The sequence below is a fragment of the Streptomyces sp. NPDC018693 genome, assembly GCF_044391385.1.
Taxonomy (GTDB): domain Bacteria; phylum Actinomycetota; class Actinomycetes; order Streptomycetales; family Streptomycetaceae; genus Streptomyces.
In genome coordinates, this window is record NZ_JBIRZZ010000004.1 from 1 (window position 1) to 57,671 (window position 57,671).

The window sequence follows — 57,671 nt, forward strand, 5'->3', positions numbered from 1 at the left end:
ATCTCGCAATCCACACCGAGCCAGAGGGCCCTCACCCATTTCAAGATCACACGTCAGTGATCGCTGTCACCAACCTCCGTGGGCAGAACACCTAGGCGGTCTCGGGGTTCACGGTGCCGCTGTTCAGGTCGTGCAGGGCCTCGTCGCGGTCGGCGACGCGGGCCTCGGTGCGGTGGCCGCGCTGGATGTAGTCGCGCACCACGAGTTCCACGGCGTCCTGGGGGTTGCCCACCCCCGCGAGCACCATGGCTTCGACGACGAGTTCGGCGTCCAGGGAGACAGTGACCTTGGCCATGGGGGGACGCTAGCACCACAGGTGGGGGTACGGATATCCGTTCGCCGTGCCCGCGGCCCCGGCCTACCCTCGGTGCCATGACCAAGCCCCTCGTCGCCATCCTCAGCGGCGCCGGTATCTCCACCGACTCCGGGATTCCCGACTACCGCGGGCCGAACGGGCTGTGGCGGCGGGATCCGGAGGCGGAGAAGCTCGTCACGTACGAGTACTACATGGGGGATTCGGAGATCCGGCGCCGGTCGTGGCAGCTGCGGCGGAAGAACCGGACGCTGAAGGCCGAGCCGAACGCGGCGCACCGGGCCGTGGCCGAGCTGGAGCGGTCCGGGGTGCCGGTGCGGGTGATCACGCAGAACGTGGACGGGCTGCACCAGCTCGCCGGGATGCCCGCCCGCAAGGTGCTCGAACTGCACGGCAGCGCGCGCAGTGTGGTCTGCACCCAGTGTCATGCGCGCGGGCCGATGGAGGACGCGCTCGCCCGGGTCGAGGCCGGTGAGGAGGATCCGCCGTGCCTGGAGTGCGGCGGGATCCTGAAGTCGGCGACCGTGATGTTCGGTGAGCGGCTCGACCCGGTGGTGCTCGGTGAGGCGGTCGCGATCACCAAGGCGTGCCAGGTGTTCTTCGCCGTCGGCAGCAGCCTCCAGGTCCAGCCCGCCGCGGGCCTCGCCGGTGTCGCCGCCGACCACGGGGCACGGCTCGTCATCGTCAACGCCGAGCCGACGCCGTACGACGGGCTCGCGGACGAGGTCGTACGGGAGCCGATCGGGACGGCGCTGCCGAGGCTGCTGGGGGAGCTGGGCGAGCTGGGCGGCTAGGAGGCTCAGAACAGCGCCGCCGCGCTCTCGAAGTCGAGGAGGCGCTGCTTGCGGTGCAGGCCGCCGCCGTAGCCGGTGAGGCCGCCGCCCGCGCCGATCACGCGGTGGCAGGGGACGATGACGCCGATCGGGTTCTTTCCGTTGGCGAGGCCGACGGCGCGGGAGGCGGCGGGGTTGCCGAGGGCGTCGGCGAGTTCGCCGTAGGTGCGGGTCTCACCGTAGGGGATGGCGCGGAGCCGGTCCCAGACGCTGCGTTGGAAGGGCGTGCCGTACAGGCGCAGTTCGAGGGTGAACTCCTTCAACTCGCCTGCGAAATAGGCCCGCAGCTGGTCCATGGCGGGGCCGAAGGGCCGGTCGTCGCGTGCTCCGAAGGTCTCCTCGGGCGGGCGGTGGCGTTGTTCGGTCATGTAGAGGCCGCACAGGACACCGTCGTCGGCGACGAGGGTGAGGGGGCCGTACGGGCTGTCGATGACGTTGTGCTGACGCATGGAAGGTCCTCAGACAGGCAGGAAGTTGATCGGGTGGCTGTCGGTCGCCCACAGGTACTGGACCGCGTACGCCCGCCAGGGGCGCCAGGCGGCTGCGCGTACGGTGAGGGCGGCGGGGGTGGACGGCAGGCCCAACTCGCCTGCCGCGCGCCGGATTCCGAGGTCGGTCGGAAGGAACGCGTCGGGGTCGCCGAGGGCGCGCATGGAGATGACGTCGACCGTCCAAGGACCGAAGCCGGGGAGGGCCAGGAGGCGGGCTCGCGCCTCCTGCCAGTCGCTCTCCACGCCCAAGTGGAGGGACCCGTCGGCGAGTTGGCCCACGAGGGTGGTGAAGGTGGTACGGCGGGTGCGTGGCATCGCCAGGGACTCCGGGTCCACTGCCGCCAGTGCCTCGGGGGAAGGAAACAGGTGGGTGAGGCCGCCCTCCGGGTCGTCGACGGATTCGCCGTGGGCGGTGACCAGGCGGGCCGCGTGGGTGCGGGCGGCCGCCGTGGAGACCTGCTGGCCCAGCACGGCCCGTACGGCGAACTCGGCTTCGTCGACCGTGCGGGGCACCCGGCGGCCGGGCGCCTTGTCGACCAGCGGTGCGAGCAGCGGGTCGGTGCGCAACTGGTCGTCGATGGCGACCGGGTCGGCGTCCAGGTCGAGCATGCGGCGGCAGCGGCTGATGGCGACGGTGAGATCGCGCAGGTCGCTGAGGGTGAGGCGGCAGGCGATGTGGTCGGGGGTCGGGGTCAGCGCGACGATGCCGTGCCCGTACGGCAGCCGCAGCGTCCGCCGGAACGCCCCGTCCCGCCACTCCTCCACGCCCGGTACGGCGGTCGCGGCGAGGTGGCCGAAGAGGTTGTCGGGGTTGAGCGGGGCGCGGAACGGCAGCCGGAGCTGGAGGGTGCCCGGGGTGGCGTCGCTGCTCCGGCGGGGTGCGCGGGCGCGCAGGTCGGTCGGGGAGAGGGCGAAGACCTCGCGGACGGTGTCGTTGAAGCTGCGGATCGACGCGAAGCCGGCGGCGAACGCCACGTCCGCCATGGGCAGTCGGGTCGTCTCGATGAGGAGCCGGGCGGTCTGGGCGCGTTGGGCGCGGGCCAGGGCGAGCGGGCCGGCGCCCAGTTCGGCGAGGAGCTGCCGTTCGACCTGACGGGTGCTGTAGCCGAGGCGGGCGGCGAGGCCGGGCACGCCCTCGCGGTCCACCACGCCGTCGCCGATCAGCCGCACGGCGCGGGCGACGAGGTCGGCGCGCTGGTTCCACGCGGGGGATCCGGGGCTGGTGTCGGGGCGGCAGCGCTTGCAGGCGCGGAAGCCGGCCTGCTGGCAGGCGGCCGCGCTGGGGTAGAAGGTCATGTTCTGCGGCCTGGGCGGCACGACGGGGCAGCTGGGCCGGCAGTAGATACGCGTGGTCAGGACGGCGGTGAAGAACCAGCCGTCGAACCGCGCGTCCTTGGACCGCACGGCGCGCGCACAGCGCTCCCGGTCGGAGTACATCCCGTTCTGCATGCGTCCAGCATCGGACAGCCTGCGGGGTGGGGCTGGCAGGAATCCGACATCAACCTGGCGGGACCGGGCCTCGGCCCCGCCCGAGCGGTCAGCTGCGCCAGTTGGACTCCCGCAGCAGACGCAGGCCGTTGAGACCCACCAGCACGGTGGAGCCCTCGTGTCCGGCGACGCCGAGCGGCAGCGGCAGGTGCCCGGCCAGGTCCCAGATCACCAGGCCGGCGATGCACACGCCCGCGATCACCAGGTTCTGCCGCACGAGGCGGCGGGCGCGGCGGGAGAGCCGTACGACGGCGGGGACGGCGGTGAGGTCGTCGCGGACGACGACGGCGTCCGCGGTCTCCAGCGCCAGGTCGGAGCCGGCCCTGCCCATGGCGACGCCGGCGTGTGCGACGGCCAGGGCGGGGGCGTCGTTGACGCCGTCGCCGACGAACAGCACCGTGCGGCCGGTGCGCTGGAGGTCGCGGATCGCGTCCGCCTTGCCGTCGGGGAGCAGGTCCGTGCGCACGTCCGCGATGCCGGTGGCGTCGGCGACACGGGCGGCGGCGGGCGCGGCGTCACCGGTCAAGAGGACCGGGGTGGTGCCGGTGAGGGCGGTGAGCGCGGCGGTGGCGGCGGGCGCGGCGGGGCGGAGCCGGTCGGCGAGGGCGAGGGTGCCGACGGGGCTGCCGTCGCGGGTGACCTGGACGACGGTGGCGCCGTCGGCCGGGGCTTCGGCTGCGGAGGACGCCTGTCCTCGGCCGACCGTGGCGCCGTGGGCCGGGGGCTCGTCCGTGGGGGTCGCCTGGCCGCGGCCCACGCTCACCGTGTGGCCGGCGACCACGGCGGTGACTCCCTTCCCGGGGATGGCCGTGAAGTCCTCGGCGGGCGCCAGGGTCAGGCCGCGCTCCCCCGCCGCCGCCACGATCGCGCGGCCCAGCGGGTGCTCGCTGGCGTGCTCGGCGGAGGCGGCGAGGGCGAGGAGGGTGTCCGGGGTGAGGCCGGAGCCGGGCAGCGGGCGGACGTCGGTGACCTCGGGGGCGCCCTCGGTGAGGGTGCCGGTCTTGTCGAGGGCGGCGGTGTCGATATCGCCCAGCCGTTCCATCGCCACCGCCGACTTCACGAGGACGCCGTGGCGGCCGGCGTTGGCGATGGCGGAGAGCAGGGGCGGCATGGTGGCCAGCACCACCGCGCACGGCGAGGCGACGATCATGAAGGTCATCGCGCGCAGCAGGGCGCTGGTGAGGTCGGCGCCGAAGGCCAGCGGGACACCGAAGACGGCGAGGGTGGCGACCACCACGCCGACCGCGTACCGCTGTTCGATCTTCTCGACGAACAGCTGGGTCGGTGCCTTGGTGCGGGACGCCTCCTCCACGAGGGTGACGATCCGGGCGATGACCGAGTCGCCGGGGTCGCGTGCGACGCGGACGCGCAGGGCGCCGGTGCCGTTGAGGGTGCCGGCGAAGACCTCGTCGCCGGGGCGCTTGACGACCGGGAGGGACTCGCCGGTGATGGTGGCCTGGTCGGCCTCGCTGACGCCGTCGACCACCTGGCCGTCGGCGCCGATCCGCTCCCCCGGCCGGACCAGCAGCAGGTCACCGATGGCGAGTTCGGCGGTGGGGACGGTCTCCTCGCCGTCGGCTGTGAGACGGGTCGCGGTGTCGGGGGCGAGGTCGAGCAGACCGCGCACGGAGTCGGCGGTGCGGGCGGTGGCGAGGGCCTCCAGGGCGCCGGAGGTGGCGAAGATGACGATCAGCAGGGCGCCGTCGAAGACCTGTCCGATGGCGGCCGCGCCGAGGGCCGCGACGATCATCAGCAGGTCGACGTCGAGAGTCTTCTCGCGGAGGGCCCTGAGCCCTTCCAGCGCGGGCTCCCAGCCACCGGCGACATAGGCGATCGCATACAGGATCCCGTAGGTCCAGAACGGCATACCGCCGACCAGATCCAGGACAAGGCCGACCAGGAACGCGACGGTCGCCAGCAGCGCCCACCGGGCCTCGGGCAGGGCCAGGACGCGGGTACGGCGCCACGGCGCCACCGGCGGACGCGGCGCGGCGGGAGAGGTGGTGGAGGCGGACGGGGAGGAGGCAAGAGTCGCTGACACCCGGCCCACCATACAGGAACACATGAAGAGACATTCATCTGTTCATATGTGGTGGGTAGGATACGGCCATGGGTCATGGAGCCGTCACCACCGAAACCACCGCGCGGGTCCGCCTGGACGCGGACAACGTCGCCAAGGTGGCCACCACCCTCCAGGCCCTGTCCACGCCCTCCCGGCTGCTGATCCTCGCCCGGCTACGCGAAGGGCCGCTGCCCGCCACGGAGTTGGCGGCCGAGGTGGGCATGGAGCAGTCGGCGTGCTCGCACCAGCTGCGGCTGCTGCGCAACCTCGGGCTGGTGGTCGGCGAGCGGCGCGGCCGCTCGGTGGTGTACGCGCTGCACGACCACCATGTCGCCGAACTCCTCGACCAGGCCGTCTACCACGTGGAGCATCTGCGGCTGGGCATCAGCGACGCGGCCGAATAAGACCGGGGCCGGGGCCGGTGCCCTGCCGGCTCAGGCGGTCCGTTCCCGGCAGGTGGCCAGCGCCCAGATCACGAACACGTCGATGGCCATGACCACGAGCGACCAGAGCGGCAGGTACGGCAGGAAGAGGAACTGCGCGACCAGGCTGAGCGCGGCCAGCAGGATGCCGGTGAAGCGGGCCCAGGCCGCGTCCCTGAGGAGGCCGGCACCCGTGGCGGCGACAACGGCGCCGAGAATGACGTGGATCCAGCCCCAGCCGGTGAGGTTCAGCTCGTAGACGTAGGAGCCGACCCTGCCGTAGACGTCGTCCTCCGCGATGGCCGCGATGCCCTGGAACACGGCGAGGACGCCGTTGCACAGCATCAGGACGCCGGCGAAGACGACACCTCCCGCGCCCCAGCCGTCCGTGCGGCCTGGCCGCTGTCGCGGCGGGGTGCTCCAGGAGGTGCCGATGTCGCCCTGCGGGCTGGGGTCGGGTCCGGCGCTCATACGGCCAGCACAGCCGACCTCCCCGCGGGCGGCGACCGTGGCGGGGCCGCCCGGGTGAACGGGCCCGCCCGGGAACCTACATGTTGATCATGTGGCCCGCGAGGCCGTGCACGGCCTCCTTGACCGCCTCGCCCAGCGTCGGGTGGGCGTGGACGTTGCGGGCGACCTCGTGCACGGTGAGGTCCCACTGCTGGGCCAGGGTCAGCTCGGGCAGCAGCTCGGTGACGTCCGGGCCGATGAGGTGGCCGCCGATCAGCTCTCCGTGGGTCGCGTCGCTGATCAGCTTGACGAAGCCGGTGGTGTCGCCGAGGCCGTGCGCCTTGCCGTTGGCGGTGAACGGGAACTTGGCGACCTTGACGTCGTAGCCCAGATCACGGGCCTGGGCCTCGGTGTAGCCGAAGCTGGCCATCTGCGGCTGGCAGTACGTGGCGCGCGGGATCATGACGTAGTCCAGCTCCATGCTCTCCGCGTCGGCGATCGTCTCGGCGGCGATCACCCCCATCGCCTCGGCGGCGTGGGCGAGCATCAGCTTCGCCGTGACGTCACCGATGGCGTAGATGTGTGGGACGGACGTACGGCAGCGGCCGTCGACGTCGATCGCGCCGCGGTCGGTGACCTTCACGCCGGTGCTCTCCAGGCCGTAGCCGGTGACGTTCGGGGCGAAGCCGATCGCCTGGAGGACCTTGTCGGCCTCCAGGACCCGCTGGGCGCCGTCCTTGGCGGTGACGGTGACGCGGACCTTCGGGCCGGACTCGTCGATGGCGTCGACGCGGGTGGAGGTGAGCACGTCGATGCCGAGCCTGCGGTACTGGCGGGCCAGCTCGGCGGAGACCTCGGCGTCCTCCAGCGGGGCCATGCGGTCCAGGAACTCGACGACGGTGACCTTCACGCCGTAGTTGTGCAGGACGTAGGCGAACTCGACGCCGATCGCGCCGGCGCCCGCGATGACGATGGACTCCGGGAGGTCCTCGGCGAGGATCTGCTCCTCGTACGTCACCACGCGCGCGGTGCGCTTGGTGCCGGGCAGCAGCTTCGGGGTGGCGCCGGTGGCGATGATGCAGTGGTCGAAGCCGAGGGTGACGGTGTTGCCGTCGTAGCCGGTGACCTGGAGGGTGTGGTCGTCGAGGAAGGTGCCGCGGCCGTCGAACTCCGTGATCTTGTTCTTCTTCATCAGGTAGTGGACGCCCTTGACGCGGCCGTCGGCGACCTTGCGGCTGCGGCGGAACGCCTCGCCGTAGTCGAAGGAGACCTGGCCGTCGACCTTGATGCCGAAGGTCTTGGCCTCCTTGGTGACGATGTGCGCCAGTTCGGCGTTGCGCAGCAGGGCCTTGGTGGGGATGCAGCCGACGTTGAGGCAGACGCCGCCCCAGTACTTCTCCTCGACGACCGCCACGCGCTTGCCCAGCTGGGCGGCGCGGACGGCGGCGACGTAGCCGCCGGGGCCCGCTCCGAGTACGACGACGTCGAATCGCTCGTCCTGCTCGACCATGGGAGGTCTCTCTTCCCTCGGTTCTGTATGGCGTTCCGTGGGAGATTGTTCCGCTCCGCCGCGAACGCCGCCACAGAGATCATCGAGGTGTGGCGGAGATCGCGGCGGGACACGGGCCGGACCCGCGCTACTCCACGGCCGTCGGGCGGCGGGCGGCCGCCGTGGCCCTGGATACGTCCGTCAGGGGCCGCAGGCGGTAGGTGTAGGCGAAGTCGCGGTCGGCGAACAGTTTGTACTCGTTGTGGGTGTGGGCGCCCCAGCTGTTGTCGCCGCCCACTCCCATCTGGTGGTGGGCGAGCCGGAGCACGACCTCCTCACGCGGGGTGAGCTGGTAGTCGTGGCGGGCGCCGACGGAGAGGTCCTCGGGGGTGAAGTGGGAGGCGTTGACCTCCAGGAGGGGTTCTCCGGTGGCGAGCAGGCCGACGCCGTCGCGGTCGGTCAGGGCGACCCAGCGGACGTCGGTCTTGTTGCCGTTCTCCTGGGGGCGGGCGTACGGGGTCCACTGGCCGGTGACGGTGCCGGAGTACAGGCCGACGTCGGTGCCGTTGTTGCGGTCCCAGTGGTTCTCCTCGGGGCCGCGGCCGTAGTAGTGCAGGCGTTCCAGGCGGGCGGGGAGGTGGAGGAGCGTGCCGACCTCCGGGAGGTAGGGCAGGCTCGCGGCGCCGGGGCGCAGGGTGTTGTCGACCTTGATCTCGGCGTTGCCGAAGACTGTATACATTGTGCTGTATGCGGACGATGTGGGTGCTGTCGGCAGGATCCCGTCGACCGTGATCTCGACGGCCCGGTCGCCGAGCGCGCGCACCCGGACGCCGGTCACGGTGCGGTTCCGGCCGGCGTCGCGCCAGGTCCGGTTGCGGGTGTGCTGACCGTTGCCCCGGTCGTTGTCGGTGGGGGCCCGCCAGAAGTTGGGCTCGGGGCCGGAGACGATCAGCGGGACGCCGCCGGCCTCGTAGGAGGTGATGACGCCGCTCCTCTTGTCGACGGTGACCGAGAAGTCGTCGCCGGTGACGGTGACGGCCGTGGCGCCGTCCTCGTACGTCAGGGCCGGTACGTCCCTCAGCGGGACGGGAGTCACGGACGGGCTGCCCGCGTCGAGCGGGAGCTGGGCCCGGGCCACCTCGAAGCCGGGCTTCGCCCACGGGGTGCGTTCCTTGGTGGTGAAGGACAGCTCCAGGAAGTACTCGGTGCCGGGCGCCGGAACGGCGGGGAGCCCGACCGGCACGGTGATGGCCTTGCTCGTCAGGGGCGCCACATCCAGCTGACTGCCTGTCAGTTTCCCGTGCCGTACGGTCTTCCCGTCCGCGACCAGTGCCCAACTGCCCTGGTATGTCCGGAGATTGGTGAAGAGGTTCTCGTTGGTGAGGGTGACCGCGCCGGGCGTGGTGCCCGCGGTGACCTGGATCGCCTGGTAGACGCGCTTCACCTCGGCGGCCTTGCCGGTGTGGGCGCGGTCGGCGGTGACGATGCCGTTGGCGACGAAGTTGCCGTCGTTGGGGTTGTCGCCCCAGTCGCCGCCGTGGGCGAGGAAGGTCTTCCCGGCCGCGCGCTCCTCGGTGACCTTCACGGTCGCCGCGTCGAACCAGAAGCGGACACCCTCGTCGCCGGGTCCGCGTCCGGTGGCGGCGAGTTCGGCGGCGCCGAGGGCACGGGCGTAGACGCGGGCGCGGCGGATGGTGCCGCTGAACTCGCGGGTGGGGTTGTCGGCGTCGTTGCCGAGGGCGAGCGGCGCGGTGTTGTTGCCGGGGCGGCGGGTGGTGGTGCGGGTGGCGCGCACGGTGCCGTCGACGTACAGGGTGAGGGTGCCCGCGTCCGCGTCGAAGACGCCGGCGATGTGGTGTTCGCGGCCGGTCCAGTCGTCGGGCAGGGCCCAGCTGGCGCTGACCCACTGCCCGTCGCCGTGGATGAAGAACTCGAGGTTCTGGTTGCTCTGTTTGAGGGCGTACTGGGTGTCGCCCTTGGCGAGGATCGGCTGGTGGAAGCCGGTGACGCGCGGGGTGACCCAGGCTTCCAGGGTGAGGGAGCCGGTGAGGTCGAGGAGCGGGTCGCGGGCGAAGATCGTGGCGCCGGAGACGCCGCGGGCGCGGTCGAAGCGGGCGCCGGCCGCCATGACCTCGCCGCGGATGCTCCCGGGGCCGGTCTCGGTGAGGAGTTGGCGGGTGGGGGTGGGCCAGGTGAGGGCCTGGTCGGCGAAGTCCCAGATCCAGCCGCCCTGGAGGACGTCGTGGCGGCGGACGAGGTCCCAGTACTTCGTGAAGTTGCCGACTGAGTTCCCCATCGCGTGGGAGTACTCGATCATGACGTACGGCCGGGTGTCGCTCGTGCTTCTCGCACGGGACTCGACGGTCGCCGGGCTGTCGTACATCTCCGACCGGATGTCGCTGATCGCCGGCCGGTCGTCGCCCTCGTACTGGACGACGCGGGTGGTGTCGTAGGACTTGATCCAGTCGTGCATGGCGACGAAGGTGCTGCCGCCGCCGGCCTCGTTGCCGAGGGACCAGATGACGACCGAGGCGTGGTTCTTGTCGCGGTGGACCATGTTCTGGGCGCGGGCGACACAGGCGGCGCTCCAGTCGGCGTGGTTGCCGGGGTACTCGCCGCGGATGCCGTGGGTCTCCAGGTTGGTCTCGTCGACGACATAGAGGCCGTACCGGTCGGCGAGTTCGAGCCAGAGCGGGTTGTTCGGGTAGTGCGAGGTGCGGACGGAGTTCATGTTCATCCGCTTGATGACCTCGATGTCCTTCACCATGTCGGCGCGGGTGAGGGACATGCCGCGGTCCGGGTGCATCTCGTGCCGGTTGGTGCCGCGGAAGGAGACCGGCCGGCCGTTGATGCGCATCAGGCCGTCCTTGAGGGCGAACTCGCGCAGGCCGACGCGGTGGGAGAGGGTCTCGATCACCCGGCCGGCGGGGTCACGGAGTTGGAGGACGGCGGTGTAGAGGTAGGGGTCCTCGGCGGACCAGAGGCGGGGTCCGGGGACGGCCTTCGCCGCGCGGACGGTGACGTCCTCCCCGGCGGGTGCGGCGCCGAGGTCGGCGGTCTGCCGCAGGGGGCGGGACCAGACGGGGTGGCCGTCGGCGTCGTACAGCATGGTGTCGACGGTGTACCGCGTGGCGGCGCCGGTATGCGATCCTCCGCCGACGGTATACCGCCCACCGGATCCCGAACCGCCCGCCGAGTCCCGCACGCTGGCCGTCACCGCCAGTTCGGCGGACGTGTACCCGTCCCCCAGCGGCGTCTCCAGCCTGAAGTCGCGCAGCCGCACGGCCGGTGTGGAGTACAGGTAGACCGAGCGGAAGATGCCGCTCAGCCGGATCATGTCCTGGTCCTCCAGCCAGTCGCCGTCCGAGTAGCGGTAGACCTCGACCGCGATCTGGTTGGTGCCCGGCTTCAGATGCGGGGTGATGTCGTACTCGGCGGGGGTGAAGGAGTCCTCGTGGTAGCCGACCAGCTCGCCGTTGATCCACACGTAGTGCGCGGACTTCACGCCCTCGAAGTGCAGGAACGTCCGCCGTCCGGCCCAGGAGCGGGGCACGGTGAAGGTGCGCCGGTACTGGCCGACGGGGTTGTAGCGGGTGGGCGCGTGGGGCGGCTGGGGGTCCTCGCCGAGGCCGTTGGGGCCCCAGTAGGGGTAGGTGATGTTGACGTAGATGGGGAAGTCGTGGCCGTGCAGCTGCCAGCAGGAGGGGACCGGGATGGTCTCCCAGCCGCTGTCGTCGAGGTCGGTGCGGTGGAAGTCGGCGTCGCGGTCGTCGGGGCGGTCCGCGTAGGCGAACTTCCAGGTGCCGTCGAGGCTCATCCGGTACGGCGAGCGGGTGCGGTCGGCGGCCATGGCCTGACCGACGCTCCCGTACGGCATGAGCGTGGTGTGCGGCGGCTCGGTGCCGAGCCGGAAGAGGTCGATGCGGCCGTTCCATTCGGGGCCGGCGTCGGCCGCCTCGGCGCGGCCGGCGGCGCCGGGCGCTCCGGACAGGGCGAGCGCGCCGAGGACGGCGGCGGATCCCTCCAGGAGACGGCGGCGACTGACGAGACGACCGGAGGGTGACACAGGGGGGTGCGACATGACCGTGACCTTCCTGAGGACGGACAGTACGGCTGTGCGGCGCAAGGTGCGTCAGATCTTGTCCGATTATGTTGAGCGAGCGAACGCCAACGCGCCGAACTGACCGAATCTCAACGCTCAGTGATCACAGGATGGTCAGTAAACGTCCCGTACATACCGCTTGTCCGCGGCGAGCTGCTTGATGTACGCGGCCGCCTCCTCCTCGCCCAGCCCGCCGTGCAGGACGGCGATGTCGCGCAGCGCCCGGTCGACGTCCTTGGCCATGCGGGAGGCGTCGCCGCACACATAGAAGTGAGCGCCGTCGCGCAGCCACGACCACAGCTGGGAGCCGTGCTCCCGCATCCGGTCCTGGACGTAGACCTTGGCCCGCTGGTCGCGGGAGAAGGCGGTGTCCAGCCGGGTCAGGGTGCCGTCGGCGAGGAAAGCGGTCAGCTCCTCCTCGTAGTAGAAGTCCGTCGCCCGGCGCTGCTCGCCGAAGAACAGCCAGTTGGGCGCGCGGTGGCCGCGGGCGCGGCGCTCGTCCAGGAAGCCGAGGAAGGGCGCCACGCCGGTGCCGGGGCCGACCATCACCATCGGGGTGCGGGGGTCGGTGGGCGGGCGGAAGTGCGCGGAGCGCTGCACATGGACCGGCACCTCGGTGCCGGGCGCGGCGTCGGCGAGGAACGGTGAGCAGACGCCCTGCCGGGGCCGGCCGCGCAGGTTCTCGTACCGGACGACCGAGACGGTGAGCGAGACCAGGTGCGGGTCGGTCAGCGGGCTCGACGAGATCGAGTACAGGCGCGGCTGCAGCCGCCCCAGCACCTCGGCCCACTCCTGCGCCCCGGCCCGGACGCCGAACTCGGCGGCCACGTCCACCGCTTGCCTGCCCCAGGTCCACTTCGCCAGCTCGCCCTTGTTGTCCGGGCGCAGCAGCTTGCGCAGTTCGCGTGGGTCGCGGGTGCGGTCGGCGGTGAAGCGCAGCAGCGCCGGAGTGACCCGGGTGATGTCCAGGTGCCGCAACAGGGCTTCGGACAGGGTGAGTTCACCGACCCCGTCGAGGTGCACGGGCGTGTGCGCGTCGAAACCGGTGACGGTCAGCCACTCCCCCACCAGCTCCGGCGAGTTGAGCGGGCGTACGCCGAGCGCGTCGCCCGCCTCGTAGACGAGCGGGGTCTCGCTGTCGCGGGTGTCGAAGGTGAAGCGGCGCACCTCCTTGCCCGAACCGGGCAGGCTCAGCAGGCGGTTGCCGGTGAGCCGGGCGGCGACGGGGGTGGGGCGCTTGGGCCGCGACGGGGACCGCTCCGGCGCCGGCAGCGGTGCCGGTGCGGCGGGCGCCGTGACGGTCGCGGTCGCCGCCGGACCCGACTCCTTCAGGGCGCGCAAGACCTGGTCCAGCCACTCCTGCGCGCGCGCCTCGTAGTCCGGTTCGCAGTCGGTGCGCGGTGCGAGCCGTACCGCGCCCAACTCGCCCATACGGTCGTCCAGTCGGCGTCCGTGTCCGCAGAAGTCGTCGTAGGAGGAGTCGCCGAAGGCGAGGACCGCGAACCGCCGGCCCTCCAGGCGTCCGGCGTCGGGCGCGGTGAGGCCGTCCCAGAAGTGGGCGCCGTTGTCGGGGGCGTCGCCGTCGCCGAAGGTGCTGGTGATCAGCAGCAGGTCGGCGTCGGTGGGCAGGGCCGTGGGGTCGGCGTCGGCCATGGCGAGCAGGGAGGCGGCGTGGCCGCCCGCGGTGAGCCGCTCGGCGGTGGCGGCGGCGAACTCCTCGGCGGTGCCGGTCTGGGAGGCCCACAGGACCACCACCTGGCGGGTGACGGCGGACGGCGGGGCGGGGGCGGCGGTCGTCCGCGAGTACATGCCGGCGAGCGTGCCGTTGACCCACAGGGCGTGCTCCGGGCTGAACGGGGCGTCCGGGGGCAGCACCGGGACACCGGGCGCGCCGGCCGGGATCCCGGCGAGGAAACCGACCAGGTACTGGCGTTCGTGTGCGGTGAGGACGGGCGGCGGGGCGGGCTCCAGGCCGAACACGGCGGCGGCGGAAGGGTGGACGGCGGTCGGCTGAAGAGCAGTCGGCCGAACAGCGGTCGGTACGACAACCGGCGGCGGGGGGACCGGCGTCTGCACCGTCACCGGCGTGGACACCTTGGTCAGCGACACCGCGCACACCTTCAGCTCCGGCTGGAAGGAGAGCGGGTCGACGGCGTCGCTGGTGACGGCGTTGACGCTGAGGTACTCGCCGAACAGGTCGTTCCAGTGGAAGGGCGCGAAGCAACTCCCGTGCCGGACACGGTCGGTGACGACGGCAGGCAGTACGGCCCGCCCGCGCCGGGAGGCGACCTCGACGGAGTCACCGTCGGTGAGGCCGAGTGCGGCGGCGTCCTGCGGGTGGATCTCCACGAACGGACCGGGGTCGAGCTTGTTGAGCTTGGCCACCCGCGCGGTCTTGGTGAGGGTGTGCCACTGGTGCTGGAGGCGGCCGGTGTTCAGGACGTACGGATAGTCGTCGTCCGGCATCTCGGCGGGTTCGAGGTGCGGCCGGGCGTGGAAGACGGCGCGTCCGCTGGGGGTGGGGAAGGTGAGGGCGCCGGTGCGGTCGTCGACGTAGCGGATGGGGTTGCGGTCGGGGCCGTCGGGCGTCGGCGCCGGCCACTGCACCGGTGTCGCGCGCAGGCGGTCGTAGGTCACTCCGCGCAGGTCGTACCCCGTCTGCGGGTTGTACGCACCCTTGATCTCCTCGAAGATCTGCTCGGCGCTGTCGTAGGAGAAGCCGTCCTCGTAGCCCATGGCGCGGGCCACGTCCGCGATGAGGCGCCAGTCGGCGGTGGCCTCGCCGGGCGGGTCGGCCGCGGGGCGGGCGAGGGTGAGGTTGCGCTCGCTGTTGATGAGGACGCCCTCGGTCTCGGTCCACAGGGCGCCGGGCAGCACGACATCGGCGTACGCGGTGGTCTCGGTCTCGGCGAAGACGTCCTGGACGACGACGAGTTCGGCGGCCTCCAGGCCCTCGATGACCGTCTTGCGGTTCGCGACGGAGGCGACGGGGTTGGTGCAGATGATCCAGCACGCCCTGATCTCGCCGTCGGCCATCTTCTGGAACATCTCGACGGTGCCCCGGCCGACGCCGTCGGCGCGGATGGTGCCCGGCTCCAGCCCCCACAGTCGCTCGGTGAAGGCGCGGTCGGCGTCGACGAGGACGGACCGCTGGCCGGGCAGCCCGGGCCCCATGTAGCCCATCTCGCGGCCGCCCATGGCGTTGGGCTGCCCGGTGAGGGAGAACGGGCCGCTGCCGGGGCGGCAGATCTTCCCGGTGGCGAGGTGCAGGTTGACCAGGGCGTTGGTGTTCCAGGTGCCGTGGGTGGACTGGTTGAGGCCCATGGTCCAGCAACTGGTCCACTCCCCCGCCGCACCGATCAGCCGGGCTGCCTCCCGCAGGTCGGCCTCGGGTATGCCGGTGATCTCCGCGACGGTGGCGGGCGGGTAGTCGGCGAGGAAGGCGGGCATCGCCTCCCAGCCCTCGGTGTGGGCGGCGATGAAGTCGGGGTCGGTGTGGCCGTCGGCGTGCAGCAGGTGCAGCAGGCCGTTGAGCAGGGCGAGGTCGGTGCCCGGGCGGAGCTGGAGGAAGAGGTCGGCCTTCTCGGCGGTGGCGGTGCGGCGCGGGTCGACGACGATCAGCTTGGCGCCGGCCGACTTCACCCGGTCCATCATCCGCAGGAAGAGGATGGGGTGGCAGTCGGCCATGTTGGAGCCGATGACCAGGAAGAGATCGGCGCGGTCGAGGTCCTCGTACGAGCCGGGCGGGCCGTCGGCCCCGAGGGACAGTTTGTAGCCGGTGCCGGCGCTCGCCATGCACAGCCGGGAGTTGGACTCGATCTGGTTGGTGCGCAGATAGCCCTTGGCCAGCTTGTTCGCCAGGTACTGGGCCTCGAGGCTCATCTGCCCGGAGACGTAGAGGGCGACGGCGTCGGGGCCGTGCTCGTCGACGATGGCGCGCAGCCGGGCCGCCGTCTCGGCGACGGCCTCGCCCACGGGCACGGGCGCCGGCTCCTCGCCGCGGTCCGCGCGGACCAGGGCGGTGGTCAGTCTGCCCGGCGCGGCGAGCATGTCGGCGGTGGTGGCGCCCTTGGTGCACAGCCGGCCGAGGTTCGCGGGGTGCTCCTTGTCGCCGGACGCCTTCCGGACCGTACGACGGCCGTCCGGTCCGGTGCCGATGTCGAGCACCATGCCGCAGCCCACACCGCAGTACGAGCAGACCGTGCGCACGGTGGTCACGTTGTCGGTCCGCGGGTCCGGCACGGCCACACGCGCCCCTTTCCTTCTACCGATCGCCCTGGTCAGAGCCATTGTCGACGGTACGAAGAGCTGATTACGCAAGTGTCTCCCGAAGCCGTCGCCGGGGGTTACGCCCACCGCACACACGGCGGCGGGCCGGTGTGAGCCGGGGCCCTGTCTCAGGAGATCTCCTGCTCGGCCCAGATGATCTTTCCGCCGGGCGTGTACCGGGCGCCCCAGCGGTGGGTGAGCTGGGCCACCAGGAAGAGGCCGCGGCCGCCCTCGTCGGTGCTGCGGGCGTGCCGCAGCCGGGGTGCGGTGCTGCTGGCGTCGGCGACCTCGCAGGTCAGGCGGGAGTCGCGCAGCAGTCGTAGCCGAATGGGCGGGGCGGCGTGGCGCATCGCGTTGGTGACCAGCTCGCTCACGATGAGCTCCGTCGTCATGGCCAGCTCGCCGAGCCCCCATGCCTCCACCTGGCGGGTCGCCATGGCCCGGACCTCGGCGACGGCGGCCGGGTCGGCGGGCACGTCCCACGAGACGACCCGGTCGGCGCCCAGGGCGTGGGTGCGTACCAGGAGCAGGGCGATGTCGTCGGGCTGGGGCACCGGTACGAGCCGACGCACCGCGGCCGCGCACAGGCCGGCCAGGTCGGAGTCCGGGCGGGCCAGCACCTCGCCGAGCCGGCGCATGCCCAGCTCCAGGTCGCGGTCGGCTCCCTCGATGAGGCCGTCGGTGTACAGGCCGAGCAGGCTGTTCTCGGCGAGTTCGATCTCGGTGGCTTCGAACGCCATCCCGCCCAGCCCCAGCGGGGGCCCGGCCGGGGGCTCGGGGAAGGAGACGTGTCCTTCGGGTGTGACGACGACCGGGGGCGGGTGTCCGGCCCGGGCCATCGCGCACCGCCTGCTGACGGGGTCGTAGACGGCGTAGAGACAGGTCGCGCCGAGGAAGGCGGTCGGGTTCCCGCCGGTCGTGTCGCCTTCGGCCGCCTCCTCGCCCAGCCGCAGGACGAGGTCGTCGAGGTGGGCCAGCAGTTCGTCGGGGGGCATCTCCATGTCGGCGAGGGTCTGCACCGCGGTGCGCAGCCGGCCCATGGACGCCGCCGCGCCGATGCCATGCCCCACGACGTCGCCGACGACGAGCCCGACCCGGCCGCCCGACAGAGGGATGATGTCGAACCAGTCGCCGCCGACGCCGCCCGTCGCGTCCGCCGGCAGATAGGAGGACGCCACCTCCAGCGCCGTTCCGCCGACCAGGGTGTGCGGCAGCAGGCTGTGCTGCAGGGTGACCGCCGCCGTGTGTTCCCGGGTGAAGCGGCGGGCGTTGTCGACGCTCAGCGCCGCTCGTGCCACCACCTCGCGGGCCAGCAGGACGTCATCGGGCGTGAACGAGACGGGGTTGAGCGAGCGGATGAACGAGGCGAGGCCGAGGACGGTGTTGCGGGCCCGCATCGGCACCGAGATGAGGGAGTGCAGGCCGAACTCGCGGATGCTGGCCGCCCTGGCGGGCTGCTGGATCGACCACAGTTCGTCATCCGGGTCGAGGACCGGGATGAAGATCGGTTCGCCGTCGATGAGCAGCTTCGCGTCGTGCGGCGGCGGGAGGAAGTCCACCCGGTCGCCGATCCGCGCCACGGCCTCCGGGATGCCCTCGCGCACCGAGCTCATGCCGGCGCGGCACATCACCGGCCTGGCGGGGGCCGGTCCGGCGTCGGCCGGCCACAGCCCGTGCCCCTCGGGGCTGAGGACGGACTCCAGGAGATCGACGATGACGAAGTCCGCGAAGCGCGGGACGGCGAAGTCGGCGAGCTCCTGGGCGGTCCGGGTGACATCGAGGGTTCTGCCGATGGCCGTTCCGGCCTCGGCGATCAGCGACAGGAGCTGGCGGGCGTGCCACCGCTCGGTGACGTCGGAGACCATGTAACAGACCCCGGTGACCCGGCCGGCGGCGTCCACCAGGGGGAAGAAGGACGTGGAGTAGGCGTGCCGGCGGTGGGGATCGGCCCAGCTCCATCCCGTGTACTCGTAGTCGGTCACCGGGGTGCCGGTCTCCAGGACCTTGCGCATCAGGCCCTCGATGGTCTCCGCCTGCAGCCCGGGCAGCAGCTCGCTCAGCCGGCGGCCCAGCCGCTGCTTCCGGGGCACGCCGCCGAAGCGTTCCAGGGTGTCGTTGAGCCACACGTAGCGCAGGTCCAGGTCCATCACGGCCATGCCGACCGGTGAGCGGGTGAGGAAGCCGTCCAGCACGGACTGGCCGACCGTCCACTGCGGCCTGCGCTCCCGTGCCGAGATCAGGAAGCACTCGTCGGAGCCGATACGGAAGGACGCGGAGACCCGTAGGTCCACGTCGATACGGCGTCCGTCGCGATGCCGTACGGGGATCAGCCCGCTCCACCCCATGCCGCCACGGCACCGCTCGGCGACGCCGGCCACCCGTACGGGATCCCCGGGCATCGCCAGCAGGCGCGCGGCGGAACGGCCGACCACCTCCGCCGCCGGGTGCCCGAGGAGGTCCTCGGCACCACGCGTCCAGCCGATCACGACACCGTCCGCGCCCACCACCGCGGCCGCGTCGGTGGACGCGTCCAGGGGGTCACGCGGTCCCGGGGAGGCACCCTTGGGGGCTTCCGACCCGGCCTCGGACGCTTCGGACGCGGGCCCGGCGGCTCCGGGTTCCCTCTCGGCGGCGTCGAGCGCGCTCTCGGAAGCTCCGAGCGCAGGCTCGGATGCTCCCGGCACGGCCACGGGGTCGACCGGGTCCCGAGGCACGATCTCGGGACCCTCGGACAGAGACGCGGGGCCTTCGGGTCCGGGCTCGGGGTCCACGGGCACGGCCTCGGCAGCCTCCGGCACAGACTCGGGCGGTTCGGGAACGGTTTCGGGGTCTACCGGGTCCAGGGGCGCGGGGTCGGACGCGATCTCGGGGTCCCCGGGTACGGCCTCGGCGACCTCCGGCACAGACTCGGGGCCTCGGGACGCGACGGCTCCCGGCACGGGCTCAGGACCTCGCGACACGGGCTCGGGGTCCACGGGCACGGCCTCGGGGCCTCGGGACGCGACGGCTCCCGGCACGGGCTCGGGACCTCGCGACGCGGGCTCGGGGTCCACGGGTACGGCCTCGGGGCCTCGGGTCTCGGCGGCTCCCGGCGCGACCTCGGCGGCCTCCGGCACGGGCTCAGGACCTCGGGACGCGACGGCTCCTGGCACGGGCTCAGGACCTCGGGACGCGACGGCTCCCGGCACGGGCTCAGGACCTCGGGACGCGACGGCTCCCGGCACGGGCTCGGGGCCTCGGAGCGCGGGCTCGGGGTCCACGGGCACGGGCTCGGGGGCTTGGGGTGTGCTTTCGGTGGATGTGAGCGGGCGCTGCAGGGGGTCGGGCCCGGGCTTGGGGGCTGCCGGGTCCAGGGGCGCGGGCTCGGGGGGTTCGGGGGCGGAATTCATGGGGTTTCCCATCCTCTACACGACCATGTTCCTGCTTGTCCGCCCGATGTGCACGGTCCGGCGAACCCGGCAGGACTGGGCAAGGCGGGCGGCCGGGAGGAGCATGGAGGGATGGCGGCCGTATCCTTCCCGTCCGGCGAGGGCGACGCGTACGACCCGGAGCCGCCCAGGCCGATCGGGCTCCTGGACGTGCTGAGCGTCGCCGCGGTGGTCGTCGACGCGAACGGTCGCATCGTGTTCTGGACCCCGCAGGCCGAGGAACTCTTCGGCTACACCTCGGCCGAGGCCCTCGGCCAGTACGCGGCGCGGCTGTTCATCCAGCCCGAGCATCTGCAGGCCGTGACCCGTCTGTTCGCGGAGGTGATGGAGACCGGCCGGAGCTGGGCCGGCGCGTTCCCCATCCGCCACAGGGACGGCAGCACCCGCCTGATGGAGTTCCGGAACATGCGGCTGCTGGACGACCTCGGCGATGTCTACGCGCTGGGCATCGTCGCCGACCACGGCCAGCTCCAGCGCGTCGAGACCGATCTGGCCCTGTGCGAGCGGCTGATCGACCAGTCGCCGATCGGTCTGGCCCTGCTGGACCCCGACCTGCGGTATCTGCTGGTCAACCCGGCGCTGGAGCGGATCGACGGCATTCCTGCCGAGGACCACATCGGCCGCCGGCTACGCGAGACGCTGCCCTTCCCCGACGTCGACACCATCGAGTCCGCGCTGCGTCAGGTGCTGACGACCGGCACACCGCTGCTCGACCAGTACCACGTGGGCCGCCCTCCGTCCGACCCCGAGCACGAGCACGCCTGGTCGCTCTCCTTCTACCGCCTGGAGGACCCCGGCGGGCGGGTCCTGGGCGCGGCCACGTCGGTCGTCGACGTCACCGAGCGGCATCGGGTGGCCGCCGAGGCCGACCGGGCCCGGCGGCGTCTGGCCCTCATCGCGCACGCCTCGACCCGGGTCGGCACCACCCTGGAGGTGGACCAGACCGCGCACGAACTGGCCGAGACCGCCACTCCGGAACTCGCCGACGTGGTCGCCGTGGACATCCTGGACTCGGCCCTGGCCTGCCGCCGCACCCGCAGACCGGACAACGGCCCGGAGCTGTTCCGCGCGCTCGCCCTCAAGGCGGCCCACCCCACGGTGGCGCTGCGTGCCGCCGACCCACCCGGTGACCTGGCCGCCTACGACGCGGACCGCCTGGTCACCCTGTGCGTGCACACCGCCCGGCCGGTCCTGGTGCGCCACGTCGGCGAGCGCGATCTGCCGCGCATCGCCCGTGACGCCGAGGCCAGCACGCTCCTGGCCCGCGCCGGCGTGCACTCCTATCTGGCCGTGCCGTTGATCGCCCACGGGGAGGTGCTCGGCGCCCTCGACCTCAAGCGGACCCGCAACCCGCTCCCGTTCGACGAGGACGACGTCGTCCTGGCCAGTGAGCTGGCCGGCCGTGCCGCCGTGGCCATCGACAACGCCCGCTGGTTCCAGAGCGTGCGCAACACCGCGCTCACCCTGCAGCGCAGCCTGCTGCCCGACCATCCGCCGCGCCACGCCGGTCTGGAACTCGCCTCCCGCTACCAGCCCGCCCAGGCCACCAGCGAGGTCGGCGGCGACTGGTACGACGTCATCCCCCTGGCCGACGACCGCACCGCCCTGGTAGTCGGCGATGTCATGGGCAACGGCATCGACGCCGCCGCCACCATGGGCCGACTGCGCACCGCCACCTGCGCCTACGCGGACCTCGACCTCGAACCGGTCTCCGTGCTCCAGCACCTGGACAAGATCACCTCCGATCTGGAGCACTACATCGTGACCTGCCTCTACGCGGTGTACGACCCCCGCACACGACAGTGCCGCATCGCCAACGCCGGACACATGCCGCCCGCGCTGGCCCGCGAGGGCCACGCACCCGTGCTCCTGGACATGCCCGCCGGAGCCCCGCTGGGTGTCGGCGGTGTCGCCTTCGAGACCACCACGGCCGATCTCGACCCCGGTGACCTGCTGGTCCTCTACACCGACGGACTCGTGGAGACCCGCCACCACTCCATCGACGACCGCCTGAACGTCCTCCTCAGCTTCCTCGACCCCCCGCACCGGCCGCTGGAGGAGATCTGCGACCTCCTGCTGTACGGCCTGCGGCACCCCGACGACCACGACGACGTCGCCCTGCTCGTCGCCCGGGCCCTGTAGGGCCGTCAGCGCAGCCGCGCCGCGAACGCCGCGTAGGCCCGCTCGTCGAACAGCACGAACCGCACCTCCTCGACCGCCGTCGGGGTGGCCCGTACCGTCTCCACCGCGATACGGGCGGCGTCGTCCAGCGGCCAGCCGTAGATGCCCGCGGACACCGCGGGGAAGGCGACCGTACGGGCGCCCAGCTCGTCGGCGACGCGCAGGGACTCGCGGTAGCAGGAGGCGAGCAGGTCGGAGCGGTCCGTGTCGGGGGTGTGGCGCGGGCCGACGGTGTGGATCACCCACTGGGCGTCCAGGTCGCCGGCGGTGGTGGCGACCGCCTGGCCGGTGGGGAGGCCCTTGCCGTAGTGCGAGGCGCGGAGCCTGCGGCAGTCGGCGAGGATCGCGGGGCCGCCGCGGCGGTGGATGGCGCCGTCGACGCCACCGCCGCCGAGCAGCGAGGAGTTCGCCGCGTTGACGATGGCGTCGACGGACTGCCTGGTGATGTCGCCCTGGACGAGGGTGATGGTGGTCATGCCTCCATCCAATGCGCCCTGGTCACGGGATGCCCACCGATTACCAGGCCACGGGCAGCGACTGCACTCCGTGGACGGACGACGTCGACGGCCGCAGGTCGTCCAGGGGGGCCGTGATGTGGAGTTCGGGGAGGCGGTCGAAGAGTGCGGGGAGGCCGATCTGGAGTTCGGCTCGGGCCAGGGACTGGCCGACGCACTGGTGCAGTCCGTGGCCGAAGGCGAGGTGGCCGTTGGTGTCGCGGCGGATGTCGAGCGTGTCGGGGTCGGGGAAGGCGGCCGGGTCGCGGTTGGCGGACTGGAGGGCGACGACCACGCCCTCCCCGGCGCGGATGCGTACACCGCCCACCTCGACATCCTCGGTGGCGATGCGCCGCATGCCCGCGTGGGTGACGGTGAGATGACGCAGGAGTTCCTCCACCGCGCCGGGCCACAGCGTCGGGTCGGCGCGCAGGGCGGCCAGCTGGTCGGGGCGGCCGAGCAGGGCGAGCACCGACAGCGGGAACATGTGCGCGGTCGTCTCGTGGCCCGCGATCAGCAGCAGCGCGGCGACCCCCACGGCCTCCTCGGCGCTCGCCTCGCCGGTCGCGACGCGCTCGGTGGCCAGCCGGGAGATCAGGTCGTCGGCCGGGTCGGCGGCACGGGCCGCGAGCAGGTCGCCGAGGTAGCCGTACAGGGCGGTGCGGGCGGCCATCATCTCCGGCGGCGCGGACGTCATACCGGTCAGGACCCGCACCTGCTCCTGGAAGAAGGCGTGGTCGTCGTACGGGACGCCGAGCAGCGCGCAGATCACCCGGGTGGGCTGCGGCAGCGCGTACGCCTCCACGAGGTCCGCCGCACGGGCACCGTCCGCCGTCATGGCGTCGAGCAGTTCGGCGCAGACCCGCTCGATGGCGGGGCGCAGGGCTTCGATCCGGCGGAAGGTGAAGTCGGGGATCAGCATGCGCCGCAGCCGGGTGTGGTCCGGCGGGTCCATCACGAAGAACTGGCCCGGACCGCGCGGCGGTACGCGCGGGCTGAGCCCGGGGAAGCCGTCCCGGGTGGCGTCCGCGCTGAAGCGGGGGTCGGCGAGGACGGCGCGGGCGTCCTCATGACGGGTGATCAGCCAGGGGCTGTTGTCTCCCCAGACGGTGACGCGGCGGACGGGTTCCTCCGCGCGCCACTTGGCGTACTCGGGCGCGGGGTCGAGCAGGGGGCGTTCCGTGGGCAGCGGTGGGTGGGTCACGGCGTCTCCTTCAGTCCGGCGAGGGTGAGCAGCAGCGACTTGACCTCGGTGGCCGCGTAGGCGTCCTGGGTCAACCGCGGTTCCGAGCAGAGGAGTACGGGGGCGTGGTCGGGGTTGTCGGGGAGCCGGCCGTGGCTGCCGCGGACGCCCCTGGGGTCCAGCGGGACCGTGCGGATGCGGTAGCGGAAGCCGGCCTTCTTGCGCAGCACCGAGCCGATCGCCTTGAGCTTCACGGCCGGGACGGTGTCGTCGTAGAGGAGTTCGGCGGGGTCGTAGCCGGGTTTGCGGTGGATCTCCACCTGGCGGGCGAAGTCGGGGGCGCGGGCGTCGTCGAGCCAGTAGTAGTACGTGAACCAGGCGTCGGGGTCGGCGAGTGCGACGAGTTCGCCGGAGCGCTCGTGGTCGAGGCCGTGCGCCTTCTTGCCCTCGGCGCCCCATACCTGGTCGACGCCGTCGAGTTCGGCGACGATCGCGGCGACGGTGTCGGTGTCGGCGGGGTCGCGGACGTAGACGTGGGCGATCTGGTGGTCGGCGACGGCGAAGGCGCGGGAGGTCCAGGGGTCGAGGTACTCCATGCCGTCCTGGGTGTGGACCTGGAGCAGGCCGGCGCGGCGCAGGGCGCGGTTGATGTCGACGGGACGGGAGGCGGGGGCGATGCCGTACTCGCTGAGAGCCACGACCGTGGCGCCCTCACGCCGGAAGTGGTCGATCAACGGGCCGAGCGCGTCGTCGAGTTGGCGTGCGGCGCGGACGGTCTCCGGGGAGTCGGGGCCGGAGCGCTGGGGTTCGTAGTCGAGGTGCGGGATGTAGACGAGGGTGAGGTCGGGCTGTTTGTCGTCGAAGATCTGGCGGGCGGCGGCCAGGATCCACTGGGTGGAGGGCAGGCCGGCGTTGGGCCCCCAGTAGGTGAAGAGGGGGAACGGGCCGAGGCGTTCGGTGAGTTCGTCGTGCAGGGTCGGTGGCCAGGTGTAGAAGTCGGGTTCCTTGCGGCCGTCGGAGTAGTAGACGGGGCGCGGGGTGACGGTCCAGTCGACGTCGGCGCCCATGGCGTACCACCAGCAGACGTTGGCGACCGTGTAGTCGGGGGCGGTCCTGCGGGCGGTCTCCCAGATCTTCTCGCCGCCGACGAGGGCGTTGTGCTGGCGCCACAGCAGGACGTCGCCGAGGTCGCGGAAGTACCAGCCGTTGGCCACGGCGCCGTGCACGGTGGGGAGTTCGCCGGTGAGGAGGGTGGACTGCACGGTGCAGGTGACGGCGGGCAGCACGGTGTCCAGGCGGGCGCGGGAGCCGCGTTCGCCGAGGGCGGTGACGGCGGGCATGTGGCGCAGCAGGTTGGGGGTGAGGCCGACGATGTCGAGGACGACCAGCCGGTTCGAGGCGCTCATACGTGGTTCTCCGTGGGCCGGTTCATACGGTCTCCTCCTGTGGTCTCTCCTTGAGGCCGAGACCGGTCAACCGGTCACGTGCCCAGGCGAGTTCGGCGGCGATGCCGCCGGGGAGGTCGGTGGGGGGCGTGGGGAGGACGGACCAGGTGTAGGTCTCGACCTCGATGTGGTCGCAGTGGGCGGTGGGGCCGCCGAGGAGTCCGGTGAGGACGGCGTCGAGGTGGTCGGCGGTGGTCCGCAGGGGTGGTTCGGGGTCGGCGTGCAGCGGGGCGTGGAAGTGGACCCGCCAGGCCGAGTCGGACGGCAGGCCGTCGTCGAGGGCCTCGGGCAGGTCGTCGACGCCGAGCACCTCGCCCTGGGGGCGGGTGCGGGTCTGGTGCAGGAAGCGGGGTTCGGCGAGCCGGTGCAGGGCGGCGCGGGCGGCCGGGTCGGCGGGGTCGCCGGCCTCGACGGCGCAGGACGCCTGGAGTTTGACGACGGGCAGTCCGGCGTCCGCCAGGCGCCGCAGGGCCGCGGCGGGCTCCTCGAACTGTACGGCGAGATGGCAGGCGTCGAGGCAGACGCCGAGCCGCTGCGGGTCGAGGCCGCCGAGCCGCCGGGCGGCCTGCGCGGTGGTCTCCACGACGCATCCGGGCTCGGGTTCGAAGCCGACGCGGATCCGGCGTCCGGTGGCGGCCTCGATGCCGGCGAGACCGTCGGCCAGCCGGTCCAGGGCGCGGTGAGCCGTGTCGGCGCGGTCCGTGGGCCAGGGGTCGCGCCAGGCGAGCGGGAGGGTGGAGACGCTGCCGCGTTCGGCGTCGGCGGGCAGCAGCGCGGCGAGCACGCGGGCGCAGTCGAGCGTGTGGCGCAGTCGGGCCTCGTCGGCCCAGTCGGGCAGGTAGACGTCCCTCTTCACGACCTCGCGGTGGAAGCCGGAGTAGGGGAAGGCGTTGAGGGTGACGGTCTCCAGGCCGCGGCTGTCGAGTTCGCGGCGCAGCTTCTCCAATGCCTCATCGTCGGCGACGAGTTCGGTGACGACGTCCCGGGCGAGCCACAGCCCGATGCCGAGCCGGTCGACGCCCAACCGCTCACGTACGGGCTCGGCGTACGCGGCGAGCTGGGCGATCACTCCGTCGAGGTCCTCCGCCTGGTGGACGTTGCTGCAGTAGCCGAGGTGGACGGTGGTGCCGTCCGGGTGGTGCAGGCGCACGGGCTCACGCTCCTCCGCGCCGGATGGAGTTGCCCTCGAAGCTGGAGGTGTCGTCCGGCTTGGGCTCGTCGAGCTCGAGGCGGCCGCTCTGCCCGTAGAAGGCGACCGGGTTGCGCCACAGCACCCGGTCGACGGTGTCGTCGTCGAAGCCTGCGGCGAGCATGGCGTCGGCGGTCTTCCGGGTCTTGAGCGGGTCCGAACGCCCCCAGTCGGCGGCCGAGTTGACGAGGACGCGTTCGGTGCCGTGTTCCTTGAGGATCTCGACCATGCGGTCCTCGCTCATCTTGGTCTTCGGGTAGATCGAGAATCCGGCCCAGCAGCCGCTGTCGAGGACCATGCCGACGGTGAGTTCGTTGAGGTGGTCGAGGACGACGAGCTCGGGGGCGATGCCGGACTCGCGGACGACGTCCAGGGTGCGGCGGGTGCCGGCCGCCTTGTCGCGGTGCGGGGTGTGCACGAGGGCGGGCAGGCCGTGGTGGACGGCGAGTTGGAGCTGGCGGGCGAGCGCCTCGTCCTCCTGCGGGGTCATCGAGTCGTAGCCGATCTCACCGACGGCGACCACGCGGTCCTTGGCCAGGTAGCGGTCGAGTTCGTCCAGCACCGGGACGCAGCGGGGGTCGTTTGCCTCCTTGGGGTTCAGGGCGATCGTGCAGAAGTGCTGGATGCCGAACTGGGCGGCCCGGTAGGGCTCCCAGCCGAGCAGCGCGTCGAAGTAGTCGTGGAAGCTCTCCGGCGAGGTGCGGGGCTGGCCGAGCCAGAAGGCGGGCTCGACGACGGCGCGCACCCCGGCCGCGTACATGGCCTCGTAGTCGTCGGTGGTGCGGGAGGTCATGTGGATGTGGGGGTCGAAGATGCGCACGGTCAGACCTTGTCCGTCAGGGCCGCGAGGGCGCGTGCGGCGGCCTCGGGGCGGGTGGGGGTGAGCCGCTGGGCCCGGTCGGCGAGGCCGGCCGCGGCCTCGGGGTGGCGGCGGATCAGCGGCCAGACGTCGTCCGGTACGTCTCGTCCGGCGGCGATGCGTTCGTGGGCGAAGTCGGCGAGCATGCGGGCGAGTTCGGTGTCGGCGCGGCGGTCGAGGCCGTGGATCCGGTCCAGGGGGATCTCGCAGAAGACGCACTTGAGGACGGCCTGGCGGTACTCGGCGTCGGGCAGCCGGGCCGCTCCGTAGGGGCCGAGGGCGGCCTCGACGACGGTGGTGTCGTTGCCGCGCAGGGCCTCGCGGACGAGGGCCAGGGCGAGGTCGCGGAAGGGGTCGTCCTCCGGGGAGTCGCCGTCGAGCAGGGGCAGCGACCGCAGCACGGCCCGCTGTTCGGCCGGGTCGCCGTGCCGGTACAGGTCGCCGACGGTCCGGGCGAGGGCCTCGGCGTCGTCGCGGGGCAGGGCGGTCAGCAGGACGGCGCGGGCCGCCTCGTCGGCGCTCCAGTGCTCGTCCAGGCGCTGCTGTCCGCAGCGGCGCCGGGCGGCGGGGAAGAGGACGCGGATCGCGGCGGGCGCGACGGCGACGCGCGCGACGCCCTCGTCGAGCCAGGCGCGGGCCGCCTCGGGCAGTGCGGCGGCGAGCAGGGGGCTGGGGTCGGGTGGGGCCTGCGGCAGCGGGCGGGTTCCGGTTCCAGGCATGGCGGGTCGACCTCCTGGGGGGATGGGAGGGTTGGGGGTGCGGGGCTCCGTTATACGGTCGCCGACCGCAGGAACTCCAGTGAGCGGCGAGCCACTTCGGCGGCGTCCAGGGCGCCGCCCTGGATCTCGACGGACACCAGGCCGGTGTGCCCGAGGTCGCGCAGGGCGGCGAGCACGGGCGGGAAGTCGATCTCCCCGGCGCCGAATTCGAGGTGCTGGTGGACACCACGCCGCATGTCCTCGATCTGCACGTTCCGCAGGCGGGGCGCCGCGAGCCGTACGCACTCCAGCAGGGGCCGTTCCTCCACGCAGTGGGCGTGTCCGATGTCGAGGGTGATGCCGAACAGCTCGTGGCCGTCGAGGAGTTCGGCGAGACGCAGACAGCGTTCGACGGTGTCGACGAACATGTACGGCTCGGGCTCGAAGGCCAGGGCGACGCCGTACCGCTCCGCTGTCTCCAGCGCGGTCCGCAGGCCGGCCGCCAGGCGTTTGAAGGCGTCCGTCTCCGGTATGCCGTCCGGGGCGGGGCCGCTGCACAGGTGGACGGTGGGCGAGCCCAGGTCGGCCGCGATGCGTACGGCGCGGCGCAGCAGGTCGATCCGGAGGTCGGCGCCGTCGGACATCAGGGTCGGCTGGTGCTTGCCGCGGGCGTCGAGCAGGAAGGGCGCGCCGGTCTCGATCGTGACGTCGAGCGCGTACCGGTCCAGGTCCCGCGCGACCGCGCCGACCCGGGCGGTCAGGTCGTCGGCGTAGGGGTCGAGGTGGATGTGGTCGAGGGTGAGGGCGACGCCGTCGTAGCCGAGATCGGCGAGGAGGGCGAGGACGTCGGCGAGGCGGTGGTGGGCGAAACCGTTGGTGCCGTAGCCGAACCTGAGCGGGGTGGGGGGTAATTGGGGGGTGGGGGGTCTGTCCATGCTGACGGTTCCTCGGACGGGCGGTCAGGTGGGGGATACGCGTCGCGCGAGCCGTCGCGCGAGGGGGTGGGCGACGGAGAGGGCCGCGGCCGAGACGGGCGCCCCGGCACGTGCCGTCAGCGCGGCCTGCAAGGGCATCAGAGCGAGGATCCCCGCCCCGACGGCCTGCCGGATGTTCTCCCCGGACGGCTTGCGTATGGCCTTCAGCTGGGCGGCCCCGTAACTGGCGAGATATGCCAGCGCGGCACCGGCGGCGAGCAGGGCGGTGAGGCGGGCGGCGGCGTCCCCGTCGGTACGCGGGGTGCGCAGTGCGCGCAGCGTCGGCGGGGCTGCCGTCACCAGGGCGGTGGCCGTGGTGGCGGCGAGGGTGGTGGCCGGGGTTCTGGCGGGGGCTCCGGTGATCTCGTGGCGGCTGAGGGTCATCAGGGTGTAGGTGTGGGCGCCGACCAGAGCGGCGGGCACGGCTCCGTTCACCAGCGCGGTACCGGTGCCTCCTCCCCCGCGCGGTGCGGCCGCGAGCGCTCCCGCGAGGACGTTCAGGGTGCGGGCCCCGGTCATCGCGGCCGCGCCCGCCGGGGTCTTCTTCAGGCCCAGGTCGTAGGCCCAGACCAGTCCGGCCAGCGGCAGCGCGCCGAGCAGGCCGCGTCGGCCGCCCGTGGCGGTGGCGAGGCCCAGGCCGGCGGCGGTCAGTCCACCCGCGACGGTGAGTGCGGTGCGGCGGGGCACCCTGCCGGACGGGATGGGGCGCGCGGGGCGTTCGACGGCGTCGACCGTGGCGTCGGCGTAGTCGTTGAGGGCCATGCCCGCCCAGTAGAGGCAGACGGAGGAGGCCGTCGCACCGAGGGTTGGGGCGTTCAAGGGATGTCCGGCGGCTGCCGCTCCGGCGAGTACATCGCCCGGGACACTCAGCGCGGCCGGTGCCCGCACGAGGTCGGCCAGGTCCGAAAGGCGCACGTCAGACCGGGCGTTGGAGCGGGATTCCGCTCTGCGATCCTTCATACCCGCACTGTAATCACCATGATTGAACTTTCATACGGTTACCGGGTCGTCATGTGAGTGGCGAAGACAACACCTGGGAAACTTTCGGAAGTCGCGGCGAAGGTGTAGAGAGCCGACCGGAAGCCGATCCCGTCATCCCTGTTGGCGGAGCCTGCGCCACACGGCCTTCGCCGCGTTGTGCCCGGACATGCCGTGCACGCCGGGGCCGGGCGGAGTGGCCGAGGAGCAGATGAACACGGCCGGGTGCGGGGTGCCGTACGGGAAGAGGGACAGCTTGGGGCGGAGCAGCAGCTGCAGACCGGAGGCCGCGCCGGAGGCGATGTCCCCGCCGACGTAGTTGGCGTTGCGGGCGGCGAGTTCGGCGGGGCCGGCGGTGGCGCGGGCGAGGACCCGGTCGCGGAACCCGGGGGCGAAGCGCTCCAGTTGGGCCTCGATGGCGTCGGTGAGGTCGCCGGTCCAGCCGTTGGGGACATGGCCGTACGCCCAGAAGACCTGCTTGCCCTCCGGCGCCCTGCTGGGGTCGACGACGCTGGGCTGCACGGTGATCAGGAACGGTCTGTCGGGGGCGCGGCCCTCGCGGGACGCGGCGCGCAGCGCGGCCCCGATCTCGGCGCTGTCCGCACCGATCTGCACGGTGCCGGCGACGCGCGCCTCGGGCGCGGTCCATGGGACGGGGCCGTCCAGCGCGTAGTCGATCTTGAAGGCGGCGGCGCCGTACCGGTAGTTCTCGTAGTGGCGGCCGAAGCCGGCGATACGGGCCAGCGCGGTGGGCGAGGTGTCGAAGACGTAGGCGCGGGCCGGGGGCAGGTCGTCGAGACGCTTGACCTCGTAGTCGGTGTGGATGCTGGCGCCGAGGTCCTTGAGGTGGGCGGCGAGGGCGTCGGAGATCGCCTGGGAGCCGCCCTGGGCCACGGGCCAGCCGCGGGCGTGCGCGGCGAGGGCGAAGACCAGGCCGATGGCGCTGGTGGCGAGACCGCCGAGCGGGGCCATGACATGGGCGACGAGGCCGGCGAAGACGGTCCTGGCGCGCTCGTCGCGGAAGCGGCGGGTCAGCCAGGTGGACGGGGGCAGCCCGACCAGGCCGAAGCGGGCGAGGGTGACCGGGTCGCGGGGCAGCGCGGTCAGCGGCAGGGACATGAAGTCCCGTGCGAGCGTGTCCCACTTGTGCAGGAAGGGCTCGACCAGCCGGCGGTAGGCACCCGCGTCACGGGGCCCGAAGGAGGCGGCCGTCTCGGCGACCGACCTCGACAGCACGGCGGCGCTGCCGTCCGGGAAGGGGTGCGCCATGGGCAGGTCGGCGTGCAGCCACCGCAGGCCGTAGCGCTCCAGGGGCAGGGCGCGGAACGCCGGGGAGTTGATGCCGAGCGGGTGTGCGGCGGCGCACGGGTCGTGCCGGAAGCCCGGCAGGGTCAGTTCCTCGGTGCGGGATCCCCCGCCCACGGTGTCACGGGCCTCGAACAGGGCCACGGAGAAGCCGCGCCGGGCCAGCTCCACCGCAGCGGTCAGGCCGTTCGGCCCCGCTCCCACCACGACCGCATCGAGCATCGACGGCACTTCGGACCCCTTCGTCAGCCGGTGGCCTCTGAGGGTTCAGGATATGCCGGGGGTCTGACAGCACCCGAGCCACGGGGGGATTCCGGACACACGACGCCTGCCGGTCCCCCGTCCCTCACGGTCCCTCGCTGTCCCTCACTCCCCCTGTGCCCGCCAGCAGGCCCACCACCTGCCGGGCCGTCGCCGCGTCCCGGGCCGCCGTGAACGGCAGGGCGTTTCCGCCGATGATGCGGAAGGGCTCTCCGGTGCGGGTGAGGTGGATGCCGCCCGCCTCCTCGACCAGGAGGAGACCCGCCGCGTGGTCCCAGGCGGCCTCCCAGGAGAACGCGGTGGCGTCCAACCGGCCCTGGGCGACGGCGAGATACTCCAGGCCCGCCGAACCGCAGGCGCGCGGCGCGACCCCTTCGGTCCACAGGCCGAGCAGGGCGCGCTTCTGGTCGTCGGTCGTGTAGTCCGGGTGGGAGTGAGCCACCTGGAGGGGGCGGCCGGGGGCGGCCGGACCGGCGTACAGCCGCTCGCCGTCGAGGAAGGCGCCGCCGCCGCGGACGGCGGTGGCCAGCTGGTCGCGGGCGGCGGCGTAGGTCCAGGAGGCGAGCACCACGCCGTGCCGGGCGAGCGCGACCAGGGTGCAGAAGCCGTCCTCGCCGTGCACGAACTGCCGTGTCCCGTCGACCGGGTCGACGATCCAGACGGGCGCGTCGCCCCGTATCGCTTCATACGTCGCGGGGTTCGCGTGCACCGCCTCCTCGCCGACCACGACCGAGCCGGGCAGCAGGGCGCGCAGGTCCCGCGTCAGACGCAGCTCGGCGTTGCGGTCGGCGTCGGTCACCAGGTCGTGCGGGCCGGTCTTCTCGTCGACCTCGTGGGCCGCGAGCCGGCGGAAGCGGGGCAGGATCTCGGCCGCGGCCGCCTCGCGGACCGCCTCCTCCACGTCGGCGGAGTGGCGGGCGAGAAACTCGTCGATGGTTTCCGTGTCTACGATCATGACTCCATGAGAGCACGCCCCACTGACAATCCCCACCGGGCCCGTACACGGCGGGTGGAATCGGCGTGAACAGCCTCATCCGCGTGAAACGGCCGCATCCGCGTGAGCAGCTTCATCTGCCCACCGCGTACCCCTGCATCCCCCGGGGATTCGCCGCGGCCGAGAGAATCCCGGTGTGCGGGTCGCGGGCGACCGCGCACAGCCGCCCCTCCGACCAGGGGTCACCGACGGTGACGGTGTGGCCGCGCCGGCGCAGCCCCTCGACGACCTCGGTGGGCATCCGGGACTCGACGGTCACGCTGCCGGGGCGCATCCCGCGCGGGTAGAAGGAGCCCGGGAAGGCGTCGTTGTGCCAGTTCGGGGTGTCGATCGCGCCCTGCAGGTCGAGGCCGCCGCGCACGGGTGCGCGCAGGGCGACGGCCAGGAAGAAGTGCAGCTGCCACTGGTCCTGCTGGTCCCCGCCGGGCGTGCCGAAGGCCAGCACGGGGTCCCCGTCGCGCAGCGCGATCGAGGGGGTGAGGGTGGTGCGGGGGCGGCGGCCGGGGGTGAGGGAGTTCGGCAGGCCCTCCTCCAGCCAGGTCATCTGGAGCCGGGTGCCGAGCGGGAAGCCCAGCTCGGGCACGACCGGGTTGGACTGCAGCCAGCCGCCGCTGGGGGTGGCCGCGACCATGTTGCCCCAGCGGTCCACGACGTCGATGTGGCAGGTGTCGCCCCGGGTGGCGCCGTCGGCGCCGATCGGGGGTTCGCCGGGGACCGGCGAGGTGGGTGCCTTGGCGACGGTGGGTTCGCCGACGCCCATCGGGCTGAAGCCGGGCTCCTCCGTGAGCACCACGCGCGCGTGCGCGCTCATCCGGGGGGTGCGGCCGCCGGGGCTGCCGGGCCGCAGCTCGTACGACGCCTTGTCGCCGACGAGCGCGCGCCGGGCGGCGTTGTACTCGTCGGACAGCAGCGCGGACAGCGGCACCTCCGCCGCGTCGCCGTACCACGCCTCCCGGTCGGCCATGGCGAGCTTGCAGCCCTCGACCAGCAGATGGACGTAGTCGGCCGAGCCGTGGGCGGGCAGCTCGGGCGGGAGCAGTGCCAGCTGCTGGAGGAGGGCGGGGCCCTGGCTCCAGGGGCCGGCCTTGCACAGGGTCCAGCCGTTCCAGTCGTACGTCGCCGGCGCCTCGTAGGTCGCGGACCAGCCGGCGAGGTCGGACTCGGTGAGGGTGCCGGTGTGGTGCTCGCCGCTGGTGTCCAGGGTGGGCCGCCGGGACTGGCGGACCAGGGCCTCGGCGATGAACCCGGAGCGCCACACCTCCCGCGCGGCCTCGATGCGGGCCTCCCGGTCACCGGCCCGGCCGGTCTCGGCGAGGAGCCGCCGCCAGGCGGCCGCGAGGGCGGGGTTGCGGAAGAGCCGGCCGGGCCGGGGAGCCACGCCGCCGGGCAGGTAGACCTCGGCGGACGACGTCCACTCCGTCTCGAACAGCCGCCGGACGGTCTCGACGGTCGCGCCGACGTTCTCCACGGGCGCGTGCCCGTGCTCGGCGTATCCGATGGCGTACTTCAGGACGGCGTCGAGGGGCTTGGTGCCGTGGTCGCGCAGCAGCACCATCCAGGCGTCGAAGGCGCCCGGCACGGCGGCGGCGAGCGGCCCGGTGCCGGGGACGAGTTCCAGACCGAGCTCCCTGTAGTGGGCGACCGTCGCCCCGGCGGGGGCGACGCCCTGCCCGCACAGCACCCGCACCTCGCCGTCCGCGGGCGCGACCAGGATCGGCACCTCGCCCGCCGGCCCGTTCAGATGCGGTTCGACCACGTGCAGGACGAACGCGCCGGCCACGGCGGCGTCGTAGGCGTTGCCCCCGTCCTCCAGCACGGCCATGGCAGTCTGGGAGGCCAGCCAGTGCGTGGAGGACACCATGCCGAAGGTGCCCTGGAGCGTGGGACGGGTGGTGAACACGGGCGGCTCCTCTCGGGGACGACAGCCGCACCGATGATCACACGCGGTTCCGTCGTCGGTCAGGTGGATCGTCAACTGCTCGACACCGCAGCGGAGTCGTACTCACCTCACACCGACTCGGACAGAAACGGACGGATATATCGGGACAGATGCCCCGTCGGGGACGGAACACTGTGACCGGGCGGGCACGGAGCGAGTTGACACTTCCGCACCACAGGCAGTCGTGTGACACTGTCGTTCCGTGTCCGCAGTGCGGACTGCTCCGCACCGTCCCCCACAAAGAAGTGCGCCGTGCGTTCTCTTCCTCTGCCGCTCGTCCTGACCGCGCGGCTGTCCCCGGTGGCCGTGATCGCCTGCGCGGGCTGGGCGCTGTCCTCCGGCCCGCTCGCCGCGAGCGAGGACACCGCGGCCAAGGACACGCGGCAGACCCAGACCCAGGCGCAGCCCGACGCCTCCGCCTCGGTGCCGACGCGGACGTACGCGGCCGCGCCCGCCCCTTGCGCCGCCGTGGCCGCCAAGACGGTCAGCTCGCTCGTACCGGGCGCCAAGACGGCCGGCAAGGAGATCCCGTCGACCGACTCCAAGCTGCGCCGCGTCTGCTCCTGGAACGCGCTGAAGGAGTACGACTACCGCTGGCTCGACGTCACCTTCGAGATCATGGACTCGGACGAGACGGCCCGGGAGTCCTACGAGGAGCGGATCGCGGCGAAGAGCGGCGGCGGGGCCGTGCCGGGGCTCGGCGACGCGGCGTACTCGGTGGTGAACCTGACCACCGAGGACAAGCAGCAGACCCGTGAGGGCATGGTGTTCGTCCTGGTGGACAACGCGGTGGTGGTCGTCAACTACAACGGCAGCGACTTCGAGTCCAAGAAGGCGCCGAGCACGGACACCATCAACAAGGGCGCGATCAAGGCCGCGAAGGACGCGGTGGCCGCGCTGCAGGGCAGCGCCGGGGGCACGGCCGGGAGCGCCGGCCCCACCCCCGGCAACAGCTGAGGAGGTCAGAGGGTCGCCCGTTCGACCTCCCGCCCGGGCCTCGGTGCCCACAGCTTCATCAGGACGAGATACACCAGGGCCGACGACCCCAGTCCGACGGCCCAGCCGTAGTCGGCCAGCGGCTCGAAGGCCGGAATGGGGCGGAAACCGAAGAACGGCTCGAAACTGGCGCCGCCGAGGGAGAGGCTGGCGCCGACCAGGAAGGCCAGGCAGGCCCGCCAGTTCGTGCCGTTGCCGAACCAGTAGCGCCCACCCGTCCGATAGAGGTCGGCAAGGTCGAGCCGGGTCCGGCGCACGATCCAGTAGTCCGTGATGAGGATGCCCGTGACGGTACCGAGCATGCTGCCGACGGTTCCGAGCCAGGTGAAGATGTAGCCCTGCGGGTCGGAGTACAGCTTCCACGGGAAGATCAGGACCCCGAGGACACAGGCGATCAGCGCTCCGGTCCGGAAGCTGATCCACCGCGGCGCGATGTTGGAGATGTCGAAGGCCGGTGAGACGAGGTTGGCCGCGATGTTCACCGACAGGGTCGCCACCAGAACCGTGACCAGGGCGAACAGCAGGCCGACGACGTTGTCCGTCTTGGCGGCCAACTGGACCGGGTCCCAGATCGGCTCGCCGTACACGGCCTGCGAACCGGACGTCACGAGGACCGACAGGAACGCGAACAGCGTCATCGTCGTCGGAAGACCGAGCGCCTGGCCCCACGACTGAGCCCGTTGGCTCCTGCCGTAGCGGGTGAAGTCCGGGATGTTCAGCGACAGAGTGGACCAGAAGCCGATCATGCCCATGAGTGAGGGCCAGAACAGCTTCCAGAAGTCGCCGCCCCAACCGAGCTTCGAGGGCTGGTCGAACAGCGGGCCGAAGCCTCCGGCCTTGCTGCTCATCCACCACAGCATCACCAGGGCACCGACGATCACGAAGGGCGCGGCCCAGTTCTCGAAGCGGCGGATCGTCTCCATGCCCCGGTAGACGATCGCCACCTGAAGCGCCCAGAAGAGGGCGAAGGACAACCACATGGTCCAGGCGTGGCCGCCGATCCGGGAGGCGTTGGCCCAATCGTCTCCGATGAGCTTCCCGGCGAGGAAGTAGATCGCCTCGCCACCGATCCAGGTCTGGATGCCGAACCAGCCACAGGCCACCAAGGCCCGCACCATGGCGGGGAAGTTGGCGCCGAGAACACCCCAGGAGGCGCGGGCGAAGACCGGGAACGGAATGCCGTACTTCGGCCCCGCGTGCCCGGTGAGCAGCATCGGCAGCAGCACGATCACATTGGCCAGGGCGATGGTCAGCACCGCCTGCTTCCAGTCCATGCCGACGGCGATGAGACCGGACGCGAGGGTCCAGGAGGCCGTGTTGTGGGCCATGCCGATCCACAGCGCGGAGAAGTTGTACGTGGTCCAGGTGCGCTTCTCCACCGGGACCGGCAGCAGGTCCTCGTTGGCGTAGGGGCCGCTGGGCTGCGGTGCGCCGGGGGCGATCTCCACCCGGCCGTCGGCGAGGGTGACTTGGGAGGTCGGGGGTATGGCTGCGGGAGCGGTGTCGGTCATGGGCAGGCCAATCGGATGAGGACGGGGAGGGAGAGGCCGTGCGGGCGGCGCCGGTGCTTCATCTCAGGCGGGGGGTGCGCGCGTGGGGAGCGCCCTGGGCCCCCTCCCCGGGACGGCGGGAAGGGGGAGACCAACAAGCCAGGAAGGGATCAGCCGTTGACGGCCGGGATCACCTGCGAGCCATAGGCGTCGATGACCGCTTCCTGGGCGTCGTGCATGTCGTACACGGCGAACTGGTCGACGCCCAGCTCCCGCAGGGCGTTGAGCTTCTCGATGTGTTTCTGGACCGGGCCGATGACGCAGAACCGGTCGACGATCTCGTCGGGCACGAACTGGGTGTCGGGGTTGCCGCTGCGCCCGTGGTGGGAGTAGTCGTAGCCCTCGCGTGCCTTGATGTAGTCGGTGAGTTCGTCGGGGACCTGGGCGGAGTGCTCGCCGTACTTGGCGACGAGGTCGGCGACGTGGTTGCCGACCATGCCGCCGAACCAGCGGCACTGGTCGCGGGCGTGGGCGAGCGCCTCGGGCGAGTCGTCCTCGGTGACATAGGCGGGGGCGGCGACGCAGACCTTCACGTCCGCGGGGTCGCGGCCCGCCGCCACGGCCGCGTCCTTCACGGCCTTGACCATGTACTCGGTCAGATACAGGTCGGCGAGCTGGAGGATGAACCCGTCGGCCTCCTCGCCGGTCATCTTCAGTGCCTTCGGGCCGTACGCGGCCATCCAGACGGGGAGTTCGGCGCCCGGCTTGATCCAGGGGAACCTCACGACCGTACCGCCGCCGAGGTCGGCCTCGTCGCCGCGGCCGAGGGCGCGGATGACCTTCATGGCGTCGCTGATCCGGGCCAGGGTGTTGGGTTTGCGGCCGGCGACGCGCATCGCGGAGTCACCGCGGCCGATGCCGCAGACGGTGCGGTTGCCGAACATGTCGTTGAGGGTGGCGAAGGTGGACGCGGTGACCTCCCAGGTGCGAGTGCCCGGGTTGGTGACCATCGTGCCGACCTTCAAATGGGTCGTGCCGGCGAGAATCTGACTGTAGATCACGAACGGCTCCTGCCAGAGCACGGCGGAGTCGAAGGTCCAGCCGTAGGCGAAGCCGTTGCGTTCGGCGCGCTTCATCAGGCTGACGACCTTCGAGGCCGGCGGGTCGGTCTGCAGGACGAGTCCGAAGTCCATGGGCGCCACTCCTAGTTGAGGTACTGGCAGGTGGAGCGCGGGGTGTAGACGCCGTGACCGGCACGTCCGGTGTACTCCCGCTCGGTGATGACGAGTTCGCCGCGTGAGAGCACGGTCTCGACGCGGCCGGTGATCCGCTTGCCCTCGTAGGCCGAGTAGTCGACGTTCATGTGGTGGGTCACGGCGGAGACGACCTGTTCGGCGTGCGGGTCGTAGATGACGACGTCGGCGTCGGCGCCCGGCGCGATGGTGCCCTTCTTCGGGTAGAGGCCGAACATGCGGGCCGGGGTGGCGCAGGCGATCTCGATCCAGCGGCGGCGGCTGATGTGTCCGTCGAGGACGGCCTGGTGGAGCAGGTCCATGCGGTTCTCGACGCCCGGCAGACCGTTGGGGATCTTGGAGAAATCGCCCCGGCCCAGCTCCTTCTGGCCCACGAAGCAGAAGGGGCAGTGGTCGGTGGAGACCACCTGGAGGTCGTTGGTGCGCAGGCCCTGCCACAGCTTGGCCTGGTGTTCCTTGGGGCGCAGGGGTGTGGAGCAGACGTACTTGGCGCCCTCGAAGTCGGGTTCGGCGAGGTTGTCGGTCGACAGGAACAGGTACTGGGGGCAGGTCTCGCCGAAGACGTTGAGGCCCTCGTCGCGTGCCCTGGCCAGCTCGGCCACTGCCTCCATGGCCGAGACGTGCACGACGTACAGGGGCGCCCCGGCGACCTGGGCGAGCTTGATGGCGCGGTGGGTGGCCTCGGCCTCCAGCAGGGCCTTGCGGACCTCGCCGTGGTAGCGGGGGTCGGTCTCACCGCGGGCCAGGGCCTGTTCCACGAGGACGTCGATGGCGATGCCGTTCTCGGCGTGCATCATGATCAGGCCGCCGTTGTCGGCGGAGCGCTGCATGGCGCGCAGGATCTGGCCGTCGTCGGAGTAGAACACCCCCGGGTACGCCATGAACTGCTTGAAGCTGGTGACGCCTTCCTCGACGAGGAGATCCATCTCCTTGAGCGTCTCCTGGTTCACATCGGAGACGATCATGTGGAAGGCGTAGTCGATCGCGCAGGTGCCCTCGGCCTTGGCGTGCCAGGCGTCCAGGCCCTCGCGGAGGGTGTGGCCGACGCCCTGTACCGCGAAGTCGACGATGGTCGTCGTGCCGCCCCACGCGGCCGCCCGGGTGCCGGTCTCGAAGGTGTCGGAGGCGAAGGTGCCGCCGAAGGGCAGCTCCATGTGGGTGTGGGCGTCGACACCGCCGGGGATCACGTACTTTCCGGTGGCGTCGATGACCTGTGCGTCGGTCCATGCCTCTGCTGCCGGGGTGCCGGAGGCGGCGAGGGCGGCGATGCGGCCGTCCTCGATCAGGACGTCGGCATGGATCTCGTCGGATGCGGTGATGACTAGGCCGCCGCGGATCACTGTACGGCTGGTCATGTCGTGTCGCTCCTCACTGTGGGTAAGTGCGGGTGGTCCGTGGCCGGTCGCGCCCGCGCGGCGGTGGCCCCATGTCGAGCGCAGCCCCGCGCCCCTGGGGGCTCGGGGTGACCCGGTGTGCCTATGGGGCCGTCAGGGGGGTGTACGCGCCCGGCGCGCGGTCGCGGTAGAACTGCCAGCGGTCGCGGACCTCGCGGAGTTTGGCCATGTCGAGGTCGCGGACGACGAGTTCGGTCTCCTTGTCGCTCGCCACCTCGCCGACGAACCGGGCCTCCGGGTCGACGAAGTAGCTCGTGCCGTAGAAGTCGTTGTCGCCGAGGTCCTCGACGCCGACCCGGTTGATCGCGCCGACGAAGTACTCGTTGGCGACGGCCGCCGCCGGCTGCTCCAACTGCCAGAGGTAGCGGGAGAGTCCGCGGGAGGTGGCCGACGGGTTGAAGACGATCTCGGCGCCCGCCAGGCCCAGGGCGCGCCAGCCCTCGGGGAAGTGGCGGTCGTAGCAGATGTAGACGCCGATCCTGCCGACGGCTGTGTCGAAGACCGGCCAGTCGCTGTTGCCGGGGCGGAAGTAGAACTTCTCCCAGAAGCCCTTGACCTGCGGGATGTGGGTCTTGCGGTACTTGCCGAGGTAGGAGCCGTCCGCGTCGATCACGGCCGCGGTGTTGTAGAGGACACCGGGCTGCTCCTCCTCGTACATCGGCAGGACGAGGACGATGCCGTGCTCCCGGGCGAGCGCCTGGAAGCGCTGGACGATCGGGCCGTCGGGGATCCGCTCGGCGTACTCGTAGAAGGCCGGGTCCTGCACCTGGCAGAAGTACGGTCCGTAGAACAGCTCCTGGAAGCACAGGACTTGGGCGCCCTGGGCGGCGGCGTCGCGGACCGCCTGCTCGTGCACCTCGATCATCGATTCCTTGTCGCCGGTCCACGCGGTCTGGAAGACGGCGGCGCGGATCACTCTGCTCATCGGGACCTCCGGTCGCTCGGTGTGCGAGAAGGCTAGAAAGCCGACGAGGCCGCTTTGAGTTGCACCGTGTCACGTCTGCGGGCGTGCGGCGTGTCACGGTGTCACCCTGTCGTGGGCCCATGTTTCACCGCCGTTTTCCCAGGTCGTTCCATGTTTCACTGCTGTTGCACGGGGGTCTGGTCAGGCTTGTTGCGCGTCGTGTGCGAGGAGCGCGATGTGCACCGAGGCGGCCTGCTCGAAGTCGTCGAGGTCGACGCCGAGGCGGGTCTGTATCGCCTCCAGACGGCGGTAGAGGGCGGGCCGGGAGACATGGTGGAGCTGGGCGGTGCGGGACTTGTTGCGGCCGGTGGCGAGATACGTGCGCAGCACGGAGAGCAGGTCGTCGTCGGCCGTGCACAGCAGTCCATCCAACTCCCGCTCGGCGAAGGACTGCACATGCGGGTCGTCGCGCAACAGGCGGATCAGGCCGCGCAGATGGACGTCCTTGAGGCGGACGACGGCCGGAAGGTCGAGGGCGGTCGCGGAGTCGGCCACGGCGTCCGCGACATGGCGGGCCTCGCGGAGCCCGGCCGGGACGTCGTCCCATGCGGTGCGGGGGCCGGCCGCCGCGACGACGGTGCGCGCCTGGGCCGGCTCGGTGCGCAGCCGGGCCGCGAAGTGGGTGGTGAGCGTGTCGGCGTCCTGGTCGCGGGCCAGGCTCAGCAGGACGGCGGTGGTCCCGGCGGCGAGTTCCGCGACCAGGCCGGACATGCCCAACAGGCGCAGGGTGCGGTCGAGTTGGGCGGGATCGCCGTCGGGTACGACCAGGGGGACGAAGGTGCGGCGGTTGACGGGCAGTCCGGCGGCCCGTGCGCGGGGCAGCAGTTGGCGGGCCGGTACGACGCCGGAGACCAGGTCGGTGAGCAGGCTCTGCGCGGACTGCTCCTCCCAGGAGCAGGCGGAGCCGCCGCCGAGCATGCGGTGCAGGACGAGGGCCTCGGCGGCCCGGTCGGCGAGCAGGCGGCCGCCGGCGGTGTCGCCGCGGTAGCCGCACAGCATGATCTGGCCCCACCGTTCGCCGCGGCCGCCGAGTTCGGCGCGGATCCAGCCGTCGCCCTCGCTGCCTCCCCCAGTGCCTGAAGGGCCTGGGTGGTGCCCCCATGCCTGCCGGGCGATGCGCTCCCAGTCCCGCAGCACGTCGTCGACCGCCGGCCGCTCCCCCGCGGTGGCGAGGACGCGGTGGGCGAGGTTGGTGACGACGACGGGGCAGCCGCTGTGCTGGGCGACCTCGTCGAGCAGGCGTTGCAGCGGGACGCCGGCCGTGATGAGTCCGGTCAGGGCGGTGCGCACGGCCTCCGACAGGCTGACGGCGGCGAACTTCCGCCGGACCAGCCGGGACTGCACCTCCTCGGTCAACTCGGCGAAGGGGAAGGGGCGGTGCAGGACGACCATGGGCAGCCCGCACCGCTCGGCGGCGCGCCGCATGACGTCCGGCGGGGTGGGGAAGGCCCGTCCGAGGCCGAGGACGACGGCCGCCGCCTCGGCGCGGTGCAGGGACCGGATGTACTCGGTCTGCTTGCCCTCGTCGCCTGCCAGCAGCACGCCGGTGGTGAGCACCATCTCGCCGCCGCTGAGCATCACACCGACGTCGGCGGCCTCGGCGACATGCACCCAGCGCACCGGCCGGTCCAGTTGGGTCTCGCCGGCCACCACCTCGGGCTCGCCGGCCAGGACGCGTTCCAGGGACAGGACCTGGCGGACCGACAGAGCTGTCTCCAGGGGCTCCAGGGGGCCCCAGGGATCCAGGGTGGTGGTCATGGCGGTCTTCCCTTGCTCAGGTGCCGAGGTGCTACGGGGTGTTCCGCAGGGCGCGTTCGAGGATCGCGGCGCCCTCCTCGGCCTCCGCGACGGTCAGGGACAGCGGCGGGGCGATGCGCAGGGCGCTGGTGTTGTGTCCGCCTCCCTTGCCGATGAGCAGCCCGTCCGCGCGGGCCGCCTCCAGCACGGCGGCGGCCCGGTCCGGGTCGGCCCGGTCGGTGCCCGGCTCGACCAGCTCGACGCCGATCATCAGACCGCGCCCGCGCACCTCCTTCACACCGGGGACCTGGGCGGCGACGCCCCGCAGTCGCTCCATGAGCAACCCGCCGACGCGCCGGGCGTTGCCCTGGAGGTCGTGCTCCAGGAGATACGTCAGGTTGGCGAGGCCGGCCGCCATGGTGACCTGAGTGCCGCCGAAGGTGGAGATGCTGTTGGCGTCCAGGCAGTTCATGATCTCGGCGCGGGCGATGACGCCGCCGACGGACATGCCGTTGCCGATGCCCTTGGCGAAGGTGACGATGTCGGGCGGGCCGCTCCGGCTGTGTGCCTGCCAGCCCCAGAAGTGGTCGCCGGTGCGGCCCCAGCCGGTCTGCACCTCGTCGGCGATCCACAGGATCCCGTATGCGTTCAGCACCTCACGGAATGCCGCATACAGTCCGTCCGGCGGTGAGGTGAAGCCGCCGACGCCCTGGATCGGCTCGGCGATCAGCGCGGCGGGCGGCCGGGTGTGGCCGAGCAGGTCCCTGAGGTCCTCGACGCAGGCCGCGATGAACCCGGCGTCGTCGAGGTGGGCGTACGGTCCGCGCGTGCGCACGCCGCCGTGGACGTACAGCGTCTGCAGCGGGGACAGCGAGGTCGGGGACCAGCCGCGGTTGCCGGTGATGCCGATCGCGCTGAAGGAGCGGCCGTGGTAGCTGTTGCGCATGGCCAGGACGGTGTTGCTGCGCCGGTAGGCGGTGGCGAGCAGCAGGGCGGTGTCGTTGGCCTCGGTGCCGGAGGTGGTGAAGAACACCCGGGCGTCCGGGATGCCGCTCAACTGGGCGATGCGCTCGGCGAGTTCGACCATGGGCCGGTTGAGGTAGAGGGTCGAGGAGTGGATGATCCGCCCGGCCTGCTCGCTCACCGCCTTGGTCACCTCGGGCAGGGCGTGCGCGGTCATCGTCGTCAGGATGCCGCCGAAGAAGTCGAGGTACCTGTTGCCGTCGGCGTCCCAGACGTGGCGGCCCTCGCCGTGGGTGATCTCCAGTGGCTCCTCGTAGTAGAGGGCGAGCCAGTCCGGCAGGACCTTGCGGTGGCGGGCGTAGAGGTCGCTCATGGCTGCACCAGCCCCTCGTAGGCGTCGGGTCGTCGGTCGCGGTAGAAGGCCCACTGCCGGCGGACCTCCTCGATGAGGTCGAAGTCGAGGTCGCGGACGAGGAGTTCCTCCTCGGTGTCGCTCGCCGGGTCGCCGACGAACTGTCCGCGCGGGTCAACGAAGTAGCTCGTGCCGTAGAAGTCGTTGTCGCCGTAGATCTCCTGGCCGACGCGGTTGATCGCGGCGACGAAGTACTCGTTGGCGACGGCGGCCGCGGGCTGCTCCAGCCGCCACAGGTGGGAGGAGAGGCCGCGGTGGGTGGCCGACGGGTTGTAGACCAACTGGGCGCCGCGCAGGCCGAGTTGCCGCCAGCCCTCCGGGAAGTGGCGGTCGTAGCAGATGTAGACGCCGATCCTGCCGACGGCCGTGTCGAAGACCGGCCAGCCCACGTTCCCCGGCCTGAAGTAGTACTTCTCCCAGAAGCCCTTGACCTGGGGGATGTGGTGCTTGCGGTACTTGCCGAGGTAGGTGCCGTCGGCGTCGATCACGGCGGCGGTGTTGTAGTAGAAGCCGGACTGCTCGATCTCGAAGACCGGTACGACGATCACCATGCCGGTCTCGCGGGCGAGATCCTGCATACGATGTACGGTCGGCCCGTCGGGGACCGGCTCGGCCCAGCGGTAGTGCTCCGGTTCCTGGACCTGACAGAAGTAGGGGGCGTTGAAGACTTCCTGGAAGCCGATGACCTGTGCGCCCTGCCGGGCCGCCTCGCGGGCGTGCGCCTCGTGTTTCGCCACCATGGACTCGGTGTCGCCGGTCCAGGTGGCCTGGACCAGAGCGGCACGTACGACGTTGGCCATGAGCTGCTCCTTCGACGGGACGTCAGAGCCTCTACACCCGTAGACGCAGGCCGTAGAGGGACGAACGTAAGCCTCCGGGACATGCTTGCCAAGACCATCGTCGTTAACCCGCGGAGTCGATCGCGTTTCGCACTCCTGTGGGTGAGTCGCGGGCCATCCGGCGTACCGGCCGGCGCGGACCGGGCTCCGGTCAGGTGGAGAGGCCGGCCACCCGCAGGGCGTGCACCACGTCCCAGTGGCGCTCGTCCGAGACACCCCGGGCGGCCTCCAGCAGCAGGGGGACCAGGGTCCGCGGGTCCGGTGCGGCGCTGCGGGCGGCCTCCTCCGGGGGACGGACCCGGACGTAGGCGTCGAGCAGGGCGCGCACCTCGCGGCGGCGGCCCTGCGCGACCAGCTCCCGCACGGCCTCCCCTATCTCCTCGGCGGGCCGGGCGACGCCCTGGCGCAGGATCTGCTCCCCGTCCGCGGCGCGCCCGGCCTCGACCAGCGCGTCCGCCGCTGCGACCAGCCGCTCCGCGGGCAGCGAGGCGGCCTCCCACAGCAGGGTCGCCCAGTCGGCCCCCAGCCCGGCGTGCTGCAGTTCGGCGGCGAGCAGCGGGACGCGCGGCGCGGGCCAGTACGCCAGCTCCACCAGCAGCGCGTGCGCCTCACCGCTACGGCCCTCCTGGCGCAGCCGCACCAGCCGCTCCACGGCCTCGGCGGTCTCCCCGCGGGCCGCCGCGTCCGCCGCCTCGCCCTGCGGCTGCTCCGCCGCAGGCCGTACGCCCTTGGCGGCCCCGGCGAAGCGGGCACCGCGCGGGCTGCGACCGACGCCGGGCACCGGCCCCGCCGACGCGGCGGGCTCCCCCGGCGCGGTGACCGGTTCGGGCCCGTCATCCGCCAGCCCGGCGAACCGGGCGCTGCCGCGACGCCGCTTGCGCTGCTTGGGAACGACCGCGGGCGCGGGCACGCTGCCGGGGTCAGGGGCGGCCTGGCCCGGGGCGACGTCCGTCCCGTACGCGGAGACGCCGCCGGAGGCCGGGGCAGCGAGGCCGTCCGCCGCGCCGACGGCACCGGGGTGCTGGGGGTCCGCTTCCGGGGAGCCGCCCTGAGCGGCGGCGCCTTCATGGTGGGCGGCGTGATGGGTGGCGTGGTGACCGGTGTGATGGGTGGCGTGATGGGCGCCGGGTCGGCGCGGGTCGGCATGGTCGGCGGCAGCCCGACGGGGGTCAGCGAGGCCGGCGGCGGCCTCACGGGAGTCTGCGTAGTCGGCGGCGGCCTCACGCGGGTCGGTGTACTCGGCGGCAGCGCGGCGCGGGTCGCCATGGCCGGCGCCAGCTTTACGGGAGTCGGCATAGACGGCACCAGCCTCACGAGAGTCCGCATACCCGGCACCAGCCTCACGGGAGTCCGCATACCCGGCACCAGCGCGGCGCGGGTAGCCATGGCCGGCGGCGGCCTGATGGGAGCCGGGGTGGTCGGCGGCTGGCGTCCCGGCGCCGGCACGGCCTGTGGCCTCACGGGAGCCGCGGTACTCGACGTCGGCCGAGCCACGGGCGGGACGGTCGGCGCCGGTCCCACGGGAGCCGGTACGGACGAAGGCCGCGTCGCCTGAGGCGGCATACTCGCGGGCGTCCGTCCCGGAACCGGCATGGCCGGCGGTCACGCCGCCACCCCCCGCATCACCAGCAACTCCTCCACCGGACCCGGGAGAGCCGACGGTACCCCCATCAGGCCCGGCATGACCGGCGCCATCCCCGGCAGACCCGCGCTGCTCGGCGACACCCCCGCCACGCGCCGCATACCCAGCAGCCCCGGCCGGGCCGACGCCGAACCGATCCGCGCCCGGCGCGGCCGCCGGGCCTGTGCTGTCCCGTCGCACCGGCTCGGGTTCGGCCCTCGTACGGCGGTCCAACTCCTCCATGCGATAGCGGAGTTCGATGCAGCGGGCGGTGGCTCGTTCGTGGTCGTCGCGGGCCCAGGCGAGGTCGAGGCGGAGGGCGTCGGCCTCCTCCCGGGTGGTCGCGGCAGCGAGGAGCCGGCCTAGTTCGGCCTGCCGTTCGGCCGCGTAGCGCTGTTCGCGGAGCATGACGTCGAGGCGGTCCCCGAGGGCGTCCCGGCCGCCGGGCCGGGCGTCGTACGCGACGAGCGCACCGACGTGCAGCGGTCGCGCGCGCTCCACCTCCTGCTCCGCGGCCCGGGTGCCGTATCCGGCGGCGAAGTCCTGCAGCAGGGCCTCCACCACGTCCCAGGGCGGCACCTCACGCCCGTCGAGACATGCCTGCATACCGTCGGGATCCCGCTGCCAGAACACGGCGGCCCAGCCGGCGTTCTGATCGACGCGCGCCAGCAGACCGTCCAGGTAGTTCGCGAACTCCCGCACTTTCCCCGGGAGTTGATCCACCGTCATCGCTCGACCCCCACCCGACCGGAACTGTCAACTCCGTAGCGAACACCAGCCGTGTTACAGACTGGCTACGGGGAGTTTTCAAAGCGGACGCGAGACGCTCATGACGCGAGGGGAACGCCCGCGAGCACACACCGCTCGGCCAGCTCGTCCATGGACAGCCCGAGGGCACCGGCGAGCGCGGCGACCGTGAAGAAGGCCGGGGTCGGGGCGCGGCCTGTCTCGATCTTGCGGAGCGTCTCCGCGGAGACACCCGCGGCCGCCGCCACCTCGGCCATGCTCCGGCCGCCACGGGCCTCACGGAGCAGCCGGCCGAGCCGCTCGCCGCGCTCACGCTCTTCTGGGGTCAACGGGGTGCGCACCATGCCGCCATTCTAATACCGGTATAGTAATTGGCATGGTGGAACTGAAGACGGACACATCGATCGACGCCATGTACGAGGCGGGCCAGGTGGTCGCAAGGGCCCTGACGGCGGTACGCGACGCCGCTGACGTGGGCGTCTCCCTGCTGGAGCTGGACGAGGTGGCCCGCGGGGTGCTGCGGGAGGCGGGCGCGAAGTCCCCCTTCCTCGGGTACCGCCCGGCCTTCGCGCCGACGCCGTTCCCCGCGGTCGTCTGCGCCTCGGTGAACGACGCGATCGTGCACGGCATCCCCACCCGCTACCGTCTGCGCGACGGCGACCTGGTCTCCATCGACTGCGGAGCCGAGCTCGACGGCTGGGCGGGCGACTCGGCGATCAGCTTCACGGTGGGCCGCCCGCGCCCGGCGGACACCCTGCTCATCGAGACGGCCGAGCGGGCCCTGGCGGCGGGCATCGAGGCCGCGGTCGTCGGCAACCGCATCGGCGACATCGCCCACGCGATCGGCACGGTCTGCCGTGACGCCGGCTACGGCATCCCCGACGGCTTCGGCGGCCACGGCATCGGCCGCCACATGCACGAGGACCCCGCCGTCCCCAACGAGGGCCGCCCCGGCCGCGGCCTCCCGCTGCGCCACGGCATGGTCCTGGCCATCGAGCCCATGCTGATCGCCGGCGGCAAGGACGGCTACCACGCGGCCCCGGACGGCTGGACACTCCGCACGGACGACGGCTCAAGGGCGGCCCACGCGGAACACACGGTGGCGATCACGCAAGCAGGGCCGCGCGTTCTGACTGCCCGATAAAGCGGACACCCAGGGGCGCGGGACTGTGTCGCTATGCGGCTCCGCCGCGTGGGCGCGACCAACCACGCACGACGGAAAGCCCGGCTGCGGCACCGAACCCGCAGGACATGCCGCGAACCAACACCCATGCCATGGTGGTGTAAGCCCCGCAGGGACAGGGCACCCGCGTCCGAACCGGTAGTCAATCGAACGGAACGCCATGACCAGCGGCTTCAACGGCCCGGAGGGCTACGGCGACCCCTTCGGTGAATTCCTGGCCCGCTTCTTCGGCGGGCCCCGCCCCGGCCCCCGCCAGATCAACATCGGCCAGCTCCTCAGCCAGCCGGCGAGGGAGCTGGTCCGCGGTGCCGCCCAGTACGCCGCCGAGCACGGCAGCCGTGACCTGGACACCGAGCACCTGCTGCGCGCCGCCCTCTCGGCGGAGCCGACCCGTACGCTGCTCAGCCGGGCCGGCGCGGACCCCGACACACTGGCGTCGGAGATCGACGAGCGGTCGGGGCCGGTCCAGCACCCGCCGGGCGAGGTGCCGCCCCCGACGTCGCTCTCCCTCACCCCCGCCGCCAAGCGGGCCCTGCTGGACGCGCACGACCTGGCCCGTTCCCGGGGCGCCGGCTACATCGGCCCGGAGCATGTGCTGAGCGCGCTCGCCGCGAACCCGGACTCGGCCGCCGGGCACATCCTCAACTCGGCCCGGTTCGCGCCCGGCAACATGCCGCCGGAGGCCCCCGAGGCGGCGCCCGCCGCCCGCCCCGACCAGCGGCGCACGACCTCGACGCCGACGCTCGACAAGTACGGCCGGGACATGACCGACATGGCCCGCCAGGGCCGTATCGACCCGGTGATCGGCCGGGACGAGGAGATCGAGCAGACCATCGAGGTGCTGTCCCGGCGCGGCAAGAACAACCCGGTGCTGATCGGCGACGCGGGCGTGGGCAAGACGGCCATCGTCGAGGGACTGGCCCAGCGCATCGCGGACGGCGACGTACCGGACGTGCTGTCCGACCGGCGGGTCGTCGCGCTGGACCTGACCGGTGTGGTGGCCGGCACCCGCTACCGGGGCGACTTCGAGGAGCGGCTCAACAGCATCGTCGACGAGATTCGCGCGCAGTCCGACCGGCTGATCGTCTTCATCGACGAGGTGCACACGGTCGTCGGCGCGGGCGGGGGCGGCGAGGGCGGTTCGATGGACGCGGGGAACATCCTCAAGCCGGCCCTGGCGCGCGGCGAGCTGCACATCGTGGGCGCGACCACGCTGGAGGAGTTCCGGCGGATCGAGAAGGACGCGGCGCTGGCCCGCCGCTTCCAGCCGATCCTCGTGCCCGAGCCGTCCGTCCCGGACACCATCGAGATCCTGCGCGGCCTGCGCGACCGCTACGAGGCCCATCACCAGGTCCGTTACACCGACGAGGCACTGGTCGCGGCGGTGGAGCTGTCCGACCGCTATCTGACCGACCGCCGTCTGCCGGACAAGGCGATCGACCTGATCGACCAGGCGGGGGCGCGGGTGCGGCTCGGCGCCGGCACGAAGGACACCGACGTACGCGCCATGGAGCGGGAGGTCGATCAGCTGACCCGGGACAAGGACCAGGCGGTCGCGGACGAGCAGTACGAGACGGCGACCCAACTGCGGGACCGGATCACCGAGTTGAAACGGCGCATCGAGGACGCGGCGGGGGGCGAGGAGGTCGACGAGGGGCAGCATCTGGAGGTGACCGCGGAGGCGATCGCCGAGGTGGTGTCCCGGCTGACCCACATCCCGGTGAGCAGCCTCACCCAGGAGGAGAAGGAGCGGCTGCTGGGCCTGGAGCAGCATCTGCACGAGCGGGTGATCGGCCAGGACGAGGCGGTACGGGTGGTCGCGGACGCGGTGCTTCGTTCCCGCGCCGGGCTGGCCAGCCCGGACCGGCCCATCGGCAGCTTCCTGTTCCTCGGTCCGACCGGTGTCGGCAAGACGGAGCTGGCGCGGGCGCTCGCCCAGGCGCTGTTCGGCAGCGTGGAGCGCATGGTGCGGCTCGACATGAGCGAGTACCAGGAGCGGCACACGGTCAGCCGGCTGGTCGGCGCCCCGCCCGGGTACGTCGGCCATGAGGAGGCCGGTCAGCTCACCGAGGTCGTCCGCCGGCACCCGTACTCGCTGCTGCTGCTCGACGAGGTGGAGAAGGCGCACCCGGACGTCTTCAACATCCTGCTCCAGGTGCTGGACGACGGACGGCTCACCGACTCGCAGGGCCGTACGGTCGACTTCACCAACACGGTGGTCGTGATGACCAGCAACCTCGGCTCGGAGGCGATCATCCGCGGCGGGGCGGGCATCGGCTTCGGGCCGGGCGGCGCGGAGGCCGACGAGGAGGCGCGCCGCGAGCGGATCATGCGGCCGCTGCGGGAGCACTTCCGGCCGGAGTTCCTCAACCGGATCGACGAGGTCGTCGTCTTCCGTCAGCTGACGGGAGGTCAACTACGCGAGATCACGGACCTGTTGCTGCGGCAGACACGGCAGCTTCTGCAGGCCCAGGGGGTCACCGCCGAGTTCACCGGCGCGGCCGTGGACTGGCTGGCCGAGCGCGGCTACCAGCCCGAGTTCGGCGCCCGCCCGCTGCGCCGCACCATCCAGCGAGAGGTCGACAACCAGCTGTCCCGGCTGCTGGTGGACGGCCGGGTCAAGGAGGGCGACCGGGTGACGGTGGACGTCGAGGACGGGAAGCTCGCCTTCCGCACCGGCGAGCCGCCCGCCTCAGAGTTGTGACCGAGTACGGGCTACGACGCGGGATACACCACCTGCGCCGAGCCGCCGCCCCGCCGCTCGGGCTCCGCCGCCGCCAGCCACTTGCCGCCCGGCAGTCGCTGGACGCCGGTCGCCGCGCCGATCTCCGCGTTGAGGGCGAAGGAGTGGCCGATGGCCTCCAACTCGCCCTTCAGGGCGGTGTTGTCGTAGAGCCCCGGTTCGAGGAGCGTCTGGGCCGTGTTGCGCTGGCTGGCGCGTGGCGCGGCGATCGCGTCGCCGAGGGGCAGCCCGCGGTCCAGGAAGCCGGTGAGCACCTGGAGCACGGTGGTGATGATGGTGGAGCCGCCGGGTGAGCCGAGCGCGACGACCGGCTTGGCGTGCCGGTCCAGGACGATGGTCGGCGAGATCGACGACCTGGGCCGCTTGCCCGGGCCGGGCAGGTTCGGGTCGTGGACGGCCGGGTTGGCCGGGGCGAAGGAGAAGTCGGTCAGCTCGTTGTTGAGGATGAAGCCGCGGCCGGGGACGGTGATGCCGCTGCCGCCGGTCTGCTCGATGGTGAGGGTGTAGGCGACGACGTTGCCCCACTGGTCGGCGGTCGTGAGGTGGGTGGTGTTCTCGCCCTCGTACGTGGTCGGGGCCGCCGTGCCGCCGCTGGCGCAGGCCGCGGGGTCACGCGGGTCGCCGGGGGCGAGCGGGCTGGTGAGGACCGCGTCGTCCTTGATCAGGCAGGCCCGGGAGTCGGCGTAGGACTGCGAGAGGAGTTCCCTGGTCGGTACGGACTCGAAGGCGGGGTCGCCCAGCCAGCGCCCCCGGTCGGCGAAGGCGATCCGGCTGGCCTCGATGAAGCGGTGCAGGTACTGGCTTTCGCCCGCCCGTGAAAGGTCGGTCCCCTCGAGGATGTTGAGGGCCTCGCCGACCGTCGTGCCGCCGGAGGACGAGGGCGCGATGGAGTAGACGTCCAGCCCGCGGTACGACGTCTTCGTGGGCGCCTGGAGCTTGGTGCGGTAGGCGGCGAGGTCCTTCATGGTCAGCTCGCCCGGGCGGGCGTTCCAGCCCGAACTCGGGTCGACCGGGGGGTGGTTGACGGTGTCGACGATGTCCTTGGCGAGCTTCCCGCGGTAGAGCGCGCCGACGCCCTTCGACCCCAGTTCCCGGTAGGTGCGGGCGAGGTCGGGGTTCTTGAACGTCGAGCCGACGACAGGGAGTTGACCGCCGGGGAGGAACAGCTTCGCCGTGTCGGGGAAGTAGCGGAAGCGGGTCTCGTTGGCGGCGGTCTGCGCACGGAAGGTCTCGTCGACGGTGAAGCCGTCGCGGGCGAGGCGCTCGGCCGGCTTCAGGAGGGCGCCGAGCCGTTTGCTGCCCCACTTGTCGAGGGCGGTCGCCCAGGTGGCGGGGGTGCCCGGGGTGCCGACGCCCAGGCCGCTGCTGACGGCGTCGGCGAACGGGATCGGCTTGCCGTCCTCCAGGAAGAGGCCGGAGTCCGCGGTCAGCGGGGCGGTCTCACGGCCGTCGACGGTGTGCACCGTGCGGGACTTGGCGTCGTAGTAGACGAAGTAGCCGCCCCCGCCGATGCCGGCGGAGTAGGGCTCGGTGACGCCGAGGGCGGCGGCGGTGGCGACGGCCGCGTCGACGGCGTTGCCGCCCTTCTTGAGGATCTCGATGCCGGCCGCCGAGGCGTCCGGGTCGACGCTGGCGACGGCACCTCCGTGACCGACGGCGACCGGTACCTTCTCAACCGGCTTGGGCACGTGGGAGGGTGGCGCCGCCGCCCCCACCGACACCACGGCGGCCGTGACCGCCAGGACCGACAGTTTCCGCGCGACAGGGCGACGCATCCGCACCTCCAGTCAGGGACGTCCGCGCAGCGTAACCACATCGCGCGCGGCCCGACAGACCCCGTCCGGGCGGTCTCGTACGACTCGTACGCATGCCGTACGTCGAACACGGGTACGCCATGACCCTGTGCGCCCGCTAGCATGCGCGCCCATGAATGACGACGTGCGCAACATCGTCCTGGGTGTGGTGGCGGCGGGCATCAGCGCCGCGCTGGGCTGGATCGCCCGTACGTATCTGTGGAAGCGGAAGCTCCGCCGCAAGCAGGCGTTCTTCGGGCTGCCGGAGAACGCGGAGTCGCTGCTCGTCGTCAACCGCGACCCGGCCACCTCGGAGCCGGCGGTCCACCGTTTCGATGTGTTCGCCCTGCTGGAGCTCGCCGCGCTGATCAAGGACTGCGGCGCGCATCTGCAGATGGTGACGCAGGACGGGGTGCAGCAGGGGTTCGGTGAGCGCACGGAGTTCTGCGTGGGCGGTCCGGGGTCGAATCGGCGGATGCTGGCGCACATGTCGGCGATGCTGCCCGGGGTGCGGGTGAACATCGATCCGGAACCGGGGCCGGACCGGGGCGCCTTCCAGATCGGCGGTGAGCGCTACCGCATGGAGCCGGGGGTGACGGAGTACGTGCTGCTGGCCCGGCTCACCGCGGGCGAGCGGCGTGAGTCACGGCCGGTGTTCCTGTTCTGCGGGCAGCGGGCGATCACCAACCAGGCCGCGACCCGCTATCTGGCCCGACATCACCAGCGGTTGGCCCGCAAGCACGGGGGCAACTCCTTCGTGCTGCTGCTGAAGGTGGTCAACTCGCAGGCGTACGGCCCGGATGTGGTGGAGCTGGTCGCGGATGTGACGCGGGCGGCGCAGGCGCCGCTGCCGGCCGCGGAGGCGAGTCCACGGACCTCTCACCGGGCACCCTGAACTCTTTCACATGACAACAATCGTTACTGCCACGTAACTTACCGGCGGGTTACTTACGGTAAGAGGTCACGGTTACCGTCTGGTCACTTTGCACTGACACGAGTGATCCGACCGAGGAGTGACCGTGGGACACCGCAGGACCCTGCGTACGACCGCCGTCGGGGCGGTCTCCGCGACCCTGATCGCCGGGGGCGTGCTCGGCGCGGCCCCCGCCGCCCAGGCCGCCACCGGCGCGATCCGCTTCGTCGACATCGCCGGTCACGGCGGCACCGTCCTCAAGGCGAACGTCATCACGCCCGCCGGCGCCGACGGCACCCGCCGCTACCCGCTGATCGTGTTCCCCACGAGCTGGGGCCTCCCCCAGGTCGAGTACCTCGCCCAGGCCCGCAGGCTCGCCGACTCGGGGTACGTGGTGCTGACCTACAACGTGCGCGGCTTCTGGCAGTCCGGCGGCGAGATAGAAGTCGCGGGCCCGCCCGACACGGCCGACGCCTCCAGGGTGATCGACTGGGCGCTCGCCCACACCCCCGCCGACCCGGCGCACATCGGCATGGGCGGCGTCTCCTACGGCGCCGGCATCAGCCTGCTCGCCGCCGCACACGACCCGCGCGTCAAGGCCGTGGCCGCGCTCAGCGGCTGGGCCGACCTGATCGGCTCGATCTACTCCGGGCGCACCCAGCATGTGCAGGCCGCCGCCCTGCTCGACGGCGCGGGCGCGATCACCGGCCGCCGCAGCGACGAACTCAAGGAGGTCTTCCGGGACTTCTACTCCTCCAACCTGGCCCGGGAACAGGACATGGCCGACTGGGGGAAGAAACGTTCGGTCGCCACATACCTGGACCAGCTCAATCAGAACGGCCCGGCGGTCCTGCTCGCCAACGCCTGGGGCGACACGATCTTCCCGCCCAACCAGTACGCGGACTTCTACGAGAAGCTGACCGGCCCCAAGCGGCTGGAGTTCCGCCCCGGCGACCACGCCACCCCTGAACTCACCGGGCTGTTCGGCCTGCCCAACGACGTCTGGACCGACACCGCACGCTGGTTCGACCGCTACCTCAAGGGCGAGCGCAACGGCATCGACACGGAGCCGCCCGTCCAGCTCAAGTCCCGCTCCGCGGGCGGCTACGAGGGCTACCCGGACTGGAAGTCGGTCGCCGCGACCAGCCGGAAGATCGCCCTGTCCGGCACGACCACGATCCACACCGACGTCGACTCGGGCGCGAACGGCGGGACCGTCTTCCTCTCCAGCATCCTCGACCAGGTCGCCCGACTCCCCCCGGTCGCCTCGATCCCGCTGCTGCCGCGCCGCTGGTCCGCCGTGTGGCAGTCGGAGCGGTACACCACCGCCCAGCACATCCGCGGCACGGCGACCCTGCACACCACCCTCACACCGACCGCGCCGAGCGGGACGCTCGTCGCCTACCTGTACGACGTCGGGCCGCTCGGCATCGGCAGGCTGGTCAGCAACGCGCCGTACACCTTCCACGGGCGCACGCCCGGCGAGCCGTTCGGTGTGGACCTGGAGCTGTTCTCGACGGCGTACGACGTCCCGGCGGGGCACCGGCTGGCACTGGTGGTCGACACGGTCGACCCGCTCTACATCGAGCACAACCCGTCCGGCGCGCGGCTGACCTTCTCCTCACCGGCGGACGACCCGTCATATCTGACGGTCCCCCTGCGCAAGCAGTGATCTCCGGCCGCGCGGCCGGGCGGGTATGGCTCTTGTGAACTGCTCCCCGGGATACCTCCCGCAGCGGGTCGGTGACCCACCATCACCCCAGGGATGAACGGCCCATCCTAGTGGAGGCCCGCCGGGACGGACCCGCCCCGGGCGGGCATCGGCGGGGTGGGGTGGCAACCCCTCGGGCGGGCGGCGGCGACCGCACGGCCATGGCTCGTCAAGTCGCCTGTCCGGTAAGGGACTTGGTGTCGGCCTAGTGCTTGAGGATCTTGGAGAGGAAGTCCCTGGCGCGCTCGCTGCTGGGGTTGGTGAAGAACTCCTCGGGGGAACGGTCCTCGACGATCCGGCCGTCGGCCATGAAGACGACGCGGTTGGCGGCCGAGCGGGCGAAGCCCATCTCATGGGTGACGACGATCATGGTCATGCCCTCACGGGCCAGTTGCTGCATGACCTCCAGCACCTCGTTGATCATCTCCGGGTCGAGGGCGGAGGTCGGCTCGTCGAAGAGCATCGCCTTGGGGCCCATGGCCAGGGCGCGGGCGATGGCCACGCGCTGCTGCTGACCGCCGGAGAGCTGCGCCGGGTACTTGTCGGCCTGGTCGGCGACGCCGACGCGTTCGAGGATTTCGCGTGAGCGTTTGTCGGCCTCGTCCTTCTTGCGGCCGCGGACCTTGACCTGGCCCAGCGAGACGTTCTGCAGGACCGTCTTGTGGGCGAAGAGGTTGAAGGACTGGAAGACCATGCCGACCTCGGCGCGCAGCCGGGCGAGCGCCTTGCCCTCGTCGGGCAGGGCCTGTCCGTCGAGCATGATCGTGCCGGACTGGATGGTCTCCAGCCGGTTGATGGTGCGGCACAGCGTGGACTTGCCCGACCCGGACGGGCCGATGACCACGACCACCTCCCCCTTGCCGACGGTGAGATCGATGTCCTGCAGGACATGGAGATCCCCGTAGTACTTGTTGACGTCACGCAGTTCGATCAACGGCTCGACGGCCATGCCCAGCCCTACTCACTCTCAGCTGTGTCGTGGTTGCCGCAAACTATCCAGACGGGGATCAAGGGAGGGCACGACACGCACCCTTCGAGCATTAGCCGTATTTACGTCGATCCTCACGCCTGTTCACCTCGCTCCTCACGCCTCGGCGATCTCCGCGTACACCTGGGACAGCTCGGGGACACCGCTGGCCGCCCACGCCCGGCCGTCGGCGACGACGTCGACCTCCCGGCCGGAGGGGAGCCGGACGACGGCCTGTCCGTCCGGCGGGATCCGCCAGCCGGCGCCGGGGACGGTACGGACGACGACCGTGCCCAGATACAGGCCGGCGTCGGTGCCGAGCCCGGACAGCATCTCCTCGTCGTCGCGCCAGCGGGGCTTCAGCTGGTCGAGGGCCGCCAGCGAGGCGGCGGTGTCGTCGAGCCGGACGCCCTCCCGGTCCGCCAGGGAGCGCAGCAGCTCGCACTCGGCGAGCAGGTCGGCGTAGCCGCCCTCGTCTCCTTCGGTGAACACCGCCACCGAGGCGTCGGGGTCATGCCGCCTGCGCCACCTGTCCAGGAAAGGGATGCCCATGCCTACAGCCTGACATTCGTACCGCTGTACGCACCACAGGCGCGCGCGGCTACACGTCCAGGTCCACCACGACCGGCGCGTGGTCCGAGGCGCCCTTGCCCTTGCGCTCCTCACGGTCGACGTAGGCGTCCTTGACGGCCTTGGCGAACGGCTTGTTGCCGTAGACCAGGTCGATGCGCATGCCGCGGTTCTTGGGGAAGCAGAGCTGGCGGTAGTCCCAGTACGTGAACGGCTGGTCGTACTTGAGGGGGCGCGGCACCACGTCGGACAGGCCGACCTCGCGCAGGGCGGTGAGGGCGGCGCGCTCGGCCGGGGTGACATGGGTGGAGCCCTCGAAGGCGGAGATGTCGTAGACGTCGTCGTCCGTCGGCGCCACGTTGTAGTCGCCGAGGACGGCGAAGGGGCGGTCGCCCTGCGCGTCGCCCGTGACGGCCGCGCGCAGGGCCTCGAACCACTGGATCTTGTAGGCGTAGTGGGGGTGGTCCACCTCGCGGCCGTTCGGCACGTACACCGACCAGACGCGGACCGGGCCGCAGGTCGCGGAGATCGCACGGGGCTCGACCACGCCGTCGTAGCCGGGGTCGCCGGGGAGGCCCTTGACGACGTCCGCCAGGCCGACGCGGGAGAGCACCGCCACGCCGTTCCACCGGCCGGTCGCGTGCACCGCTGCCTCGTAGCCCAGGTCGCGCAGCTGGTCGAACGGGAACTGGTCCTCGGCGAGCTTGGCCTCCTGCAGGCAGAGGACATCGGTGCCGCTGCTCTCCAGCCAGGTCAGCAGCCTGGGCAGGCGGGCGGTGATCGAGTTCACGTTCCAGGTCGCGATGCGCATGCCTCACAACCTACCGGGCGGCACCGACAGTCACAGAGTCGTGCTCTCCCCGGGCGCCAGCCGCAGGTGCTCGGAGCCGCCGAGGGCGCCGATCTGGTTGTCGTAGATGGGGCGGGCCAGGTCGGTGAGGTAGGCGTCGTGGATGTCGTAGGCGCGCTGCGGCCGCACCTCGCGGACGTAGTCGATGACCTCGGAGATCTTGCTCCAGGGGGCCATCACGGGGAGCATCAGCGTCTGAACGGCGTGGTCGGGGACGGTGAGGGCGTCGCCGGGGTGGAAGACGCGGCCGCCGTCGATGAGATAGCCGACGTTGGTGATGCGCGGGATGTCGGGGTGGATCACCGCGTGGAGCTCGCCGTGGACCTGGACGTCGAAGCCCGCGGCGGTGAAGGTGTCGCCGTGGCCGACGGTGTGCACCCGGCCCGGGAAGGCCGCCGAGATCTTCTCCGCGACCGACCTCAGGGTCCAGATCTCGACGGCGGGGTCGGCGTCCAGGGCGGCGCGCAGCCGTCCCTCGTCGAAGTGGTCGGGGTGCTCGTGCGTGACGAGGACGGCCTGCGCGCCGAGCGCGGCGTCCTCCTCGCTGAAACCGCCCGGGTCGACGACGAGCGTCCGCCCGTCCTTCTCCAGCCGGACGCAGGCGTGCGACTTCTTCGTGAGCTTCATGGTCACCATCCTGCCCCCAGGTCCCGCGCCGGGCGCCCTGCCGGGGTCACG

At 72.1% G+C, this 57,671-nt stretch carries 43 protein-coding genes (1 of these 43 running past the window's edge); 8 read left to right on the plus strand and 35 right to left on the minus strand.

Annotation, left to right across the window (positions count from 1 at the left end):
* Positions 1-91: 91 nt before the first annotated feature.
* The gene (locus tag ACH5AC_RS12085) at positions 92-295 is read right to left on the minus strand and encodes a type II toxin-antitoxin system VapB family antitoxin (RefSeq protein ID WP_398861648.1); all 204 of its coding nucleotides are present in this window, start codon (positions 293-295) and stop codon (positions 92-94) included.
* A 77-nt stretch (positions 296-372) separates the two neighbouring features.
* Here ACH5AC_RS12085 and ACH5AC_RS12090 point away from each other — a divergent pair, with 77 nt between their 5' ends.
* Complete coding sequence (locus ACH5AC_RS12090; RefSeq protein ID WP_398861649.1) at positions 373-1,107, plus strand: SIR2 family NAD-dependent protein deacylase; 735 nt, start codon at positions 373-375, stop codon at positions 1,105-1,107.
* 5 nt (positions 1,108-1,112) lie between these two features.
* Here ACH5AC_RS12090 and ACH5AC_RS12095 read toward each other — a convergent pair whose 3' ends face one another.
* The 3 genes from ACH5AC_RS12095 to ACH5AC_RS12105 all read right to left on the minus strand — a co-directional run bounded on the left by ACH5AC_RS12095 (position 1,113) and on the right by ACH5AC_RS12105 (position 5,178).
* Positions 1,113-1,595, minus strand: a complete 483-nt coding sequence (locus ACH5AC_RS12095) for a methylated-DNA--[protein]-cysteine S-methyltransferase (protein WP_398861650.1) — start codon at positions 1,593-1,595, stop codon at positions 1,113-1,115.
* A gap of 9 nt (positions 1,596-1,604) precedes the next feature.
* Positions 1,605-3,086, minus strand: coding sequence for an AlkA N-terminal domain-containing protein (locus ACH5AC_RS12100; RefSeq protein WP_398861651.1), 1,482 nt, complete (start codon positions 3,084-3,086; stop codon positions 1,605-1,607).
* 88 nt (positions 3,087-3,174) lie between these two features.
* Positions 3,175-5,178 carry a heavy metal translocating P-type ATPase gene (locus ACH5AC_RS12105; RefSeq protein WP_398862194.1) on the minus strand — a complete coding sequence of 668 codons (2,004 nt, stop codon included), beginning with the start codon at positions 5,176-5,178 and terminating at the stop codon, positions 3,175-3,177.
* 56 nt (positions 5,179-5,234) lie between these two features.
* Between ACH5AC_RS12105 and ACH5AC_RS12110 the strand changes: the two genes are divergently transcribed.
* Entirely contained in the window at positions 5,235-5,591 is a 357-nt protein-coding gene (locus ACH5AC_RS12110) for an ArsR/SmtB family transcription factor (RefSeq protein WP_398861652.1), read from the plus strand.
* Positions 5,592-5,621: 30 nt separating this feature from the next.
* Here the strand turns inward: ACH5AC_RS12110 and ACH5AC_RS12115 are convergent, their stop codons facing one another.
* The 5 genes from ACH5AC_RS12115 to ACH5AC_RS12135 all read right to left on the minus strand — a co-directional run bounded on the left by ACH5AC_RS12115 (position 5,622) and on the right by ACH5AC_RS12135 (position 18,453).
* Positions 5,622-6,080 carry a hypothetical protein gene (locus ACH5AC_RS12115; protein WP_398861653.1) on the minus strand — a complete coding sequence of 153 codons (459 nt, stop codon included), beginning with the start codon at positions 6,078-6,080 and terminating at the stop codon, positions 5,622-5,624.
* A 76-nt stretch (positions 6,081-6,156) separates the two neighbouring features.
* Positions 6,157-7,569: a dihydrolipoyl dehydrogenase gene (gene lpdA / locus ACH5AC_RS12120; RefSeq protein WP_398861654.1), complete on the minus strand. Its 1,413-nt coding sequence runs from the start codon at positions 7,567-7,569 to the stop codon at positions 6,157-6,159.
* A gap of 127 nt (positions 7,570-7,696) precedes the next feature.
* Complete coding sequence (locus ACH5AC_RS12125) at positions 7,697-11,629, minus strand: glycoside hydrolase family 2 TIM barrel-domain containing protein (protein WP_398861655.1); 3,933 nt, start codon at positions 11,627-11,629, stop codon at positions 7,697-7,699.
* 135 nt (positions 11,630-11,764) lie between these two features.
* Entirely contained in the window at positions 11,765-15,820 is a 4,056-nt protein-coding gene (locus ACH5AC_RS12130; protein WP_398862195.1) for a molybdopterin-dependent oxidoreductase, read from the minus strand.
* A 227-nt stretch (positions 15,821-16,047) separates the two neighbouring features.
* Positions 16,048-18,453: a SpoIIE family protein phosphatase gene (locus tag ACH5AC_RS12135; protein ID WP_398862196.1), complete on the minus strand. Its 2,406-nt coding sequence runs from the start codon at positions 18,451-18,453 to the stop codon at positions 16,048-16,050.
* Between the two features lie 966 nt (positions 18,454-19,419).
* Between ACH5AC_RS12135 and ACH5AC_RS12140 the strand changes: the two genes are divergently transcribed.
* Complete coding sequence (locus ACH5AC_RS12140) at positions 19,420-21,489, plus strand: SpoIIE family protein phosphatase (RefSeq protein ID WP_398861656.1); 2,070 nt, start codon at positions 19,420-19,422, stop codon at positions 21,487-21,489.
* A 5-nt stretch (positions 21,490-21,494) separates the two neighbouring features.
* On the opposite strand, the gene ACH5AC_RS12145 is transcribed toward ACH5AC_RS12140, so the two are convergent.
* The 11 genes from ACH5AC_RS12145 to ACH5AC_RS12195 form a co-directional block, all read right to left on the minus strand.
* Positions 21,495-22,004, minus strand: coding sequence for an O-acetyl-ADP-ribose deacetylase (locus ACH5AC_RS12145; protein ID WP_398861657.1), 510 nt, complete (start codon positions 22,002-22,004; stop codon positions 21,495-21,497).
* Between the two features lie 40 nt (positions 22,005-22,044).
* On the minus strand, positions 22,045-23,226 hold the full coding sequence (locus ACH5AC_RS12150) for a cytochrome P450 (RefSeq protein WP_398861658.1): 1,182 nt from the start codon (positions 23,224-23,226) through the stop codon (positions 22,045-22,047).
* A complete protein-coding gene (locus ACH5AC_RS12155) occupies positions 23,223-24,611 on the minus strand; it encodes an alkaline phosphatase family protein (protein WP_398861659.1) in 1,389 nt (462 codons plus the stop codon). The genes ACH5AC_RS12150 and ACH5AC_RS12155 overlap by 4 nt, the downstream gene beginning before the upstream one ends.
* 22 nt (positions 24,612-24,633) lie before the next feature.
* Complete coding sequence (eboE, locus tag ACH5AC_RS12160; RefSeq protein WP_398861660.1) at positions 24,634-25,800, minus strand: metabolite traffic protein EboE; 1,167 nt, start codon at positions 25,798-25,800, stop codon at positions 24,634-24,636.
* Positions 25,801-25,804: 4 nt separating this feature from the next.
* Positions 25,805-26,659 carry a TatD family hydrolase gene (locus ACH5AC_RS12165; protein WP_398861661.1) on the minus strand — a complete coding sequence of 285 codons (855 nt, stop codon included), beginning with the start codon at positions 26,657-26,659 and terminating at the stop codon, positions 25,805-25,807.
* A gap of 2 nt (positions 26,660-26,661) precedes the next feature.
* Positions 26,662-27,417: an EboA domain-containing protein gene (locus ACH5AC_RS12170; protein WP_398861662.1), complete on the minus strand. Its 756-nt coding sequence runs from the start codon at positions 27,415-27,417 to the stop codon at positions 26,662-26,664.
* A 50-nt stretch (positions 27,418-27,467) separates the two neighbouring features.
* Entirely contained in the window at positions 27,468-28,331 is an 864-nt protein-coding gene (locus ACH5AC_RS12175; protein ID WP_398861663.1) for a sugar phosphate isomerase/epimerase family protein, read from the minus strand.
* A gap of 24 nt (positions 28,332-28,355) precedes the next feature.
* Positions 28,356-29,330, minus strand: coding sequence for an SCO3242 family prenyltransferase (locus ACH5AC_RS12180; protein ID WP_398861664.1), 975 nt, complete (start codon positions 29,328-29,330; stop codon positions 28,356-28,358).
* 132 nt (positions 29,331-29,462) lie between these two features.
* Positions 29,463-30,875 carry a phytoene desaturase family protein gene (locus ACH5AC_RS12185; protein ID WP_398862197.1) on the minus strand — a complete coding sequence of 471 codons (1,413 nt, stop codon included), beginning with the start codon at positions 30,873-30,875 and terminating at the stop codon, positions 29,463-29,465.
* 124 nt (positions 30,876-30,999) lie between these two features.
* On the minus strand, positions 31,000-31,869 hold the full coding sequence (locus ACH5AC_RS12190) for an inositol monophosphatase family protein (protein WP_398861665.1): 870 nt from the start codon (positions 31,867-31,869) through the stop codon (positions 31,000-31,002).
* A 112-nt stretch (positions 31,870-31,981) separates the two neighbouring features.
* A complete protein-coding gene (locus tag ACH5AC_RS12195) occupies positions 31,982-33,808 on the minus strand; it encodes a gamma-glutamyltransferase family protein (RefSeq protein ID WP_398861666.1) in 1,827 nt (608 codons plus the stop codon).
* A 291-nt stretch (positions 33,809-34,099) separates the two neighbouring features.
* Between ACH5AC_RS12195 and ACH5AC_RS12200 the strand changes: the two genes are divergently transcribed.
* Complete coding sequence (locus ACH5AC_RS12200) at positions 34,100-34,804, plus strand: hypothetical protein (protein ID WP_398861667.1); 705 nt, start codon at positions 34,100-34,102, stop codon at positions 34,802-34,804.
* Between the two features lie 5 nt (positions 34,805-34,809).
* On the opposite strand, the gene ACH5AC_RS12205 is transcribed toward ACH5AC_RS12200, so the two are convergent.
* The 9 genes from ACH5AC_RS12205 to ACH5AC_RS12245 form a co-directional block, all read right to left on the minus strand.
* Complete coding sequence (locus tag ACH5AC_RS12205; RefSeq protein WP_398861668.1) at positions 34,810-36,354, minus strand: NCS1 family nucleobase:cation symporter-1; 1,545 nt, start codon at positions 36,352-36,354, stop codon at positions 34,810-34,812.
* A gap of 149 nt (positions 36,355-36,503) precedes the next feature.
* A complete protein-coding gene (locus ACH5AC_RS12210; protein WP_398861669.1) occupies positions 36,504-37,526 on the minus strand; it encodes a TIGR03842 family LLM class F420-dependent oxidoreductase in 1,023 nt (340 codons plus the stop codon).
* Positions 37,527-37,537: 11 nt separating this feature from the next.
* Complete coding sequence (hydA, locus tag ACH5AC_RS12215) at positions 37,538-38,941, minus strand: dihydropyrimidinase (protein WP_398861670.1); 1,404 nt, start codon at positions 38,939-38,941, stop codon at positions 37,538-37,540.
* Between the two features lie 121 nt (positions 38,942-39,062).
* Positions 39,063-39,905: a nitrilase-related carbon-nitrogen hydrolase gene (locus ACH5AC_RS12220; RefSeq protein ID WP_398861671.1), complete on the minus strand. Its 843-nt coding sequence runs from the start codon at positions 39,903-39,905 to the stop codon at positions 39,063-39,065.
* Between the two features lie 180 nt (positions 39,906-40,085).
* Complete coding sequence (locus tag ACH5AC_RS12225) at positions 40,086-41,702, minus strand: PucR family transcriptional regulator (RefSeq protein ID WP_398861672.1); 1,617 nt, start codon at positions 41,700-41,702, stop codon at positions 40,086-40,088.
* A gap of 31 nt (positions 41,703-41,733) precedes the next feature.
* On the minus strand, positions 41,734-43,017 hold the full coding sequence (locus ACH5AC_RS12230) for an aspartate aminotransferase family protein (RefSeq protein ID WP_398861673.1): 1,284 nt from the start codon (positions 43,015-43,017) through the stop codon (positions 41,734-41,736).
* A complete protein-coding gene (locus ACH5AC_RS12235; protein WP_398861674.1) occupies positions 43,014-43,856 on the minus strand; it encodes a nitrilase-related carbon-nitrogen hydrolase in 843 nt (280 codons plus the stop codon). The genes ACH5AC_RS12230 and ACH5AC_RS12235 overlap by 4 nt, the downstream gene beginning before the upstream one ends.
* A 190-nt stretch (positions 43,857-44,046) precedes the next feature.
* The gene (locus ACH5AC_RS12240) at positions 44,047-46,245 is read right to left on the minus strand and encodes a hypothetical protein (protein WP_398861675.1); all 2,199 of its coding nucleotides are present in this window, start codon (positions 46,243-46,245) and stop codon (positions 44,047-44,049) included.
* Positions 46,246-46,343: 98 nt separating this feature from the next.
* A complete protein-coding gene (locus ACH5AC_RS12245; RefSeq protein WP_398861676.1) occupies positions 46,344-46,607 on the minus strand; it encodes a helix-turn-helix domain-containing protein in 264 nt (87 codons plus the stop codon).
* Between the two features lie 32 nt (positions 46,608-46,639).
* Between ACH5AC_RS12245 and map the strand changes: the two genes are divergently transcribed.
* Positions 46,640-47,407, plus strand: a complete 768-nt coding sequence (map, locus tag ACH5AC_RS12250) for a type I methionyl aminopeptidase (RefSeq protein WP_398861677.1) — start codon at positions 46,640-46,642, stop codon at positions 47,405-47,407.
* Between the two features lie 199 nt (positions 47,408-47,606).
* Positions 47,607-50,150, plus strand: a complete 2,544-nt coding sequence (locus ACH5AC_RS12255) for an ATP-dependent Clp protease ATP-binding subunit (protein ID WP_398861678.1) — start codon at positions 47,607-47,609, stop codon at positions 50,148-50,150.
* An 11-nt stretch (positions 50,151-50,161) separates the two neighbouring features.
* Here ACH5AC_RS12255 and ggt read toward each other — a convergent pair whose 3' ends face one another.
* The gene (gene ggt, locus ACH5AC_RS12260) at positions 50,162-51,964 is read right to left on the minus strand and encodes a gamma-glutamyltransferase (protein ID WP_398861679.1); all 1,803 of its coding nucleotides are present in this window, start codon (positions 51,962-51,964) and stop codon (positions 50,162-50,164) included.
* A 151-nt stretch (positions 51,965-52,115) separates the two neighbouring features.
* Here ggt and ACH5AC_RS12265 point away from each other — a divergent pair, with 151 nt between their 5' ends.
* Both ACH5AC_RS12265 and ACH5AC_RS12270 read left to right on the plus strand, forming a co-directional pair.
* Positions 52,116-52,877, plus strand: a complete 762-nt coding sequence (locus ACH5AC_RS12265) for a hypothetical protein (RefSeq protein WP_398861680.1) — start codon at positions 52,116-52,118, stop codon at positions 52,875-52,877.
* Between the two features lie 124 nt (positions 52,878-53,001).
* Positions 53,002-54,567 carry an alpha/beta fold hydrolase gene (locus ACH5AC_RS12270; protein WP_398861681.1) on the plus strand — a complete coding sequence of 522 codons (1,566 nt, stop codon included), beginning with the start codon at positions 53,002-53,004 and terminating at the stop codon, positions 54,565-54,567.
* A 244-nt stretch (positions 54,568-54,811) separates the two neighbouring features.
* On the opposite strand, the gene ACH5AC_RS12275 is transcribed toward ACH5AC_RS12270, so the two are convergent.
* The 5 genes from ACH5AC_RS12275 to pcaC all read right to left on the minus strand — a co-directional run.
* A complete protein-coding gene (locus ACH5AC_RS12275; RefSeq protein WP_398861682.1) occupies positions 54,812-55,555 on the minus strand; it encodes an amino acid ABC transporter ATP-binding protein in 744 nt (247 codons plus the stop codon).
* Between the two features lie 135 nt (positions 55,556-55,690).
* Positions 55,691-56,125, minus strand: a complete 435-nt coding sequence (locus ACH5AC_RS12280) for a DUF6278 family protein (protein WP_398861683.1) — start codon at positions 56,123-56,125, stop codon at positions 55,691-55,693.
* A 49-nt stretch (positions 56,126-56,174) separates the two neighbouring features.
* On the minus strand, positions 56,175-56,954 hold the full coding sequence (locus tag ACH5AC_RS12285; protein ID WP_398861684.1) for an exodeoxyribonuclease III: 780 nt from the start codon (positions 56,952-56,954) through the stop codon (positions 56,175-56,177).
* Positions 56,955-56,984: 30 nt separating this feature from the next.
* On the minus strand, positions 56,985-57,620 hold the full coding sequence (locus ACH5AC_RS12290; protein WP_398861685.1) for an MBL fold metallo-hydrolase: 636 nt from the start codon (positions 57,618-57,620) through the stop codon (positions 56,985-56,987).
* Positions 57,621-57,666: 46 nt separating this feature from the next.
* A protein-coding gene (gene pcaC / locus ACH5AC_RS12295) for a 4-carboxymuconolactone decarboxylase (protein WP_398861686.1) crosses the window boundary here: on the minus strand, positions 57,667-57,671 show its end. The gene runs 1,309 nt beyond the window's last position; 5 of the gene's 1,314 nt are visible here — the last part of the coding sequence; the start codon falls outside the window, past its right edge; it ends in the stop codon at positions 57,667-57,669.

Bases quoted from the DNA above. Each gene is read 5' to 3' on its own strand.
- ACH5AC_RS12205 (WP_398861668.1), bottom strand. From the start codon at position 36,354: ATGACCGACACCGCTCCCGCAGCCATACCCCCGACCTCCCAAGTCACC.
- ACH5AC_RS12280 (WP_398861683.1), bottom strand. From the start codon at position 56,125: ATGGGCATCCCTTTCCTGGACAGGTGGCGCAGGCGGCATGACCCCGAC.
- ggt (WP_398861679.1), bottom strand. From the start codon at position 51,964: ATGCGTCGCCCTGTCGCGCGGAAACTGTCGGTCCTGGCGGTCACGGCC.
- ACH5AC_RS12190 (WP_398861665.1), bottom strand. From the start codon at position 31,869: ATGATCGTAGACACGGAAACCATCGACGAGTTTCTCGCCCGCCACTCC.
- ACH5AC_RS12100 (WP_398861651.1), bottom strand. From the start codon at position 3,086: ATGCAGAACGGGATGTACTCCGACCGGGAGCGCTGTGCGCGCGCCGTG.
- ACH5AC_RS12225 (WP_398861672.1), bottom strand. From the start codon at position 41,702: ATGACCACCACCCTGGATCCCTGGGGCCCCCTGGAGCCCCTGGAGACA.
- ACH5AC_RS12285 (WP_398861684.1), bottom strand. From the start codon at position 56,954: ATGCGCATCGCGACCTGGAACGTGAACTCGATCACCGCCCGCCTGCCC.
- ACH5AC_RS12125 (WP_398861655.1), bottom strand. From the start codon at position 11,629: ATGTCGCACCCCCCTGTGTCACCCTCCGGTCGTCTCGTCAGTCGCCGC.
- ACH5AC_RS12220 (WP_398861671.1), bottom strand. From the start codon at position 39,905: ATGAGCAGAGTGATCCGCGCCGCCGTCTTCCAGACCGCGTGGACCGGC.
- ACH5AC_RS12230 (WP_398861673.1), bottom strand. From the start codon at position 43,017: ATGAGCGACCTCTACGCCCGCCACCGCAAGGTCCTGCCGGACTGGCTC.
- ACH5AC_RS12155 (WP_398861659.1), bottom strand. From the start codon at position 24,611: ATGAGCGCCTCGAACCGGCTGGTCGTCCTCGACATCGTCGGCCTCACC.
- ACH5AC_RS12085 (WP_398861648.1), bottom strand. From the start codon at position 295: ATGGCCAAGGTCACTGTCTCCCTGGACGCCGAACTCGTCGTCGAAGCC.
- ACH5AC_RS12110 (WP_398861652.1), top strand. From the start codon at position 5,235: ATGGGTCATGGAGCCGTCACCACCGAAACCACCGCGCGGGTCCGCCTG.
- ACH5AC_RS12275 (WP_398861682.1), bottom strand. From the start codon at position 55,555: ATGGCCGTCGAGCCGTTGATCGAACTGCGTGACGTCAACAAGTACTAC.
- ACH5AC_RS12095 (WP_398861650.1), bottom strand. From the start codon at position 1,595: ATGCGTCAGCACAACGTCATCGACAGCCCGTACGGCCCCCTCACCCTC.
- ACH5AC_RS12130 (WP_398862195.1), bottom strand. From the start codon at position 15,820: ATGGTGCTCGACATCGGCACCGGACCGGACGGCCGTCGTACGGTCCGG.
- lpdA (WP_398861654.1), bottom strand. From the start codon at position 7,569: ATGGTCGAGCAGGACGAGCGATTCGACGTCGTCGTACTCGGAGCGGGC.
- ACH5AC_RS12240 (WP_398861675.1), bottom strand. From the start codon at position 46,245: ATGACGGTGGATCAACTCCCGGGGAAAGTGCGGGAGTTCGCGAACTAC.
- map (WP_398861677.1), top strand. From the start codon at position 46,640: ATGGTGGAACTGAAGACGGACACATCGATCGACGCCATGTACGAGGCG.
- ACH5AC_RS12145 (WP_398861657.1), bottom strand. From the start codon at position 22,004: ATGACCACCATCACCCTCGTCCAGGGCGACATCACCAGGCAGTCCGTC.
- ACH5AC_RS12245 (WP_398861676.1), bottom strand. From the start codon at position 46,607: ATGGTGCGCACCCCGTTGACCCCAGAAGAGCGTGAGCGCGGCGAGCGG.
- ACH5AC_RS12105 (WP_398862194.1), bottom strand. From the start codon at position 5,178: ATGGTGGGCCGGGTGTCAGCGACTCTTGCCTCCTCCCCGTCCGCCTCC.
- ACH5AC_RS12210 (WP_398861669.1), bottom strand. From the start codon at position 37,526: ATGGACTTCGGACTCGTCCTGCAGACCGACCCGCCGGCCTCGAAGGTC.
- ACH5AC_RS12115 (WP_398861653.1), bottom strand. From the start codon at position 6,080: ATGAGCGCCGGACCCGACCCCAGCCCGCAGGGCGACATCGGCACCTCC.
- ACH5AC_RS12170 (WP_398861662.1), bottom strand. From the start codon at position 27,417: ATGCCTGGAACCGGAACCCGCCCGCTGCCGCAGGCCCCACCCGACCCC.
- hydA (WP_398861670.1), bottom strand. From the start codon at position 38,941: ATGACCAGCCGTACAGTGATCCGCGGCGGCCTAGTCATCACCGCATCC.
- ACH5AC_RS12265 (WP_398861680.1), top strand. From the start codon at position 52,116: ATGAATGACGACGTGCGCAACATCGTCCTGGGTGTGGTGGCGGCGGGC.
- ACH5AC_RS12185 (WP_398862197.1), bottom strand. From the start codon at position 30,875: ATGCTCGATGCGGTCGTGGTGGGAGCGGGGCCGAACGGCCTGACCGCT.
- ACH5AC_RS12140 (WP_398861656.1), top strand. From the start codon at position 19,420: ATGGCGGCCGTATCCTTCCCGTCCGGCGAGGGCGACGCGTACGACCCG.
- ACH5AC_RS12290 (WP_398861685.1), bottom strand. From the start codon at position 57,620: ATGAAGCTCACGAAGAAGTCGCACGCCTGCGTCCGGCTGGAGAAGGAC.
- ACH5AC_RS12090 (WP_398861649.1), top strand. From the start codon at position 373: ATGACCAAGCCCCTCGTCGCCATCCTCAGCGGCGCCGGTATCTCCACC.
- ACH5AC_RS12175 (WP_398861663.1), bottom strand. From the start codon at position 28,331: ATGGACAGACCCCCCACCCCCCAATTACCCCCCACCCCGCTCAGGTTC.
- ACH5AC_RS12235 (WP_398861674.1), bottom strand. From the start codon at position 43,856: ATGGCCAACGTCGTACGTGCCGCTCTGGTCCAGGCCACCTGGACCGGC.
- ACH5AC_RS12180 (WP_398861664.1), bottom strand. From the start codon at position 29,330: ATGAAGGATCGCAGAGCGGAATCCCGCTCCAACGCCCGGTCTGACGTG.
- ACH5AC_RS12255 (WP_398861678.1), top strand. From the start codon at position 47,607: ATGACCAGCGGCTTCAACGGCCCGGAGGGCTACGGCGACCCCTTCGGT.